Origin of the sequence: Streptomyces sp. NPDC050388 (assembly GCF_040655635.1) — a bacterium.
Lineage (GTDB): Bacteria > Actinomycetota > Actinomycetes > Streptomycetales > Streptomycetaceae > Streptomyces.
On record NZ_JBFAKH010000065.1, the window covers coordinates 1 to 45610 of the forward strand.

At 69.9% G+C, this 45610-nt stretch carries 14 protein-coding genes; 4 read left to right on the forward strand and 10 right to left on the reverse strand.

All coding sequences use genetic code 11. From position 1 onward, the window contains the following. Positions 1-209 precede the first annotated feature (209 nt). From AB0I73_RS29760 to AB0I73_RS29790, 7 genes are all read right to left on the reverse strand, one after another. Complete coding sequence (locus AB0I73_RS29760; protein WP_363042478.1) at positions 210-1778, reverse strand: MFS transporter; 1569 nt, start codon at positions 1776-1778, stop codon at positions 210-212. Between the two features lie 409 nt (positions 1779-2187). After that, positions 2188-13599 (reverse strand): type I polyketide synthase, encoded by an 11412-nt coding sequence (locus AB0I73_RS29765; protein WP_363042480.1) that lies wholly within the window; start codon positions 13597-13599, stop codon positions 2188-2190. 2 nt (positions 13600-13601) lie between these two features. Continuing rightward, positions 13602-32219, reverse strand: coding sequence for a type I polyketide synthase (locus tag AB0I73_RS29770; RefSeq protein WP_363042482.1), 18618 nt, complete (start codon positions 32217-32219; stop codon positions 13602-13604). A gap of 105 nt (positions 32220-32324) precedes the next feature. After that, on the reverse strand, positions 32325-33866 hold the full coding sequence (locus AB0I73_RS29775; RefSeq protein ID WP_363042484.1) for a long-chain fatty acid--CoA ligase: 1542 nt from the start codon (positions 33864-33866) through the stop codon (positions 32325-32327). Next, positions 33863-35131 carry a 5-aminolevulinate synthase gene (hemA, locus tag AB0I73_RS29780; protein WP_363042486.1) on the reverse strand — a complete coding sequence of 423 codons (1269 nt, stop codon included), beginning with the start codon at positions 35129-35131 and terminating at the stop codon, positions 33863-33865. Before hemA ends, AB0I73_RS29775 begins: the two co-directional genes overlap by 4 nt. A gap of 58 nt (positions 35132-35189) precedes the next feature. Then, a complete protein-coding gene (locus tag AB0I73_RS29785; RefSeq protein WP_363042488.1) occupies positions 35190-36773 on the reverse strand; it encodes a long-chain fatty acid--CoA ligase in 1584 nt (527 codons plus the stop codon). A 309-nt stretch (positions 36774-37082) separates the two neighbouring features. Further along, positions 37083-38234 (reverse strand): ISAs1 family transposase, encoded by a 1152-nt coding sequence (locus AB0I73_RS29790; protein ID WP_363042490.1) that lies wholly within the window; start codon positions 38232-38234, stop codon positions 37083-37085. 431 nt (positions 38235-38665) lie between these two features. Between AB0I73_RS29790 and AB0I73_RS29795 the strand changes: the two genes are divergently transcribed. Further along, on the forward strand, positions 38666-39385 hold the full coding sequence (locus AB0I73_RS29795) for an IS6 family transposase (RefSeq protein WP_363042492.1): 720 nt from the start codon (positions 38666-38668) through the stop codon (positions 39383-39385). A 13-nt stretch (positions 39386-39398) separates the two neighbouring features. On the opposite strand, the gene AB0I73_RS29800 is transcribed toward AB0I73_RS29795, so the two are convergent. Continuing rightward, positions 39399-40742, reverse strand: coding sequence for a LacI family DNA-binding transcriptional regulator (locus AB0I73_RS29800; RefSeq protein ID WP_363042494.1), 1344 nt, complete (start codon positions 40740-40742; stop codon positions 39399-39401). On the opposite strand from AB0I73_RS29800, the gene AB0I73_RS29805 reads away from it, so the two are divergent. Together AB0I73_RS29805 and AB0I73_RS29810 are read left to right on the forward strand one after the other, a co-directional pair. Continuing rightward, positions 40729-42255, forward strand: coding sequence for a glycogen/starch synthase (locus tag AB0I73_RS29805; protein ID WP_363042496.1), 1527 nt, complete (start codon positions 40729-40731; stop codon positions 42253-42255). The genes AB0I73_RS29800 and AB0I73_RS29805 overlap by 14 nt on opposite strands. 23 nt (positions 42256-42278) lie before the next feature. After that, positions 42279-43100: an HAD family hydrolase gene (locus tag AB0I73_RS29810; RefSeq protein WP_363042498.1), complete on the forward strand. Its 822-nt coding sequence runs from the start codon at positions 42279-42281 to the stop codon at positions 43098-43100. Between the two features lie 80 nt (positions 43101-43180). On the opposite strand, the gene AB0I73_RS29815 is transcribed toward AB0I73_RS29810, so the two are convergent. Next, positions 43181-44155 carry an MFS transporter gene (locus AB0I73_RS29815; RefSeq protein ID WP_363042504.1) on the reverse strand — a complete coding sequence of 325 codons (975 nt, stop codon included), beginning with the start codon at positions 44153-44155 and terminating at the stop codon, positions 43181-43183. Beyond that, on the reverse strand, positions 44089-44616 hold the full coding sequence (locus tag AB0I73_RS29820) for an MFS transporter (RefSeq protein WP_363042500.1): 528 nt from the start codon (positions 44614-44616) through the stop codon (positions 44089-44091). The genes AB0I73_RS29815 and AB0I73_RS29820 overlap by 67 nt, the downstream gene beginning before the upstream one ends. A gap of 207 nt (positions 44617-44823) precedes the next feature. Here AB0I73_RS29820 and AB0I73_RS29825 point away from each other — a divergent pair. Further along, positions 44824-45610 (forward strand): transposase (locus AB0I73_RS29825; RefSeq protein WP_363042502.1); only part of this gene is annotated, 787 nt, incomplete at its 3' end.

A 45610-nucleotide genomic window follows, 5' to 3' on the forward strand; every position in this document is an offset into this window, starting at 1 on the left:
GCCTTCAACACATTCGCTCGGTGTGCTCGCGCCTCGGAAAGCCGCTCGGTGAGCAACTCATATAAGGAGGACACATAATCCTGCTCCGATGCAACGGCACGCGCAGCGGGATCATTGGTTTTCGACAACAGGGGTCTCCTTCCTTATGGGCGAGCCCGCCCTTGGATGCCGACGGCGATGTTTTGCTACGCTCGGGAAAATGGGGAAGATCAGGCGAGGCGACCGGCGCGGGCCTCTCCGTAGTCCGGCTCCGGTGTCGGGCTCTTCTTCTTTCCGGCAGCAGGCAAGGTGATCAGCAGCACAGCTGCTCCGAGGAGTGCGATGGCCGCGATCCAGCCCGCGCCGACGTGCATGGCATGGATAAACGCGTTATCGGCAGCCTGCGCAAGAGAGGGCCGGTGGATAGTTGTGGCGACGTGGCGGGCCTGTTCGGCGGAAACTCGCGCCTGATCCTGCACCACACCGGATGCACCCTCCAGCGAAGGTTCGATCGCACGTCGGTACGCGATCGACATGATCGTGCCGCCTACTGCGATTCCGATCACACTGCCGGTTTGTCGCACGGTGTTGGTGACGGCCGATCCAGCACCAGCCTGTTCCAACGGGAGGTCGCTGATCAATGCGGCCGTAACGGGGCCGATCACCATGCCGACCGAGAAACCCTGTATCAACAACAGGATCTCGATCCAGACCAGTGGAGTGTGGAGTCCGAGGAACCCGTACCCACCCATGGTCAGCGCAGCCACGGTCAGCGCCGGCACGGTCACAAGGCGCAGCGGCAGACGGCGAACCAGGCGCGAGGCGAGGGGCGCCCCCGCGAGCGCGCCGAGTGCGGTCGGGATATTGGTCAAACCCGCCTTCATCGGCGAGAATCCGAGCGCGCCTTGCAGATAGAACGCGTTATAGAAGGTGATGGCGGCCACACCGAAGAGCAGCAGTCCGAGCGCCACATTGCCGCCACCGAATGTGCGTTGCGCGAACAGTCGCGGATCAAAGCTGGGCGCCTTGAGGCGCAGTTCGACGAGCACGAAAACGGCCAGCAGAACCAGACCGACGACGATCGGCGCCCAAACGTCGGTACGACTCCACGCTGCCACCTGCCCCGCCCGGATCAGCCCGTAGGCCAACGCCACGAGCCCACTGATCGACAGCAACATTCCAGTGGGGTCCAGTGGTCGTCGAGTGGGGCTGCGGAAATTCGGAACCAGCACGGCGAGCCCGATCAATGCCAATGCCGCGACCGGAACATTGATCAGAAAGACCGAGCCCCACCAGAAATGATCGAGCAGGAACCCCGCCAGCACCGGGCCGGCAGCCATTCCGACACCGGCCGACGTCGAGAAAATGCCGATCGCTGCAGCCCGCGCGGGGCCGGTGAAGGTCCACATAAGGATGGCCATCATGGCGGGCGTGATCAGCGCGCTGCCCACCCCCATCGCAGCTCGAGCTGCAATCAGCTGGCCCGCGTCGCTTGCGTACGCCGCCCACAGCGAGGACCCGGCGAAGATCACCAACCCACTGGAGAACACAGTTCGGTGACCGAACCGATCGCCCAATGCTCCTGCAGTGAACATCAATGTGGCGAAGGCCAGAGTGTACGCACCGGTCGCCCATTGCAGCTGACCGGGATCGGCCCCCAGTCCACGGACCGGGTCCGCGAGGGTCTCCAGCGTGGTACTGAGGACGGTATTTTCTATCCAAATCAGCAGTGAACACAGCATAAGAATGGCAAGAATCAACTGCTGCCTGGACTTCGGCAGCGTTGGAGGCGCGGTCATGAGCACCTTCGGATATCGATGGACGGGACCTTGACCGAGTGGAATATAAGCAAGCGCCACAACGCTGTCAAGCTTGGAGTTTCTCGCCAAAACTATTGCGACCGAACGAGCTATATGCCTCTGCCAGATTTGCAGACTGAGCAATTTTGTGCCTCTGGCGAATTTGCGAGTCGAAGGAATTCACTTCCGGAAGGTTGCGACTGAGCGGATTTCATGCCTCCAGTGAGCTGTCGCACCGCGTCGCCCGTGGGTTGACCCCGAGGTGATCACATTCGTACCCCGCCGGTGCGGCCGTGTGGTCGACTCCCGTACTCGGCGCAGGCGGACAAGCCCGAGCGCGCCGCGCGGGCGGCCGGGCTTGTCCAGGGCTGTCATGTGTCCTCGTTCCTCGAATCCGACGGTTCGGATATCAATGGCCGCTGAGCGAATCGAGCCAGCGCCGGAGGTGCGCGGCGGTCTCTGCCGCCTGTTCCTCGATGATCGAGAAGTGATCTGCCTCGATGTACTCGGCCGGTGCACGGTGTTGCCAGTCGGGGACGGGGTCGACGTCCCCGAAGCTGCTCAGCGTCACGGTGGCCCGCAGATTCAGCGTCGGCGCGGCGATCGGCTTGGCCTCGCGCTCGGGGTATATCCGCACGTAGCCGCCCATGGAGACCAGGCCGTGGTCGTCGACGGGGGTCAGTGCGTTGCCCCGGGACAGGATCTGTCCCAGCGCGTCGGTGAGCACGAGGCGGTTCAGTTCGTGCTCTTCCGGGGAGTAGGTGTCGATCATCGCGACGCCCGCGAGCTCGCCGCCGTCGTCTTCGATCCGCCGGGCGACCGCATGGGCGAGCGCACCACCGGCCGAATAGCCGATGAGCGCCACCGGGCCTCGCTCGAGTTCCGACGCGACGGCCGCGGCGAGGCTCTCGATCGCCGCCGCCCATGTCGCCGGCAGGTCGTCGCCTGCGCGCATGCCGGGCAGCCGCAACGCACTGACCTGCCGCTCGCCGCCCAGTTCGCGGGCCAGGCGGGCGAACTGGTGCGGGCCCGATCCCGCCAGGAACGAGGGGATGCAGACCAGTGCCGGTGCCGCGGCGCCGCGCGCCAGGAGCTGCACATCCGGGCGCTGTGCGGCGGCCTCGCCGACGGAGTACGCGGTCATCAGAGCCGAGCTCGCAATCAGCAGGGGCATCGCCCCTTCCAGCTCACCGCGGCGATGCGCCGCCGACACCAGGTCGGTGATCGTGCCGCGCACGCCGGCCGGTGCCTGCTCGACCACGCCGGTGTCGGATTCCTCGATCAGCGATCGCACCAGTTTCGCCACGCCGGCGGCGGTTGGGTAGTCGAAGATCAGCGTCGACGGTAGCGTCAGCCCGGTCAGCTGTGCGAGCCGGTTCCGGAATTCGACGGCACCGAGGGAGTCGAAACCGAGCTCGGTGAACGGCGCGTCCGGGTCGATCGCGTCGCCGGACAGGTGGCCGAGGACCGCCGAGGCGACGTTGCGCACCTCTCGCAGGATCACACCGTCGCGGTCGGCGTCGGGCAGTGCGGCCAGCTGCCGCGCCAGGCTGACACCGGCACTCGCGGCGGCCGGGGGAACCCGGATCATGCCGCGCAGTACCGCGGGCAGTGTGCCGCCGCGCGCCAGGTCGGTGAGCGCCGCCGTGTCCAGCAGGGCCGTCTTCGGTGTCGCCCGATCCGTCGCAAGCGCGTTGTCGAACAGCGCCATCCCGGACTCCGGGTCGATCGGGATCAGGCCCAGCCTGGCCCGGATCTGGCGGGCGTACTGCTCGGCGCCGTCCCCGCCGAGTATCCCTGCCATGCCGACGGTCCACAGTCCCCAGGCCAGTGAGTGCGCGGGCAGGCCCGCGCTGCGCCGCACGCGTGCCAGCGCGTCCAGGACGCTGTTCGCGGCGGCGTAGTTGCCCTGTCCTTGTCCGCCGAGCAACGGCGCCGCGGACGAGAACAGCACGAACGCCGACAGATCCAGGTCGCGGGTCAGCTCGTGCAGGTGCAGTGCCGCATCGGCCTTCGGTGCCAGCACCCGTGTCGTCTGCGCGGCGGTGAGGGTGTCGAGCGTGCCGTCGTCCAGGACGCCCGCCGCATGGATGACGGCGGTCAGCGGGGCGTCGGTGTCGATGTCGGCCAGCAGGGCCTGGACCGCGGTGCGTTCGGTGACGTCGCACGCCACGACCCGGACGTGGGCGCCGAGGTCGGTCAGCTCGCTGACCAGTTCGGCGGCGCCGTCCGCGGCGACACCGCGCCGCGATGCCAGCAGCAGCCGTCGTGCGCCGTGCTCTGCGACCAGATGCCGGGCGACGATCGCGCCGATGCCGCCGGTGCCGCCGGTGATGAGCACCGTGCCGTGGTCGAACGACGGTGGCACGCCCGGTTCGGTGGCGGGCAGCTGCTGCAATCGCGGTGCCAGGAGCCGACCCTCGCGAACGACCAGGTGCGGTTCGTCCTGGGCCAGGGCGTCGGCGAGCGACTTGATCGGCAGGGCCTCGCCGTCGTGGTCGATGAGCAGGAACCGGCCCGGGTGCTCGGACTGTGCGCTACGCACCAGGCCCGCCACGGCGGCTCCGACCAGATCGGGTTCCTCGCCGGGCAGCCCGGCGGCCGTGCGCGTCACGATCGCGAGCCGGCCGGGGTGTTCGGCGGCTATCCAGCCCTGCAACAGTGCGAGCGTCGTCAGCACGCCGGCGTGTATGTCCGCCGCGCCGGCACCGGTTCCGCGGGGCGCCGACCAGACCACCGTGTCGGGAACATCCTGCAGCACAGCGAGTTCCGCGAGATCGGCACAGCATGTCGGGGGCTCAGGGGCCTCGACGGCCGCCGGGTCGCCGAGCACGACGATGCGCCCGGTGTCCGCCTTGGAGACGGCAGGCACGGCGACCCACTCGAGGTCGAACAACGGTGCCGGGCCGCGCAGCTGGGCCAGCGCCCGTCGCTCGATCGGGCGGGACCGCACCGACTCCATGCTCAGCACGAGGGCACCGGTCGCGTCGACCGCCTCCACGCAGAAGGTGTCCGGTGCGACGCGGGCGATGCGGGCGCGCAGGGCACCCACGCCGGACTGTGTCAGCTGAACACCGTCGAAGGCGAAAGACAGCGGCACCCGGCCGTCGGCCCCGCCCTCGGCGAGATGGCCGACAGCCGCGTGGAACACCGCGTCCAGCAGTGCCGGATGCAGTCTGAAGGCGGTGGCGCGCGCTGCGGTGTCGGTGTCGAGCGCCAGGTCGGCGAACACTTCCTCCCCACGCGACCACGCGGCGCGAACACCCTGGAACACCGAGCCGTACCCGAAGCCGAGGTCGCCGAGCGCGCGGTACACCTGCTGCCCGTCGACCGGATCGCCCGCAACCGGAGGCCACACCTGGGACCAGCCCGGCGCCGCGGTCGGCGCGGCGGGCGTGAGCAGGCCACGGGCATGCAGCACCCAGGCGTCAGCGGCACGGGCGTGGATGGCCACGGTCCGGTGCCCGTCGGCGTCGGGTTCGCCTACGGCGAGCTGAATATCCGCGGCACCCTCGGCCGTGAGGATCAGCGGCTCCGCGAGCACCAGTTCCGCCAGGCGCGGCACGCCGAGCCGGGCGCCGGCAGCCAGAGCCAGTTCCACGAATCCGGTACCTGGCATCAAGACCGCGCCGAAGACGGCGTGGTCGGCGAGCCATGGGTGCGTGCGCAGCGAGAGCCTGCCGGTGAACAGCCACTCGTCCTTACCAGCGAGCTGCACCTGGGCGTGCAGCAGCGGATGGTCGGCGGAGTCGGCACCGGCGAGCGGCGCGGCGGCCTCCGCCGGCAGAAGCCAGAATCGTTCGTGCTGGAAGGGATAGGTAGGCAACGTGATCCGTGCCTGCGGTCGAGCTCCGAAGTAGGCCGCCCATCGCACCGGCAGGCCCGCGCAGTGCGCGGTTGCCAGCGCGGCGACCAGCTGCTCGGGTTCGGCGACTGTGCGACGGGATGCCGCGACCACCGATGCGCGCGCTGCGAGGTCTGTCGCCAGAGTGGCGCGGGTCATGGTCGTCAGCACCGCGTCCGGGCCCAGCTCGACGAACAGGCGCACACCCGAATCGAGCAGTGACTGCACCGCCGGGGCGAAGCGCACTGCCTCGCGCACCTGCCGTACCCAATACTCGGGCGTACCCACCGAATCGTCGGCGAATGCGCCGGAAACCGTGGAGCACAGGGGTATGCGTGGCTCGTGATACGTCAGGCCCGCGGCGACCTCCGCGAACTCGATCAGCATCGGATCCATCAAGGCGGAGTGGAACGCGTGGCTCACCCGCAGCCTGCTGGTCTTGACGCTTTCGGCCACCAACCTCGACTCGAGCGCCGAGACCGCCTCGGTGTTTCCGGAGAAGACCACCGCATCGGGAGCGTTCACCGCGGCCAGCGAGACCGCGGCGGCTGCCGGATCGGCGTTGACCGCCGCCAGCAGCTCCACGGCCCGCCTCTCCGGCACCGCGGCGGCCAGCATGCTCCCGCCTGTCGGCAGCGCTCCCATCAATCGGCCCCGGGCCGCAACGAGTGTGCACGCATCCGACAACGACCACACACCGGCCACATACGCCGCGGCCAGCTCGCCGATCGAATGCCCGGCCACCACATCCGGCGTCACGCCCAACGACTCGACGAGGCGATACATCGCCACCTCGAACGCGAACAACGCGGGCTGGGTGTACTCGGTGCGGTCCAGCAGAGTCTCGGCAGTCGCGCCGAACATCACATCCCGCAGCGAATGCCCCAGGTGTGCGTCGAATTCCGCGCACACCTCGTCGAGCGCGGCCGCGAAAGCCGGGAACGCCCGGTACAGCCCAGCGCCCATCCCGATCCGCTGCGCGCCCTGACCGGTGAACAGGAACGCTGTCGTGCCTGTCCGGCCGGCGCCGTTGGCGATGCCCGGTCCCGGCTCGTCGGCTGCCAGGCGCGCCAAGGCCACCAGCAGCGTCTCCCGGTCCGAGCCCACGACGGCGGCGCGCTGCTCGAGCCGCGCGCGGTGCAGCGCCAGCGTCACCGCGACGTCGGTCAGGTCGAGCTCCGGACGTTCGCTCAGCGTGTCGTACAGACGGCGCGCCTGGGTCCGCAGCGCGGCAGGCGTCCGCGCGGACAGCAGCAGCGGCATGGCCGCCGGGCGCGGTGGATCGACCGGCCGCGGCGGGACCGCGGGCGCCTCTTCGAGGATCACGTGCGCGTTGGTCCCGCTGATCCCGAACGACGACACTCCCGCCCGGCGCGGACACTCCCCGACCGGCCACGGCTCGGCCTCGGTCAGGATCCGTACCGCGCCCGCCGACCACTCCACGTGCGGCGACGGCTCGTCGACATGCAAGGTGGGCGGCAACGTCTCGTGCCGCAGCGCCTGCACCATCTTGATCACACCGCCGACACCGGCAGCCGCCTGCGCGTGCCCGATGTTCGACTTCAACGACCCGATCCGCAGCGGCTCGGCGCGATCCTGTCCGTAGGCGTTGATCAGCGCCTGTGCCTCGATCGGGTCACCCAGCGTGGTGCCGGTGCCGTGCGCCTCCACCGCGTCCACCTCGGCCGCGGCCACCCCTGCGTTGACCAGTGCCTGCGCGATCACCCGCTCCTGGGACGGACCGTTCGGTGCGGTCAAGCCGTTGCTCGCACCGTCCTGGTTGATGGCGCTGCCTCGGATCACGGCCAGCACCGGGCGCCCGTTGCGCTGTGCGTCGGACAACCGCTCGAGGGCGAGCACGCCGACGCCCTCGGCCCACGAGACACCGTCCGCGGCACTCGAGAACGCCTTGCAGCGCCCGTCCGGTGACAGCGCCCGCTGCCGGGAGAACTCCTGGAACAGCATCGGAGTCGACATGACCGTCACCCCGCTGGCCAGGACCAGCGACGTCTCCCCGGCGCGCAGTGCCTGCACCGCCAGATGCAGGGCCACCAGCGACGACGAACATGCCGTGTCCACCGTCACCGCGGGTCCTTCCAGACCGAGGGCGTAGGACACCCGGCCGGAGACGACGCTGCCGCCCGATCCGGTCGCCAGATAGCCTTCTGCGGCACCGTCGGCGGCCTCGCGCGCCGTGTAGCCGTAGTCCTGGTACATGACGCCCGCGTACACCCCGGTGTCGCTGCCCCGCAGTGAGGTCGGATCGATACCAGCGTCTTCGAGCGCTTCCCAGGACGCCTCGAGCAGCAGCCGCTGCTGCGGGTCCATCGCCGCTGCCTCACGGGGTCCGATGCCGAAGAAGGCGGCATCGAAATCACCCGCGGCATGTAGGAATCCGCCTTCTCGGGTGTAGATCTTGCCGGGTTTGCCGGGGTCGGTGTCGTACAGGTGGTCGACATCCCAGCCGCGGTCGCCCGGGATCGGGGTGATCGCGTCGACGCGCCCGGCGATCAGTTCCCAGAGCTGGTCAGGGTTCTCGACGCCGCCGGGATACCGGCAGCTCATGCCGACGATCGCGATCGGCTCGTCGGCCCTGGCCCTGGTCGAGGCGGGGCGCGGCCGCGTCGGCGCCGAACCGTCGACCCGGGTACGCAGGAAGCCCGCGACAGCGGCGGTGGTCGGATAGTCGAACACCAGCGTGGACGGAAGCTGAACACCGGTGGCGGCGGTCACCTTGTTGCGGAACTCGACTCCGCCGAGCGAGTCGAAGCCCAGTTCCGTGAACGGTGTTTCGGGGTCGATGGCGTCGACCGACTCGTGGCCGAGGACCGCGGCGGCGATCGCGCGGACCTCATCGCGGATCAGCGCCTCCCACCGATCGGCGGGGGCGTCGAGCAACCGCTGGCGCAACGGACTGTCGGCGATCTGGCCGCGCGACGGTACATGGATCAGGCCGCGCAGCACCGCGGGCAGCGTGCCGAGCCGGCCCAGTGCGGTGAGGGCGGGTGTGTCGAGCAGCGCGGTCATCAGCATCGGTTCGCCGGTGGTCAACGCATCGTCGAACATCTGCATGCCGGTGTCCGGCTCGATCGGGGACAGACCGAGACGCGTGCGGATCTGACGCACCAGATGTTCGGCACCCGGGTCGTTCAATGCCTCGGCCATGCCGCGCTTCCACAGCCCCCAGGCCAGCGAGTGCGCGGGCAGACCGGCGCTGCGGCGCGCCTGGGCGAGCGCGTCCATCGCCGCGTTCGCGGCCGCGTAGTTGCCCTGGCCCTGCCCGCCGAGCAGCGGCCCGGCGGAGGAGAACAGCACGAACGCCGACAGGTCCATGTCGCGGGTGAGCTCGTGCAGATGCCAGGCGGCATCGGCCTTCGGGGCGAGCACCCGGTTCACCTGCTCGGCGGTCAGGGTTTCGACGGTGCCGTCGTCGACCACGCCCGCGGTGTGCACGACAGCGGTCACCGGTTCGTGCGCCGGTACGGATTCCAGCAGCGCCGCGACGTCGGCGCGATCGCTGACGTCGCACGCGGCGACGCGTACGTCGGCGCCCAGCGCGGTCAGTTCGGTGACCAGCTCCGCGACACCCGCCGCGGCGGAGCCGCGGCGCGAGACGAGCAGCAGTCTGCGCACCCCGTGCCGGGTGGCCAGGTGGCGTGCGGTGACGGCGCCCAGTCCGCCCGTGCCTCCGGTGATCAGGACCGTGCCGTCGCCGAAGGGCTCGCCGGTCGATTCGACGGTGGTCGCACGGATCAGCCGCGGTGCCACCGTGGCGCCGTCGCGGATCGCGAGCTGTGGTTCGTCCGTGGCGACTGCGGCGGCGATCCGCTGGTGCAGGTCCGCGGGGTCGTTATCGTCGAGGTCGACGTTCACGATGCGCCCCGGATGTTCCGATTGCGCACTGCGTACCAGGCCACGGACGGCCGCTGCCGCGGGGTCCGGCGTCTCACCGGGCAGACCTGCTCCGTTGCGGGTCAGCACGATCAGCGTCGAGTCGGCGCAGCCCGGTTCGGCGAACCAGTCGCGCAGCACCGCGAGGGCGTTGTGCACGGCGGTGCGGATGGTCGCGGGGACGTCGCCGCCGTCCGCCGGCGCCGTTTCGGGCGACCAGACGACAGCCGAGCCTGTGTGGCCCCCGCCTGCCGCGAACGCCGCGACATCCTCGAACGTCTCGGCGCAGCCTGCGACGGGCCGCCCCAGTGCGACCAGTTGCCGGTCCGACGCCGCAGGCGCCGTCACCGGCGTCCAGTCGATCGCGTAGAGCGGGCTGCGGGCACCGGCGAGAGCGCTCGCGTCCGCGGGGCGGGCGAGCACGGCGTCGATCGACAGCACCGCGGCGCCGGTGGCGTCGCAGGTGTCGATGCGCACCTTCTCGGAACCCGAACGGATGATGCGGGCGCGGACCGCGGTGGCGCCGCGCCGGAACACACGGACGCCGCCAAAGGAGAACGGAAGCGGCAGCCTGCCGTCGGGGAGGTCGTCGGCGAGCACATCGATGGCGGCGTGGAAGGTCGCGTCCAGTAGCGCCGGATGCATCCCGAAGCCCGCCGCCCGGCCCGCTGTCGTCTCGTCCAGGGTCACCTCGGCGAACACGTCGTCACCACTGGTCCAGGCGGCGCGCACGCCTTGGAAGCTCGGGCCGTAGCCGAATCCCAGGTCGGCGAGCCGGTCGTACAGACGCGTTCCGTCGACCGGCGTGCCGTCGGCCGGCGGCCAGTCGGGGTCGGTCCAGGCTGGCGTCACCCCGTCGGCGGGGGCGAGGGTGCCGGTGGCGTGCAGCGTCCAGTCCGGCTCGCCCGGGTGGGACGGCGCGGTTCCGGTGACGGCACGCGAGTGGATCGACAGGCGTCGACGACCGGTGTGGTCGGGCTCGGTCACCGAGACCTGCACGTCCACGGCAGCGGCACCGTCGAACAGCAGCGGCGTCGCCAGGACGAGTTCGTCCACGACGGGCAGTTCCAGGCGGCTGCCCGCGGCCAACGCGAGATCCACGAACCCGGTGCCGGGCAGAAGCACCGCTCCGAAGGCCGTGTGGTCGGCGATCCACGGCTGGTCGGTGGTGGAAAGCCTGCCGCTGAACAGCCATTCGTCGCGACCGGCGAGCGGCGCGGCGACGCGCAGCATCGGATGATCGAGCGCGGACAGGCCGGCGCGGCCCATGTCACCGAGCGCATCGTCATCGGGCTGCACCCAGTAGCGGCGATGCTGGAAAGCGTAGACAGGCAGGTCGAGGTGGGTGACCGGCCTTCCTGGTGACAGCGGCGCCCAGTCGACGGTGACGCCCGAGCAATGGGCGGCGGCGAGCAACCGCAGGAACTGGTCGACCTCGTCGACGCCGCGCCGTGACGCCGCCGCGACCAGCGAGCGGGACGCCACCTCGTCGATCAGTGTGTGGCGGGTCAGCGCCGCCAGCACCGCGTCCGGACCCACCTCGACGAACCGGCGCACGCCGGAGTCGACGAGTGACTGCACGGCCGGGGCGAAGCGCACGGCCTCGCGCACCTGCCGCACCCAGTACTGCGGCGTCAGCAGTTCGGGACCGGCTGGCGCACCGGACACCGTGGAGCACACATCAATTCGTGGCGTCCGGTACGCCACCGATCCGGCGACCTGCTCGTACTCGGCAAGCATCGGCTCCATCAACGCCGAATGGAAGGCGTGACTGACCGTCAGCCGGGTCGTCTTGACGCCCTCGTCCGCCAGCCGGTCCTCCAGTGCGGCGATCGCCGCCGTCTCGCCCGAGAACACCACCGCCGCAGGCGCGTTCACGGCCGCCAACGAGACCGTCCCGGCCGCGAGCAGTTCCAGCGCCCGCTCCTCCGACACCGCGGCGGCGAGCATCGCTCCATCGGTCGGCAGCGCGCCCATCAGCCGGCCACGGGCGGCAATGAGCCGGCACGCGTCGGCCAGCGACCACACCTCGGCCACATAGGCCGCGGCCAGCTCGCCGATCGAATGCCCGACCACCACATCCGGGGTCACGCCGAACGACTCCAAGAGGCGATACAGCGCCACCTCGAACGCGAACAGCGCAGGCTGCGTGAACTCCGTCCGGTCGAGCAGGGCCATGCGCTCGGTGTCGCCGACGCCGTTCCCGGCCCCACCGGTCTCGCCGAACATGACCTCGCGCAGCGACACCCCCAGCAGGGCGTCGAATTCCGCGCACACCTCGTCGAGGGCAGCGGCGAACACGGGGAACGCGGCAGCCAACCCCGCGCCCATGCCAATACGTTGGGCTCCCTGACCGGTGAACAGGAAGGCCGTCTCGCCGGTGGTGGCGACACCTGACACGACATGCGGGGATGCCGAACCCGCGGCCAGGGCCGTGAGGCCGGCGAGCAGAGCGGCCCGGTCGGCGCCGAGCACCGCGCCGCGCCGGCCCAGCTGAGCGCGCGCGGTGGTCAGGACGGCAGCGACATCGGCATCATCCGCCTCGGGGTCGTCGGCGAGCCAGGCCAGCAGCCGGCTCGCCTGTGCCTGGAGCGCGGTCTCCGACTTGGCCGACAGCAACCACGGTGCCAGCAGCGCCGGTCGGCCCGGCTCCGGCTGCTGTACATCGGCATCCGGTCCGGTCACCGGATCGGCAGCACGGTCGCGCGGCGCCTCTTCGAGGATCACGTGAGCGTTGGTCCCGCTGATCCCGAAGGACGACACACCCGTCCGACGCGGACGATCGAGCTCCGGCCACTGCTGAGCCTGCGTCAGCAGTTTCACCGTGCCCGCCGACCAATCGACCTCGGGGGTCGGCTCGTCCACGTGCAACGTCGAGGGCATGACCCCCTTGCGCATCGCCATGACCATCTTGATCACGCCCGCGATACCCGCCGCGGCCTGCGTGTGACCAATGTTCGACTTGACCGAGCCCAACCACAACGGGTTGTCGTCCCCACGGGCCTGGCCGTAAGCGGACAGCAGCGCCCGCGCCTCGATCGGATCACCCAGCCGCGTACCCGTACCGTGCGCCTCCACGGCATCCACCTCGGACGCCGACAGCCGCGCGTTGGCCAGCGCGGCCCGTATGACCCGCTCCTGCGCAGGCCCGTTCGGCGCGGTCAGCTGGCTGCTCGCACCGTCCTGGTTCACCGCGGAGCCACGCATCACCGCCAGCACCCGATGCCCGCTGCGCTCCGCGTCCGACAGCCGCTCCAACACCAGCACGCCGACGCCCTCGGCCCAGCCCGTGCCGTCCGCCGACGACGAGAACGCCTTGCACCGCCCGTCCGGCGACAACCCGCGCTGCCGGGAGAACTCCACGAACGTGCCGGGTGTCGCCATCACGGTCACACCACCGGCGAGCGCCATCGAACACTCACCCTGACGCAGCGCCTGAGCGGCAAGATGAAGCGCGACGAGCGAGGACGAACACGCGGTGTCGACCGTCACCGCCGGCCCCTCCAGGCCGAAGGTGTAGGCCAGACGACCCGACGCGACGCTGCCCGCGCTGCCGGTCAGCATGTAGCCCTCAAAGCCCTCGGGCGCGTTGGGGCGGGAGCCGTAGTCGTCGTACATGACGCCCATGTACACCCCGGTACGGGTGCCCCTCAGCGTGGTCGGGGCGATGCCCGCGTGTTCGAAAGCCTCCCAGCCGGTCTCCAGCAGCAACCGCTGCTGGGGGTCCATCGCCGCCGCCTCGCGGGGGCTGATGCCGAAGAACTCGGCGTCGAACCGGTCCGCCTCGTACAGGAAGCCGCCTTCGCGGATGTACGAGGTCCCGAGGTGGTCGGGGTCCGGGTGGTACAGGTTCTCCAGGTCCCAGCCGCGGCCGTCCGGGAAGGGACCGACCGCGTCACGTTCGGCGCTCAGCAGCTCCCACAGGTCGTCCGGGGAGGCGATACCGCCCGGGAGCCGGCATGCCATGCCCACGATCGCGATCGGCTCGTGTGCGCGCTCCTCCAGATCCTGCACACGCTGACGGCTCTCCCGCAGATCGACCGTCGCCCGCTTGAGGTAGTCGCGAAGTTTCTTCTCGTTGTTCATGTCTACCTGCCGAGTTCGTTGTCAAGTGCTGCGAAGAGTTCGTCGTCGGTCGCCAGGTCGAGGTCGGCGCCGTCGGGGCCGCCGTCCACCGTCCGAAGCAGGCCGCGCAGTCGCGCGGCGTACGTTCCTGCCGGTCCGTCGCCGTCCGACGGGCTGGCGGCCGAGAGCGCGGCCTCAAGTGCGTCCAGGGCCGCCTGGACCGGGTCCGCTGCTTCGCCGACCAGCTCGCCCCGCAGGTGTTCGGCGACGGCTTGGGTGGTCGGGTGGTCGAAGACGAGCGTGCTGGGCAACCGCAGTTCGGTGATGGTGTTCAGCCTGTTGCGCAGTTCGACCGCGGTGAGGGAGTCGAAGCCCAGGTCCAGCAGTCCGCGCTGGACGTCGATGGTCCGTGGGGCCGGGTGGGCCAGGACGATGCCGACCTGTTCCCTGACGAGGTCGAGCAGCAGCTGCTGCTGCTCTTCCACGTCCAGGCCCGTGAGCCGCTGCGCCAGCGGGATCTCCGCTGGCGCGGAGGCACGCCGGCCGGCGCGGCGCTCGGTGCGCACCAGGCCCCGGTACAGCTCGGGCAGTGCGTCCCCGAGGCTCCGCAGTGCCGCGAGGTCGAGTGCCACCGGTGCGAGCACCGGTCGGGTCGCCGCCTCGCCATCGGCTTGTGGCACCTCGGCTCCGGCCAGGGCCGTGTCGAGGGCCGCGAGTGCCCGGTCGGCCGGCATCGGCAGGATCCCGTTGCGGGCGAGCCTGGCCCGGTCGGCACGGTCGAGGTCGTTCGCCATGCCGTCCTGCCACATGCCCCAGGCGAGGGACACGGCAGGCAGGCCCTCGGCGCGCCGGTGTTCGGCGAGCGCGTCCAGGAAGGTGTTGCTGGCGGCGTAGTTGGCCTGTCCGGCGTTGCCCACCAGGCCGGCGACGGACGAGAAGAGGACGAAGTCCGTCAGCTCCAGTCCGGCGGTCAGCTCGTGCAGGTTCCAGGCGGCTGCCACCTTCGGCCGCAGGACCCGGGAGAGGCTCTCCGGGCTCGTGGCCTCCAGCGTGGCGTCCTCGACGACTCCGGCCGCGTGCACGAGCGCGGTGAGCGGGTGCTCGTCCGGGATCGAGGCGAGCAGCCCGGCCAGCGCGTCGCGGTCGGCCGCGTCGCATGCCGCGACCCGTACCTCCGCGCCGAGCGCCGTCAGTTCGGCGACCAGGTCCTCCGCCCCGCCTCGCCGGCTGGTGAGCAGCAGGCGACGGGCGCCGCGGGTGGTCACCAGGTGCCGGGCGACCTGGGCTCCGAGGGCGCCGGTGCCACCGGTGATCAGCACCGTGCGCTCTGGGTCGAACGCGTTGTCGGCGTCCGGGGTCCGGACCGGGTAGGGGACCTTGGCGAGCCGGGTCACGTAGGCCTGTCCCTCGTGCAGTTCGAGCTGCGGTCGGGGGTCGGCCAGGGCCGCGGCCAGCAGCTCGCGGTCGGCTGGCAGGCCGTCCGTGATCACGTGCTGGAAACGTCCCGGGTGTTCGGACGCGGCGGTCCGCATCAGCCCGGAGAGTGCGCTGTGCGCCAGTTCCCCGGTGCTGACCACGGCGAGCCGCGCTCCGGCCGGCGCGTCGGCGGCGAGCCACTGCCGCAGTACCGCCAGCACCTCCTCCGTGACCTGGCCGGTCTCCTGCGGGATGGCCGGGCGTACCGGAAGGACGACCACGTCGGGTGCGGGCGCGCCGTCCGCCGTCGAGGCGGCCAGGTCGGCGAGGTCGGCGTGGTGCGCGGCGGCGAGTCCGAGGTCGGCGTCGCCGAGGACCGCGATGGTCGTGTTGCCACCGGTGGAAAGTTCCACCCCGGCCCGCTCCACCGCGTACACGTGCTGGTCGGAGGGGCGGGTCAGCGCGGTCCCCGCCGACAGGGCCCGCAGGGCGAGCGATGCGACGCCGGCGACCGGCGCGCCCGTCTCGTCGGCGATGCCGACCGCGACCGTTCCGTCCGGGCCGGGCGACAGCTTGACCCGCAGGGTGCCGGTCCGGGACCCGGTCAGCTGGACGCCGCCGAAGGAGAAGGGCAGCCGTAGCTCGGCCGACTCCTCCAGGAGCAGTGCGTGCAGCGCGGCGTCGAACAGTGCCGGGTGCAGGGCGAATCCATCAGGGTCGACGGACAGCCGTACCTCGGCGTAGAGGTCCTCGCCCGAACGCCATGCCGCCTGAAGGCCCTGGAAGGCGGGGCCGTAGCCGTAGCCCTGGTCGGCGAGGCGGTCGTACAGGTCCTCGACCGGCTGGGGTTCGGCGCCGGCCGGAGGCCAGGACGCGAGGTCGGGTTCGGGGCCGCCGGGAACGGCGGCCACCACGGTTCCGGTGGCGTGCCGGTTCCAGACGTCGCCTTCCTGGTCCCCGCGCGAGTGGACGGCGACGGGCCTGCGGCCTTCTCCGTCGGGGCCGCCGACGGAGATCTGGAGCTGGAGCGCACCCTCGTCGGGAAGGACCAGGGGTGCCTGGAGGGCGAGTTCCTCCAGCCGCTCGCAGCTGAGTGCGGCGCCCGCGTGGAGCGCGAGCTCCACCAGGGCCGTGCCCGGGACCAGCAGGGTGCCGGCGACGGCATGGTCGGCGAACCAGGGGTGGCTGCGGGCCGAGATCCGGCCGGTGAACAGGACACCGTCGGAGTCGGCGAGCGGAACCGCGGCCCCGAGCAGCGGGTGCCGTGCGGAGTCGAGTCCGGCCGAGGTGACGTCGCCGACCCCGGGCCCCTCCGCGAGCCAGTAGCGCTGGCGCTGGAAGGGGTAGGTCGGCAGGTCCGCGGCCGGTCCGGCGTTCTCGCCGAACAGTGCGCGCCAGTCCACCGGCACGCCCCGTACGTGGGCGTGGGCCAGGGCGGTAACGGCGGTGTGCGGCTCGGGGCGCCCGCCGCGCACCACCGGGACCAGGAGCGATCCCGCGTCGAGGAAGTCCTGCCCCATCGCGCTGAGCACGCCGTCCGGGCCGAGCTCCAGGAAGGTCCGTACGCCTTCGGCCTCCAGGGCGCGTGCCGCGTCCAGGAAGCGCACGGGCCGGCGGACGTGCCGGACCCAGTACTCGGGCGTGGTCAGCTCCTCGGCGCCGACCAATTGCCCGGTCAGGCTGGAGACGATCGGAATGGTGGGCGCGGCGAACGTGAGCCCCTTCGCGATCGTCTGAAATTCGCCCAGCATCGCGTCCATGTGCGGGGAGTGGAAGGCGTGGCTGACGCGCAGTTGCTTGGTCTTGCGTCCCTGGGCGGAGAGTTCGGCTCCGATGGCCTCGACGGCTTCCGCGTCGCCCGAGAGCACCACGGAGGTGGGACCGTTGACGGCGGCGATGCCCAGCAGATCCTCCCGTCCGGCGAGCAGCGGCAGCACCTCCTGCTCCTCGGCCTGCACGGCGAGCATCGCGCCGCCGCCGGGCAGTGCCTGCATCAGCCGGCCGCGGGCCGCGACGAGCTGCGCCGCGTCCGCCAGCGAGAGGACGCCGGCGACGTGCGCGGCGGCCAGCTCACCGATGGAGTGGCCCGCGAGGAAGTCCGGCCGTACGCCCCAGCCTTCGAGGAGCCGGAAGAGCGCGACCTCGGTTGCGAACAGGGCGGCCTGCGTGAAGCCGGTCTGGTCCAGCGGCGCCGGGTCCGCACCGAAGAGGACGTCGAGCAGCGGCGTTTCCAACCATGGGTCGAGCTCTTCGCATACGGCGTCCAGGGCCTCGGCGTAGGCGGGGTAGGCGGTGTACAGCTCTCGGCCCATGCCGAGTCGCTGGCTGCCCTGACCGGTGAAGAGGAAGGCCGTACGGCCGTCCACGGGTGTGCCCCGCACGGTCAGTGCCGCGCATCCGTCGACCGCTTCGGTGGCGGTGGAGGCCACCACCACGGCGCGGTGCGGCAGTCCGGCCCGTCCAACGGCCAAGGTCCGGCCCGTCGATGCCAGGTCCTGCTGCGCGGTGCCGGCGAGGGCCGCGCCCACCTGGTCGGCCTGCGCCAGCAGGGCCGCGTCGTTGTGCGCGGACAGCAGCAGCGGAACGACCGGCATCGGCTCGGCCGGCGGGACCGTCCCCTCGGCCGGCGGCTGCTCCACGATGACGTGGGCATTGGTACCGCTGATGCCGAAGGAGGACACGCCTGCCCGGCGCGGCCGCTCGGACTCGGGCCACGGCACCGCCTCGGTGAGCAGTTCCACCTCGCCGGCGGACCAGTCCACGTGCGGGCTGGGCTCGTCGATGTGGAGGCTCTTGGGAAGCACCCCGTGCTGCATCGCCATGACCATCTTGATGACGCCGGCGACACCGGCGGCGGCCTGGGAGTGTCCGATGTTGGACTTCAGGGAGCCCATCAGGAGGGGCGACGTACGCTCCTGCCCGTAGGTGGCGAGCACGGCCCGGGCCTCGATCGGGTCGCCCAACGTGGTGCCGGTGCCGTGGGCCTCCAGTGCGTCAACGTCCGCGGTAGTCAGGCCCGCGTTGGTCAGGGCTTGGCGGATCACCCGCTCCTGGGAGAGGCCGTTGGGGGCGGTGAGGCCGTTGCTCGCACCATCCTGGTTGACGGCGGTTCCGCGGATCACGCCGAGGATCCGGCGGCCGTTGCGCCGGGCGTCGGAGAGCCGCTCCAGCAGGAGGATTCCGGCGCCTTCGGCCCAGGCCGCCCCGTCCGCCTGCGTGGAGAAGGACTTGCACCGACCGTCCGGTGCCAGGCCGCGCTGCCGGCTGAACTCCACGAACAGGGTGGGCGCGGCCAGTACGGTCACACCGCCGGCCAGGGCCAGCCCGCATTCGCCGTTCCGCAGCGCCTGCGCGGCGAGGTGGACGGAGACGAGCGAGGAGGAGCAGGCGGTGTCGACGGTGATCGCCGGTCCCTGCAGGCCGAAGGTGTAGGCGACGCGGCCGGAGGCGACACTGACCGTGCTGCCGACCGCCAGGTAGCCCTCCAGGGCCTCGGGGGTGTCCTTCAGGCGTGCCGCGTAGTCGTTGGCCATGACACCGGCGAACACACCGGTCTGGCTGCCCTTGAGCGAGGTCGGGTCGATGCCCGCGCGCTCGAAGGCCTCCCAGCAGATTTCCAGCAGCAGGCGCTGCTGCGGGTCGATGGCGGTGGCCTCCCGGGCGCTCACCCCGAAGAGCTCGGGGTCGAACTGCGGAGCCTCGTAGAGGAATCCGCCGTGCCGGGTGTACGAGGTGCCCACGTGGTCGGGGTCCGCGTCGAACAGGCCGTCCAGGTCCCAGCCGCGGTCGTCCGGGAACGGGCCGATGGCGTCCCGCTCGTCGGACAGCAGCACCCACAGCTCCTCCGGGGAGCTGACCTCGCCCGGGTAGCGGCAGGCCATCGCGACGATCGCGATCGGCTCGTCGGAGGCGCCGGCGACCGGTTCGGCCTCGGCCATCGCGGCGGCCGAGCCGAGCAGTTCGGTCCGCAGGAAGCCGGCCAGCTCGACCGTGCTCGGGTAGTCGAACACCAGCGTCGCGGGCAGCTTCAGGCCTGCGGCCGCGTTCAACCGGTTGCGCAGTTCCACCGCCTTGAGCGAGTCGAAGCCCAGCTCGTTGAAGGCCCGGTCGGGCGCGACCTGGTCGGCGTCGGTGTGCCCCAGTACGGAGGCCACCACGCCGCGGACCAGTTCCAGCAGCGCGCGCTCCTGGTCCTGGGGGGCCAGGGGCGCCAGGCGTTCCTGGAGGGAGTTCCCGCCTGCCTGCTCGCCGACGGCGGCGCGCCGCGCTGGGCGCACCAGGCCGTGGAAGAGCGCGGGCAGGGTGCCGTCCTCGCTCTGTGCCCGCAGTCCGGTGTAGTCGAGCAGCGCCGGAACAAGCACCGGCCGACGGGTCGTGAGGGCCGCGTCGAACAGCGCCAGCCCCTGCTCGCTGCCGATGGGGGCGATGCCGCCCCGGGACATGCGGGCGAGGTCGGCGTCAGTCAGGTGACCGGTCATCCCGCTGCCCTCGGCCCACAGGCCCCAGGCCAGCGACGTACCGGGCAGGCCCAGGGACTGGCGGTGGTGCGCGAGGGCGTCCAGATAGGTGTTGGCCGCGGCATAGTTGGCCTGTCCCGCGGTGCCGACCGTACCGGCCAGCGAGGAGAACAGGACGAACGCGTCCAGTTCCAGGCCAGCCGTCAGCTCGTGCAGGTGCCGGGCGGCATCGACCTTGGGGCGCAGTACGGTGTCGAGCTGCTCGGCCGTGAGGGCGTGCAGCGTGCCGTCGTCGAGGACGCCGGCGGTGTGCAGGACCGCGGTGAGCGGGTGCTCCGAGGGAATCGCGTCCAGCATCGCGGCGACCGCCCTGCGGTCGGTCGTGTCACAGGCGACCACGGACACGTCGGCTCCGTGGGCCGTGAGTTCGGCCTCCAGCTCCAGCATGCCCGCCGCGTCCCGGCCGCGGCGGCTCGCCAGCAGCAGGTGCCGTACGCCGTGTTCGGCGACGAGGTGGCGGGCGAACAGCCGGCCCAGGGTGCCGGTGGCGCCCGTGATGAGCACGGTGCCCTCGGGGTTCAGGGCGGGCACGGCGTCGCCCGTCATGGGCGACTTGACCAGCCGCGGTACGAGCAGTGCCCCGTCGCGCAGGCTCACCTGCGCGTCCGGTACGGCCAGCGCACGGCCGAGCTCGGCCTCGGAGAGGTCCCAGTCCGTCAGGTCCAGCAGGCCGAACCGGTCGGGGTTCTCGGCCATGGCGGTACGCACCAGCCCCCAGACGGGAGCCGAGCCGAGTCCGGCCTCCGTGCGGGCGGTGGTCGCGTCACGGGTCACGAAAACCAGGCGCGAGTCGGCGAACCGCTCCTCGGCGAGCCACTCCTGGGCCAGCCGCAGAGCCCGGTGTGCCACGGCGCCGGGGCCGTCCTCGCCGGGGAAGGGGACCACGACGAGCGGCGGGGTTCCGATAATGCCGGCGAGGTCCGAGTAGCTGCCCAGAGGGGCGGGCAGACCGTGGCCGGAGTCGTCGAGGACGGCCCATCCGGCCTCCGGGGCGGCCTCCGGGGCGGCCTCCGGGGCGGTCGTCCACTCCACCTGGAGCAGCGGCTGGCGGAGGGTGCCCGAGCCGGCCAGCTGCGCGGGGTCCACGGCCCGCAGGCTGAGCGTCTTCACCGACGCGATCGGCGCACCGCTCGCGTCGGCGAGGGACAGGGCGGCACCCGAGCCCTCTGGGGTGATCCGTACGCGCAGCACGCTGGCGTTCACCGCGTGCAGCCGGACGCCGGTCCAGGCGAACGGCAGCGCCAGGCGGCCGTCCTCCGCGAGCGCCAGCGGGTGCAGGGCGGCGTCGAGGAGGGCCGGGTGGATCCCGAACTCGCCCGGGGGGACGTCCTTCGGGAGCGCGACCTCGGCGAACATCTCCCGGCCGGCGCGCCACAGCGCCCGCAGGCCCTGGAAGGCGGGTCCGTACTGGAAGCCCCGCTCGGCGAGCGTGTCGTACGCCGCCGTCAGGTCGACCGGCTCGGCGCCGGCCGGGGGCCAGGCGGTGTCGGCCGGGGGCCAGGCGGTGTCGGCCGGTACGCCCGCACGTCCTTCCGCGTGACCCAGTACGCCGGTGGCGTGCAGGGTCCACGGGTGGATCGCGGCGTCGTCGGACTCGGGCTCCGGGCGGGAGTGGACCGACAGCGCGCGCTGGCCCTCCTCGTCCGGAGCGTCGACCACGACCTGGAGCTGTACTGCGCCGCGGCCGGTCAGCACCAGCGGTGCCTGGAGGGTCAGCTCGTCGAGCTGGTCGAGGCCCGTGTGGTCACCCGCCCGGATGGCGAGGTCCACGAAGGCGGTACCGGGGAGCAGCACGGTGCCAGCCACAGCGTGGTCCGCCAGCCAGGGCTGCGTGTTCAGGGCGATCCTGCTGCTCAGGACCAGCTTGTCCTGGTCGGCCGTCCAGAGCGCGGCGCCGATGAGCGGGTGCCGCTCGGCGGCCATGCCGAGCCCGCCCGCGTCCCCGGCCGTCGCCGGGCCCTCCAGCCAGTGGCGCCGGCGCTGGAAGGGGTAGGTCGGCAGGTCGACGACCGCGCCGGGTCCGCCGACCACGGCAGCCCAGTCGAGCGGGGCGCCGGAGACGTGGGCCTGCGCCGCGGAGGCGAGGAAGTCGTCGAGTCCACCCTCGTCACGGTGGAGCGAGGGCACGGTGACGGCACTGTCGTACGACGTGTCGTCGATCGTCTCCTGGAGCGCGACGGTCAGCACCGGGTGGGCGCTGGCTTCGATGAAGACGCGGTGGCCCTGGTCGAGCAGGGTCCGGGTGGCCTCCTCCAGCTGGACGGTCCGGCGGAGGTTGCGGAACCAGTACGAGCCGTCGAGCTCCGTGCCGTCCAGCGGCTGCCCGGTGACGGTGGAGAGGAAGGGCACCTTGACGGCGCGCGGGGTGAGCGAGGACAGGGCGTCGAGAAGCTCGTCCCGCAGGCTTTCGACGTGCGCGGAGTGGGAGGCGTAGTCGACCGGGATGCGCTTGGCGCGCATGTTGTTGTCCTTGCAGTGGGCGACCAGTTCCTCGAGCGCGGTCACCTCTCCGGCGACGACCACGGAACGCGGGCCGTTGTGTGCGGCAATGTCGATCGCGCCGCCCCAACGGGCGATGAGCTCGCGGACCTCGGCGGCCGGCAGAGCCACCGACACCATCCCGCCCGTACCCGCCAGCTTCACGATCGCCCGGCTGCGCAACGCCACGACCTTCGCCGCATCCTCGAGCGACAGCGCCCCCGACACCACGGCCGCCGCGATCTCGCCCTGCGAGTGGCCGACCACCGCATCCGGCTCGATGCCCACCGAACGCCACAACGCCGCCAGCGACACCATCACCGCCCACAGCGCCGGCTGCACCACGTCCACCCGGTCGAAACCGGGCGCACCCTCCGCACCGCGCAGGACGTCCAGCAGCGACCAGTCCGTGAACGGCGCCAGCGCCCGCTCGCACTCCACCAGCCGGGCGGCGAACACCGGGGAGGAGTCGAAGAGTTCCAGAGCCATGCCCTGCCACTGCGAACCCTGACCCGGGAACACGAACACCGTCTTGCCCGGGCCCGTGACCGCGCCCTGCACCAGGTTGGCCGCGGACCCACCCGAGGCCAGCGCCTCGAGGCCCGCCAACAGCTCGTCCCGGCCGGCGCCCGAAACCGTCGCCCGGAAGGGGAGGTGCGGGACCCGGGTCGCGAGAGCCGAAGCCACCCGCGCCGGGTCGACGATCTCCGAGGCCAGCAGCTCACGCACCTGGCCGGCACGCGCCGCCAGGGCCGCCTCGCTCTTCGCCGAGACCACCAGCGGAAGCCCCGCCACCACCGGCTCACCGGCCACGACCGGCTCCGGGCCCTGCTCCAGGACCACATGGGCGTTCGTACCGCTGATACCGAACGCGGACACGGCCGCGCGACGCGGACGCGCCACCTCCGGCCACGGCCGACGCTCGGTGACCAGCTCCACCGCACCCGTCGACCAGTCGACGTGCGGTGTCGGCTCGTCCACGTGCAGCGTCGGCGGAAGCTCCCCGCTACGCATCGCCATCAGCATCTTGATGATGCCCGCGACACCCGCGGCAGCCTGCGTGTGACCGATGTTCGACTTGATCGATCCCAGACGCAGCGGCTCTTCACGGTCCTGGCCGTAGGTGGCCAGCAGCGCGTTGGCCTCGATCGGGTCACCGAGCCGGGTACCGGTGCCGTGCGCCTCGACCGCGTCCACTTCGTGCGGAGCGAGGCGGGCGTTGGCGAGGGCCTGGCGGATGACGCGTTCCTGCGAGGGCCCGTTGGGGGCGGTGAGGCCGTTGCTCGCACCGTCCTGGTTGACCGCGGAACCACGGATCACACCAAGGATGTCGTGCCCGAGCCGCTGAGCGTCCGACAGACGCTCCAGCACCAGCATGCCCGCGCCCTCGGCCCAACCCGTACCGTCCGCCGAAGCCGCGAACGACTTGCTGGTCCCGTCCGGCGACAGACCACGCTGACGCGAGAACTCGACGAAGGTCGTCGGCGTGGACATCACGGTGACACCGCCGGCGAGTGCCATCGAGCACTCGCCCTGGCGCAGCGCCTGAGCGGCCAGATGCACCGCCACCAGCGACGAGGAACACGCCGTGTCCAGCGTCACCGCCGGCCCCTCGAAACCGAACGTGTAAGCCACCCGGCCCGACAGGACACTCGAGATCGTGCCCGTCAGCAAATGCCCCTCGAAGCCCTCCGGAGCACTCCCCAGCCGCGACCCGTAGTCGTTGTACATCACACCCGCGTAGACACCGGTCGAGGAACCCCGCAGCGAGGCGGGGTCGACTCCCGCACGCTCCAGCGCCTCCCACGCGACCTCCAGCAGCACACGCTGCTGCGGGTCGGTCGCGATCGCCTCACGCGGACTCAGACCGAAGAACTCGGCATCGAACTCCGCGGCCTCGTAGAGGAATCCGCCCTTGCGCGTGTACGACTTACCGATCTTCTCGGGGTCCGGGTCGAAAAGGCCTTCCACGTCCCAGCCGCGGTCGGACGGGAACTCGTCGATCGCGTCCCGGCCCTCCGCCACGAGCCGCCACAGGTCCTCCGGCGAGGAGACCCCGCCCGGGTAGCGGCAACCCATACCGACCACAGCGATCGGCTCGTCCAGTCCCGGGGCGTGGGCGGCCACCGACGGGACGCCAACCGTTCCGGTCGCGTCGAGCCGGTCCAGCAGGAAGTCCGCCACCGCCTGGGGCGACGGGTGGTCGAACACGAGGGTGGTGGGCAGTCGCAGCCCGGTCACCGAATTGAGCCGGTTGCGCAATTCGACACCCGTGAGGGAGTCGAAGCCGGTGTCCTTGAATGCTTTGGCCGGGTCGATGTCGGCGTTGGCCCCGTGCCCGAGAACCAAGCCCACGGCCTCCCGTACGGTCTGAAGTACGGCCTGCGCCCGCTCCTCCTCGGCCAGCGCGATCAGCCGCTGGACCCACGACGAGTCGGCGTCGCGGGCGGCGCCGACCGCCTGCCGGCGGCGGACGCGGACCAGGCCGGTGAACAGCTCGGGGAGCGCGTTCCCCTCGGCCCGAGCGCGCAGGGCGCCCAGGTCGAGTTCGGCGGGGACCAGCAGCGGCTCCGCCGAGGCCAGCGCCGCGTCGAACAGATCGAGACCCAGTTCCGGGGTCAGCGGGACGATTCCGCTCCGCTTCCACCGCGCGACGTCGGCGTCGGCGAGGGTTCCGGCCATGCCGTCGGCGCTGTCCCACAGGCTCCACGCGAGGGAGGTGGCGGGCAGGTTCTGGGCGCGGCGGTGCTGCGCGAGGGCGTCGAGGAAGGTGTTCGCGGCCGCGTAGTTGGCCTGGCCAGCGTTGCCCATGAGACCCGCGATGGACGAGAACATGACGAACGAAGCAAGGCCGAGGGACTCGGTAATGCGGTGGAGATTCCAGGCCGCGTCCACCTTCGGACGCATCACCCGCTCCAGGTGACCGGCCGACAGCGAGGCGACCGTCGCATCGTCCAGGACACCCGCCGTATGCACCACGGCAGTCAGCGGACGCTCGACCGCGACCTCATCCAACAGACCCGCCAGCGCGTCGAAGTCCGACACGTCACACGCCGCCACCCGAGCCCGCGCACCCAACTCCGCCAGCTCCGCCACGAACTCGGCAGCACCCGGGGTCCCACCACCACGACGCGACACCAGCAGCAGGTGCCGCGCACCGTGATGCGTCACCAACCGACGCGCCACCAGACGGCCCAACGTACCCAGAGCACCGGTCACCAGGACCGTACCCTCCGGATCCAAACCCTCCACCACACCCGCCACGACACCCGCAGCACGCGCCAGACGCGGCACGAACAGCCCGCCGCCCCGCACCGCCACCTCAGGCTCACCCGAAGCCAACACGGCAGGCAGCAGCTCCAGACCACCCTCGTCCACGTGGGCGAGGACCAGTCGGCCGGGCTGCTCGGTCTGCGCGGTACGGATCAGGCCCACGAGCGGGGCCGTGTGCAGCGCGCCGTCCGGCACTACGAGGACGAGGCGGCTCTCCGCGAACTGCGGGGCGGCCAGCCATTCCCGCACCGCCTCCAGCCCACGCGCCGCCGAGGCGTGGGTCTGGTCGAGTACATCACCGGTGGTGCCTACGACGAGCTCCTGCTCGCCGATCACCACGAACTCCGGTACGGCAGATCCGGCGTCGACCGCGGCGCCGAGCGCGGCGAGGTCGCCATAGGGCGCCTCGCCCAGCCGGACCCACCGCTGGTCGGCGACCGGCTCGGGCACCGGGACGGCCTCCCAGGCCACCCGGTACAGAGACTCCACGGCCGGGCTGGCAACGGCGAGCTGATCGCGAGCGATCGGCCGCAGGGCGACCGACTCGATCGCCGCCACCGGAGCGCCGGCGCCGTCGGCGAGAGCGAGACGGGCCGTGTCCTGGCCGGTACGGGTCCAGCGGACGCGCAGCACCGTGGCACCGACCGCGTGCAGCACGAAGCCCGAGAACGAGAACGGCAGACGGATCGTGCTGTCGTCCTGCGCCGAGGCAGCGTCCTCCAACATGAGCACGAGCGGGTGCAGAACCGCGTCGAGGACGGCGGGGTGCACACCGAAGCGCGCGGCTTCGGCGTGGAGCTGGTCGGGCAGGGTGACCTCGGCGAAGAGGTCGTCGCCGGCGCGCCAGGCGGCGCGCAGGCCGTGGAAGGCCGGCCCGTAGCCGTAGCCCAAGTCGTCGAGGCGGTCGTAGACGCCGTCCAGTGGGATGGGGGTGGCATCGGCCGGGGGCCACTGGTCCAGGGAAACGCCCGGCGAGGGGACGGAGGACGTGAGCAGGCCGGCCGCGTGGGCGGTCCACTGCTCTTCGCCGGTCCGCGAGTACACGGTGAACCGACGATCGCCGCGCGCGTCGGCCCGGTCGACGGTCAGCCGCAGCTGAGCGCCCGTCCTCTCCGAAAGGATCAGGGGTGCCTGGAGGGTGAGTTCCTCGACGGTGGCGTAACCCAGCTGCTCGGCCGCGGTGCCCGCGAGCTCCAGGAACACCGTCCCCGGGACCAGGACCGACCCACCGATCGCGTGATCGGCCAGCCACGGATGCGAGGACAACGACACCGAAGCCGAGAACTGCACTGCATCACCATCAGGCTCCGTGATCATCGCAGCCAACAACGGATGATCCACAGCCGTCAGACCCAGACCCGCTGCATCACCGGAACGCGGCGCATCCAACCAGAAACGCTCACGCTGGAACGCATACGTCGGCAGCTCCACCACACCGGAACTCGGCAGGACCCCCTCCCAGTCCACACCCACACCATGTGCGTGCACAGCGCCCAGGGCGGCGAGGAGGGAACGCTTCTCGGCACGGTCCTTGCGCAGCACCGGAACCACGACGACGCCCTCGGTGTCGGCCAGGCACTCGCCCGTCAGCCCCGCGAGCGTCCCGTCGGGTCCCAGCTCCACGAACGCCGTCACACCAAGACCGGCCAGCGTGGCGATGCCGTCGGCGAAACGGACCGCCGAACGGGCCTGAACAGCCCAGTACTCGGCGGTGAACTCCTCGACCACCTCACCGGTGACATTCGAGACGACCGGGATCCGGGAAGCCGCATAGGTCAGAGTCCGGGCGACCTCGGTGAGCTCCGCCAGCATTCCGTCCAGGTGCGCGGAGTGGAAAGCGTGGCTCACCTTCAGCCGTGTCGCCTTCACCCCCTCCCCGCGAGCCAGTTCCAGGACTTCGAGCACGGCCGTCTCGTCACCCGAGATCACGGTGCCGGCAGGGCTGTTGAACCCGGCTACATCCACACCGGAACGACCCTCGAGCCACCCGGCGACGCGCGCTTCACCCGCGTTCAGGGCAACCATCGCCCCGCCCTCGGCAACACCCTCCATCAGACGCGCCCGCGCACACACCAGACGCGCGGCGTCCTCGAGCGACAGCACACCCGCCACATGGGCCGCCGCCAGCTCACCCACCGAATGACCCACCAGATAATCCGGGGTCACCCCGTAATGAGACAGCAGACGGAACAGGGCCACCTCGACCGCGAACAACGCCGGCTGAGTGAACACCGTCCGCTGAAGCAGCTCCGGCTCACCCTCGATCACCCCGGCGAGCGAACGGTCCAAGTGGACGTCCAACGCCCCGACGACCTCGTCGAACGCAGCCGCGAACACCGGCTCGGCCGCATACAGCTCACGGCCCATGCCCACACGCTGACTGCCCTGTCCGGAGAACAGGAACGCCACCGAACCCGCCGAGACGGCCTCGCCCGGGGTCAACGCCCGCAGAGCGCCCAGGAGTTCCTCACGGGTCTCCCCCACGACCACCGCACGGTGATCGAAACGGGCACGCGACACGGCCAGCGAACGGCCCACAGCCACGACGTCCAGCTCCGGCCGCTCCTCCAGGAACGACACCAGCCGATCCGCCTGCTCCGACAGAGCGGCCCCCGACTTGCCCGACACCACCCACGGCACCGGACCCGGCACCGGCAGCTCCGCCACCGGAGCTTCGGTCTCCGTGACCTGCTCGACGATGAGGTGTGCGTTGGTACCGCTGATACCGAAGGACGAGATGCCCGCCCGGCGCGGACGGTCGAACTCCGGCCACTGCTGGGCCTGCGTCAGCAGCTCCACCGCGCCGGCCGACCAATCGACGTGCGAGGTCGGCTCGTCCACGTGCAGCGTCGCCGGGAGAACCCCGTGACGCATGGCCATGACCATCTTGATCACGCCCGCGACACCCGCCGCGGCCTGCGTGTGACCGATGTTCGACTTCAGCGAGCCGAGTCGGAGCGGCTCTTCGCGGTCCTGGCCGTAGGTGGCCAGCAGCGCCTGCGCCTCGATCGGGTCGCCGAGCTTGGTGCCCGTGCCGTGCGCCTCCACCGCGTCCACCTCGGACGCCGACAGGCGGGCGTTGGCCAGCGCGGCGCGGATGACCCGCTCCTGCGAAGGCCCGTTCGGGGCCGTCAGACCGTTGCTCGCACCATCCTGGTTCACGGCGGAACCACGGATCACCGCGAGCACCTGGTGCCCGTTGCGCTCCGCGTCCGACAGCCGCTCCAGGACCAGCAGACCCACACCCTCGGCCCAGCCCGTACCGTCCGCCGACGAGGAGAACGCCTTGCAACGCCCGTCCGGCGACAGCCCGCGCTGCCGGGAGAACTCCACGAACATGCCGGGCGTGGCCATGACGGACACACCGCCGGCGATGGCCACGGAGGACTCGCCCTGGCGCAGCGACTGCGCGGCAAGGTGGAGCGCGACGAGCGAGGACGAGCAGGCGGTGTCGACCGTCACCGCCGGGCCCTCCAGCCCGAAGGTGTAGGCCAGCCGGCCCGAGGCCACACTGGCGGTGTTGCCCGTCAGCAGGTAGCCGTCGTATCCGCCGGACGGCTCGTGCAGCCGCGGCCCGTACTCCTGTGCCGTCGCGCCCACGTACACACCGGTGCGGGTGCCGCGCAGCGCGGCGGGGTCGATGCCCGCCTGCTCGAAGGCCTCCCAGGCCGTTTCCAGCAGCAGCCGCTGCTGGGGCTCCATCGCCGCCGCCTCGCGGGGACTGATGCCGAAGAACTCTGCGTCGAACCGGTCCGCATCGTGCAGGAAACCACCTTGTGTGGCGTAGGTCTTGCCGGGGCTGTCCGGATCGGAGGTGAAGAGCGAATCAAGGTCCCAGCCTCGGTTGGTCGGGAATCCGTCGACCGCATCGACCTCGCTGCTGACCAGACGCCACAGGTCCTCCGGAGAGGCGACCCCTCCCGGCAGTCGGCATGCCATGCCCACGATCGCGATCGGCTCGTCAAGGGCTGTGGCCTCGTACTCGTCGTCATCCTGGCCCTGGTCCAGGCCGAGGAGCTGACCACCGAGGTGTTCGGCGAGGACGGCCGGGGTCGGGTGGTTGAAAAGGAGGCCGGAGGGCAGCGACAGCCCGGTGGCCCTGTTCAGTGCGTTCCGAAGCTCGACGGACGAGACGGAGTCGAAGCCCAGGTCCTTGAAGGTCGTGTCGATGTCCACGTCGCGCGCCGATCCGTGGCCGAGCACTGCTGCCACGTGCGCACGCACCAGCTCCAGCTCATCGCCGCGCGGCGCGGACCACTTCGGACCGCTCCGCTGTGCCGCGACGGTCCGGACCTGGACCGGCCCGGTCGCCGGACCTTCCAGCCAGAAAGGCTCACGCTGGAAGGCGTACGTGGGCAGATCCACCACATCCGAACCCGGCAGGAAGCGCTCCCAGTCCACCTCCACACCGTTGGCGTGCGCCTCTGCGATCGAGGTCAGGAAACGATCCTGTCCACCGTCGTCGCGCCGCAGCGATCCGACGACAACAGTGCCGCCGACGCCGGCTTCGTCGGCCGTGTCGCTGAGGGCCGAGGTGAGCACCGGGTGGGCACTGATCTCGATGAAGACGTGATGCCCGTCGCCGAGCAGAGCACGGGTGGCCTCTTCCAACCGGACGGTCTGGCGGAGGTTGCGGAACCAGTACCCGCCGTCGAGCTCCTCACCGTTCAGCGGCTGCCCGGTGACGGTGGAGAAGAACCTGATGTCACCGGTGCGCGGCGTGACGCCGGCCAACAGCTCCCGCAGCTCGTCCTTCAGCAGGTCGACGTGGGCGGAGTGAGAGGCGTAGTCGACCGGAATGACGCGGGCGCGGTATCCCCTGTCCTCACTTTGAGCGACGAGGTCGGCCAGGGCCTCCGGGTCGCCGGAGACGACCGTGCTCACGGGGCCGTTGTGTGCGGCGATGTCGATCGCGCCGCCCCAGTGGGCGATGAGCTCGCGAACCTCGTCGGCCGGTAGGGCCACCGAGACCATCCCGCCCGTACCCGCCAGCTTCACGATCGCCCGGCTGCGCAACGCCACGACCTTCGCCGCATCCTCGAGCGACAACACACCGGCAACCACAGCCGCCGCGATCTCGCCCTGCGAGTGGCCGACCACCGCATCCGGCTCGATGCCCACCGAACGCCACAACGCCGCCAGCGACACCAGCACCGCCCACAACGCGGGCTGCACCACATCCACCCGGTCGAAACCGGGCGCACCCTCCACACCGCGCAGCACATCCAGCAGCGACCAGTCCGTGAACGGCGCCAACGCCCGCTCACACTCCACCAGCCGGGCGGCGAACACCGGGGAGGAGTCGAACAGCTCAAGCGCCATGCCCTGCCACTGCCAACCCTGGCCAGGAAAGACGAACACCGTCTTACCCGCACCGCCCGGCACCGCACGACCCGTCACCACACCAGCCGCAGGCACACCCGCGGCCAACGCCCGAACACCCGCCAGCAGCTCCTCGCGCGTCTCCCCCACAACCACCGCACGGTGATCGAAACGAGCACGCGACACCGCGAGCGAGCGTCCCACCGCCGCGGCATCCAGCTCCGGCCGCTCCTCCAGGAACGACGCCAGCCGCCCCGCCTGACCGGCCACAGCCTCAGCCGACTTGCCCGACACCACCCACGGCACCACACCCGAGCCGGACTCGGCGCCAGGCGACTCCTCTTCCGCAGCCGACTCGGTGCGCCAGTCCGACAGCACGACGTGGCAGTTCGTACCGCCCACACCAAACGAGCTGACACCTGCGTAGAGCGGCTCGTCCGGCCGCGGCCATGCCTCGAGGCTTCGCTGCACGGCGAGCTTCAACTCGTCGAACGGAATGTCCGGGTTGGGGGTTTCGAAGTTCAGGCTCGGCACAAGCTCGCGGTGACGGATGCAGAGCGCCGCTTTCAGCAGGCCGACGATGCCGGCGGCACCCTCGAGGTGTCCGACGTTTGTCTTCACCGATCCGACCCGCAGCTCGGCTCCGTCCACGCGGCCGTCACCGAGCACCGCGCCCAGAGCCGACGCTTCAATCGGGTCGCCCACCTTGGTACCCGTGCCGTGGAGTTCGACGTACTGCACCTGCTCCGCGGACACCCTGGCACGCTCGTACGCCTGCCGCAGGACATCCTGCTGGCCGGCCGGACTCGGGACGGTGAGACCCTCGGTCGTCCCGTCGTTGTTCATCGCGCTGCCGTGCAGCACGCAGTAGACCGGGTCGCCGTCCGCTACGGCGGCGTACAGCGGCTTGAGCACGACGAACGCGCCGCCCTCACCGCGTACATATCCATTCGCCCTCGCGTCGAAAGTGAAGCTGAGACCGTCTTGTGAAAGTGCGCCGAACCGCTCCGCGCCGATGGTGCTGTCCGGCACCAGATTGAGGTTGACACCGCCGGCGATGGCCATGGCGGACTCGCCACGGCGCAGGCTCTCTACTGCCAGGTGCACAGCGACCAGCGAGGAGGACCGGTCGGTGTCCACGGCCGCACTCGGTCCGTGCAGACCCAGGGTGTAGGAGATCCGGTTGGCAATGACGCCGCGGTTGAGACCGGTCAGGGTGTGGCGGGTGATGCCTTCGGCCCCGTGCTGACGCGTGAGGGTGGCATAGTCGTCGGCGATGACGCCGACGAAGACACCGGTCCGGCTGTCGGCAAGATCGGACGGGAGGATCCTGGCGTCCTCCAGTGCCTCCCAGGCGAGCTCGAGCATCAGCCGCTGCTGCGGATCCATCGACGACGCCTCACGCGGACTGACACCGAAGAAGCCTGCATCAAAGCCGCTGACGTCCTCGAGATAGCCCCCCGGCCGGGAGGGCAGTTCGGGGCGGCCTGCCGGGGGCGCGCCGATCGCACTGCGGCCGTCGCGCAGCAGCTGCCACAGTTGCGCGGGGTTCTCCGCGTGCGGCAGTCGGCAGGACATACCGACGATCGCGATCGCCTCGGTCGATATCGACGTGTCAGCTTGGAATTCAACCATGGTCGAGTCGCCCCACCTATTGTCACGTACGATGCCTGAGAGGAGGCGTAGCACCCGCAGCCGCGCCGCGAGTGCTACGCCGATGTGATTCTTTTTCGTTTGCAGTTACGAGCTGACGGCCGGCTCGTATTTCGAGACGAGCATCCGCTTGAGAACTTTTCCGCTGGTTCCCAACGGGAGAGCGTCGGTGAACTCGACTCGCCGAGGGTACTTATATGCGGCGAGACGCTGTCTGCCCCATTCGATGATCTCGTCATCCGATCCAGCGGTGACGTCCTCCGGCCGGGCAGGCACGACAATCGCCCAGACCTCCTCACCAAGCTCAGGATGCGGAACACCGATGACTGCCACCTGCGCCACGGCCGGATGCCCGACGAGGATCTCCTCGATTTCGCGCGGGTAGACGTTGTAGCCGCCGCGAAGAATCAAGTCCTTCTTACGGCCCACGACCGAAAGGTAGCCGTCGCCGTCAAGCCTGCCGAGATCGCCGGTGAGGAACCAGCCGTCGATCAAAACCTCGGCGGTGATATCCGGGCGACCGAGATATCCGGCCATGACGTTCGGACCGCGCACCACAATCTCGCCCACCTCACCGACCGGCAGGAGATCAATCCTGTCGGCATTCGGCCGGGCTATACCGACAGTGATGCCCGTGATCGGAACACCGACTGTTCCGGATCGAAAAGTCACGCCCGGATAGTGATATGCGACGCTGCAGGAGGTCTCGGTCATCCCGTAGCCCTCGTACACAGGACATCCGAATGTGCTTCGGACCTCTTCGAGAGTCTTGACCGGAAGCGCCGATCCCCCGCTGTACACGCGGTCGAGTCGAGGAACCTGCTCTCCCTGAGCCACCGCGTCAAGCAACTTGACATACATGGTCGGCACGCCCATGAACACCGTGCATCGGTGTTCCGTCATCAGCGCGAGGGCCTCCCGCCCGGAGAACCTCGGCATCATGACGATGGATATACCGGCGCGGAAGCCGGTCAGCATGCCGCAGATCTGACCGAAGCCGTGCGACAGCGGCAGACACCCGAGCAATACGTCGTCACTCCGGAACATGTACGGAGTGGCGACCATCCTCTCGACGTTGTACAGAATGTTCCGGTGGGTGAGCATCACCCCTTTCGACTCACCCGTCGTACCGGACGTGTAGAACACGACCGCGACATCGTCGGGTTCCCGCACCGCGGAATCGTCGATCGGCGCCGTGTCCTGTGCCGCGTTCTCCAGGTCGACAGTGCCCGCGGAGCCCGGGCCGACGGTGAGGAGAACCGTTCCGAGCGGCTCCGCCGCCTCTCTCGCCTGAGCGAGCAAGGAGGCGGCGCACACCAGAAAACGGGCGTCGGCATCGGTCAGTACATGATCGATCTCCGACGCGGTCGACATGACGTTCAGCGGGACCGCGATGGCGCCGGCCGCCAGCACGCCGAAGTACACGACGGGAAACTGCGGGGTGTCGACCAGGAGCATGGCGACCCGGTCTCCTGGCCGTACCCCGTTGGCTCGCAACACGGCGGCGTAGCGACGTGCCTGTTCCCACAGCCGCCCGTAGGTGAAGTGCTCGGACTCGTGGATCACGGCCGAGTGGTCGGGTCGCTGCGCCGCGGTGTCGGCCAGCACGTCGGCAACTGACATGGTCATCCGGCGATGCGGGCGCCGCCACCGCGGAGCTCGGACGTGGACCAGTCCCGGGCACTCGCGGTCGGGATGTTCAGTTCCTTCCAGATCCCATGAAGGGCGTCGGCGAAGGTCTCAACATCCTTCTGATCGTGCACGGCAGACGGAGCGATCCGCAGGATCTCCTCGCCCGCGGGCACGCTGGGGGCGTTGATGGACTGGACGTAGATCCCGTGCCGCTCGAACAGCAGCTGGGACGCCCGCTTGCACAGTTCGTCATCACCGACGAAGGCCGCAACGATATGGGAGTCCGTCGAGATGAACGGGATGTCGGCCGCGATCAGAAGGCTGTGCAGAAGCCGCGCGTTCTCCGAGAGAGTCTCTCGCTCGACATCGGAGGACCGCAGGTACTGAACCGACGCCAGCGCAGCGGCCGCGACCGCCGGCGGCGGCGAGGTGGTGAAGACGAACGAGCGCGCATAGGTCCGCACCGCGTCCACGAGGGCCGCCGGTCCCGCGATGTAGCCGCCGACCGTCCCGTACCCCTTTGCCAAGGTACCCATCACGACCGTGAACCGGTCGGCGATGCCTTCCCGCGCGGCGATGCCGGCGCCCTGCGGGCCGTACATGCCGACCGCGTGGACCTCGTCGATGAAGGTCGTGGCACCGTACTTGTCCGCGATGTCGGCAATCTCGGCGAGCGGCGCGACGTTGCCCGACATGGAATAGACCGTTTCCACGACGATGAGCTTCGGGCAGTCGGCGGGAGCGGCCGCGATCAGTTCTTCCAGGTGGGCGACATCGTTGTGCCTGAAGACGTGCTTCTTCGCGCCGCTGTGCCGGAGACCGTCGATGATCGAGGCGTGGTTCTTCGCATCGGAAAATACGACGGTGTCTTTCGGCAGCCCCGCCAGCACGGTGAGGGATCCCTCGTTGGCCGTGTATCCCGATGTGAAAAGGAGAGCCGATTCCTTGCCGTGCAGATCCGCCAGCTCATTTTCGAGAAGGACGTGATAGTGGTTGGTTCCACCGATGTTCCGGGAACCTCCGGAGCCTACGCCATGGGTATCTATCGCGGATTGCATAGCCGCGATGGCCTGGCGATTCTGACCCATTCCCAGATAGTCATTGCTGCACCAGACGCTTACTTCCGATTCCACCCCATCGCGCCGCGCAGCGGCCATGGGGTAATCACCGGAACGACGGCCGATCTCCAGGAACTCACGCTTGCTTCCAGCAAGATCGTCAGCGGTTGCCCCATTCAGGTATGATGCCAGATGAACGTTCATTCACTCGCCTTCTCGACGTTGCGTTTGGATTGACCTGCGAACCGAAAGGTCTACCCGACTAGGAATATTGCGACTTCAGGAGCACCTTGTCGGGCTTGCCGTTGCTGTTCATCGGTAGAGCGCTCAAGACGTGTATCTTCTCGGGCACATGAATCGGCGACAGCGCCTCAGAAATCCTCGCGCGGATTTCTTCCACCTCGGCCACCTCAGCCGGATCGCATTCGATCGCGGCGTGGATGTGATCGCTTCCATCCTCGTCCTGCACACTGTAGACGGCGGCGTGCCGGACACCTGGGTGGGAAAGAATTTCCGCCTCGAGAACTATTGGATGAACCTTGACGCCGCCGACCTTGATGACATGGGCCACCCGGCCCAAGAGAGTCAGGTAGCCCCGCTCGTCGAGCCGGCCGATATCTCCGGTGAAATACCAGCCGTCACGAAGAACTTGTGCAGTCAACTCCGGGTTGCCGTTATAGCCGTCCATCATCTGAGGCGAGCGGACACGAACCTCGCCGATTTCTCCCGCCGCCAGCTGCGCGCCCGAATTCGAGTTGCAGACGACGACCTCCACCTCAGGGAAGGGCCGACCGACAGTAGCCGCGAGTTCTGGGTCGCCGTGCTCCTGAGGCGTCAGGATCGTGATCCGACCGCTCTCACTCGTGGCATATCCCTGCGCCAGAGCAGGGCCGAAAAGCTGAAAAGCCTGTGCAATTCTCGCGGGTGCTGCAGGGCTGCCGCCGTAGACGATCCGCTTCAGCGAAGACAGGCCCGCAGCTTCCACAGCGGCAGTGTCACGGATTCCTCGCCCGGCCAGATGGTCGATGAGTTGGAACACGTGATTCGTTGCCATGAACGTCCACGAGACCTCCTTCTCCGCAGAGACGGTGTCCACGAATTTCTCGGCATCGAAGCTCTCATGGAGATAGAGCGCTCCGCCCAGGGCGAAGACCGCGTCCACCATCGCGGCGACGCCATGACTCAGAGGGGTCGACACCAGGATCGACGCACAGTCGTATTCACGACCGACGCCCATCCATGCACGCATCGTGGCTTCCCACGCACGGCCCGACAACCGGATGCCCTTGGGCCGGCCCGTGCTGCCACTCGTGAAGCCGATGAAGGCCAGCGCATCCGGATCCCATGACACGGCGTCCGGAGTGTCGGCATCATCGACCCGGCCGACCTCGCTGCGTTCCCCATCCTGAACTCGCGTTACGGGGATCCCACTACCATCAGCGAGCTCTGTCGCGCGCTCCGAACTCTCGGCATCGGCATAGACGGTCACGGCTTCGGTTTCGCGCAGGATCTGGATCTGGTGATCCAGCGGAAGGACCGTTGTCCTAGTACCAGGATTAGTGGTTCGCAGATAGCACACGGCGCCGCCGAGCAGATGTGTCGCGTACCGCACGGTGAGCATCTCAGGGCTGTTGGGTGCGACGAGAATCGCCACCACATCCCCCTTGCCCACTCTGCGGTTGCGCAGCGCAAGGAATGTTTCCGTCACGGACCGGATCAGGTCGCCACCAGAGAAGGTTTCGCCACGCCAATGAACGACATCTCGATCCGGCGTGGCTGCGAGCAGCGAGAGGATCTCCGAGACATAACTTCGACTTGCGCTCCACCAATGCACAGGCAGGCTCATGGGACCTTCCTTTAACCTTGCCAACTATCACGACGTCATCCAATTGGGCGTTCAATCTTCACCATGCAATTGAAGTAAGCGGTAGATCGTTCGACTGGCTACAACGGAGTGTCGGAAGGCGTCCCGATCGGGGTAGCCGTTCGGTGCGCGTGCCGGACGGCCACCCAGGGCGTCGGCGTTCTCGATGGAGGTGACCGTGGTCCGGGAGCGTGTGGAAGAGCTCGAGTCCCGGGTGGCCGAGTCGGTTCGCCCAACTCGCCCTGGACCTCAGGGCGATTGCAAAGTCCTTTGATCACGCGTCGGCGCAGGTCAGTTGAGGCCGAGGAGGGCCAGTGGCCGCTCGTGGGGGCGGAGGGCTGTGGCGCGGAGTCCGGCGGCGATGTTGGTGTGGCCGGCGGTGCGGAGTTGGTTGATGGCGAAGCTGCGGAGGGTGGCCATGTTCTCCGGGCTGTGCCCGGTGCGGATCTTGGAGGCGTCCTCGCGGAAGGCGGTGTCCCGGACGAAGTGGAGCCTGTTTTCGATCACCCAGTGCATCCTCAAGATCGTCGCGATCCGTTCCGGGGATGCCTGGCGGCTGGTCAGGTCGGTGATCACGTAGACGGTCTCGCGGCTCTGCTTGCCGGTCCTGATGTCGGTGCGGTGACGTACGACCTTGGCGACCTGGGCGGCGTGGGGGAAGTCGACGCCGAGGTCGGTGACGGTCAGGGCCTGCACCACGCGTGTCTCTTTACGCCCGTGGCCGGTGGTGCGGTCGTAGAACTTCGCCGTCGCCTCCGGCCAGGGCAGGGTCCGCGGCTGTTCGTAGAGGTTCTTCTGGTTCCGCTTCACCGTGAAGGCGTAGTGCGCCTTCTTCGCCTCGACGAAGAAGCGGGCGTGGTCGCGCTGGGTGTGCAGGGCATCGCCCGTCACGGTGACTCCTTGCAGGTCATAGGGGTCCAGGAGGGTGGCGAAGCACGTGATCTCGTTCGTCTTCTCGGGGACCCGCAGCTGGGTGACGGTCATCCCGGTGCCGGTCATCGCAGCGAGCAGGTGCGCGGCCGGGGTGGCGCCCAGGCGCGAGCCGCGGGCGCTCTTGCCGTCCAGGGCGAGGGTGTCGGTGCCGGCCGGGTCGTGGCCGAGGAGGTCGGCCAGGCCGCCGGGGCAGGTGTCCTTGACGACCCGGCGGATCGTCGCGCCGCTGGGCGGGATGCGCAGGGCCAGGGCGGTTGCGGTGCGGGCACCGAGCCGGGCCAGGACGTCCTGCGGGGCCTCGGCCGCCCACTCGCTGATCGCCACGAAACTCCTCGCACCGGTCACCACGGCGGAGCAGGCGATCAGCAGCACTCCCACGAAGGGGTGACGCTTCCCGCGCCGGCACCACGGATCGGCCAGTGCCCGCAGCCGCTCGGCCAGCGGGCCAAGCGCACGGCGCTGACGGGTGGGCGACTTGACCAGACAGACGGTGGCAGACTGACGGCACATCGAAGCTCCTTTGCGGGACGGCGACTTGGGAAGGTCACCTCCACAACGGAGCTTCGTTGCGTCCGATCGCGCACCCAACCAGCATCGTCATACCGCCGTGACCAGCACATCCGAGAGATCACCACGACTTTGCAATCGCCCTGGTCTCGTGGGTCCCTTGACGAATCGCAACAACCGCGGCCTCACTGGCCGAGGCGGTGTCCTGCGCGCAGGGGCTGTTGCATGATCGCGATCGGTCCGGAACGTCGGGCTGGTCTGGCCCTGGGGCGGACGTCCCGGTTCGGGCAGGGGCAAACGCAGTGCAGGCACGGTCTCGGTGATCATGTGAGTGTCGAAGTCCCATGAACACTTGGCGGGCATTGTCAGGTTGGCTGCGGGCCTGCCGATACGATGATCTTCGGGTTGGCTTGCCGGGTCCGGGAAGGGACAGCATGGAGGCCGCGACACCGTCGTACCAGGGCTTCCGCTACCCGGCGGAGATCATCACGCACGCGGTGTGGCTGTACCACCGCTTCCCGCTCTCCTTCCGGGAGGCCGGGGAGCTGCTGCTCGCCCGCGGCGTGATCGTCTCCCACGAGACGGTCCGGCAGTGGTGCGCCCGGTTCGGGCCCGAGTACGCTGCCGGGCTGCGCCGCCGCGGGCCGCGGACCGGCGACAAGTGGCACCTGGACGAGGTCTTCGTGAAGATCAACGGGGTGTGGCACTACCTGTGGCGCGCGGTCGATCAGGACGGCAACGTGCTGGACGTCCTCGTGCAGTCCCGGCACGACGCGACGGCCGCGAAGCGGTTCCTGGCCAAGCTGATGAAGAAGACCCGGTCGGCGCCGCGGGTGGTGGTCACCGACCAGCTCCGCTCCTACGGCGCTGCCCACCGCGAGGTGATGCCCTCGGTCGAGCACCGCTCCCACCAGGGGCTGAACCACCGGGCCGAGAACAGCCACCAGCCCACCCGGCAGCGCGAGCGCGCCATGAAAGGCTTCCGCTCGATGGGTGCCGCGCAGCGGTTCCTGGCCGCGTTCAGCGGCATCTCACCCCACTTCCGGCCCCGCCGCCACCTCATGACCGCACCCGAACACCGCACCGAGATGATCACCCGCTTCGCCACCTGGGACCAGATCACCGGAACCACTGGCCGACCCGCCGCAACCTGAATCACCGTCACCATCACGGCCAGACCCGTCCCGAAACCGCGCGCATCCCCAAGTACTCACTCAACCTGACAACGCCCGTCGGACAGCGGGCCGAGGTGGACCCGCGCACGATGAGCTCCGGCATGAGCAGGAACCCGTCGTCGTGCGGCCCGTTGGTCCTGCCGTCCGACAGCAGTGTGGCGACGGCAGCCATGGCGATCGCCCCGACTGGTTGGCGCACCGCGGTGAGCGGCGGCTTGATGAACTCCATGAACTGCGAGTCGGTGAACGTGACCACCGAGACGTGCTCGGGCACCGAGAGTCCGCGCTCGTGCAGTGCCTGCATGATGCCGAGGGCCGTCAGGTCGCTGTCGCACAGAACTCCTGTGCATCCGTCCTCCAGAAGCGTACCCACCACCACCCGGCCGCCCGCCACTGTGGGCAGCGTGTGATAGACGCGATGCGCTTCTGGCACCGCGTCAGGACGGCGTACCTCTTCCAGCGCGTCGATGAATCCGTCGATACTGCTGGCGGACGAGGGATGCCGGCTATTTCCGACGACCATCCCGATGCGGGCGTGCCCGAGTTCGTTGAGGTGCCGGGTAGCCATCCGCACGGCCGCACGGTTGTCGACGGAGACGGACGGGGCGTTGCCCAACGTGTCCCGGCCGTTGACGAACACGTAGGGAAGTCCCTGTCCCCTCAGCTCGGCGAGGGTGTCCTCGGAGAACACGGTGGTGTCGGGCCAGCCGGACACGAACACCGCGCCCGCCGCGCCGTGCTCGATGAGCAGGTCGTACGACTCGTGTGCCAGGACGGCGTCGGACGGCTGGACGTAGACGGCCGGCACATAGCCGTACCGGCGGACCGCCTGTTCGAGCTCTTGGACCAGAGCGGCGACGACCGGCATGCTCGTCAGCTCCGTGGTGACGAGCATGATGATCCGCGACGTCTCGCGCACCGAGCGATCGGTTTCCGCTCCTGCCTCATGCAGTGCGTCCAGCACGGCCTGCCGCATCTCATGTGAGACACCCTGCCTGTCGTTGAGAACGCGGGAAACGCTTGCTTCGCTCACCCCCGCCTTCTTCGCTATGTCCGCCAGCCGCACCCGAGCCATCGACTCTACTCCCACGCTCAGTAACCACCGCAGTACATCCTGACCCAAGGCCTGCCTGTTTGGAAGTGTTCGCCAAAGTGGCCACCGCCTCACGCTCTCGCGGCCGTTCACCGAGCACCCTCGCCGGCGGCCGCCGGCGACGCCGTGTTGCCGCCGCCCGTCGCACACGGTTCCGGCCCGGCATCTTTCAGCAGACACGCCACGGTGAAATGGGTCCGCAAATGCGCTGAAAGGTCGTCCATGGATATTGGGGGACCTCATTGAGCCAATTGCGTCGGCCCCCGTTTCCCGTGACGGCGCCCGGTCTTTTTCGGAGCAGACATCGATAAAGTGTCTCTACATCACTCAGGGATACGCCCCGCTCTTCTCCGAAGGCGGGTTGGGGCTGTCGAGCGCGGCGCTGCCGGCCGCCCTCGACGGTGGTCACGGCACACACCACGATCTGGTTCTGCCCTACTATCCATGCCTGGTGAACCGCCTGGAGCTGCGGATCGAGGAGGTCTGCGTTCTTCCCGAACGCCGGGTGACGGGCATCCGGGCCGGCGCCACAGTCCACCGGCTCCTGGACCACCAGCACAGCGGCGACATCTTCCTGATACGCGCGGACGCCTGGTACGACCGGCCGGGGATGTACCGGGACGAGCAGTACCGCCCCTTCGCGGACGAAGCCGCGCGAGGCGCCTTCTTCGGCTGGTGCGTGGCGGAGTGGGTGGCCGTGACGCAGCGGGGCTACGATCTCGTACACGGCAACGACTGGCAGTCCGGGGCGGCATTGGCCCACTTTCGCGACCGCTTTCCCGGCCTGCCGCAGATTCTGACGATTCACAACGGTCTGTACTCGGGCGAGCTGCGGATCGAAGAGCTGGACGCCCTCAGTCTGCCTGCGAGCGCTCTGCGGATGCTGCGGGAGCAGGCCGACGGGCGGCCGAGTCTGCTGCTCGCCGCGCTCCTCGCGGCCGACACCGTGGTGACTTGCAGCACGGGCTATGTCGACGACCTGCAGCGGGAGACGAGGGGTACGGCGGTCGGAGCCGCTCTGGAGCGGGTGCGCCCGACCGGCATCGTCTTCGGTGTCGACGCCGGGCTGTGGGATCCGGCCGCCGTCGACCGGCCGACCTATCCCTACGACGCGTCGACCGTGCAGTTGGGCAAGCAGATGAACAAGCAGGAACTGCAGAAGACACTGGAGCTTCGCGCGGACGAGAACGTGCCGGTGATCGGAGTGTGCTCACGGCTCGTGCACGAGAAGGGCAGCGACCTGCTGCTGGAAGCACTGGAGCCGATGCTGCGCGGGCAGACGGCACAGCTCGTGCTCATGGGTCCCGCCGACGGCCACCTCAAGGAGACGCTGGGTGCGCTGCGCGCGGACGTGCCCGAGTTCCTGGCCCATGTGCCGCGGTTCGACCAGGACATCGCCTGGCTCACCTACGCCGGGGCCGACCTCACCGTGATGCCCCCGCGGGTGAAGCCCTGCGGCCTCAACCAGCTGATCGCCTACCGCTACGGCACGCTTCCAGTGGCCAGCCCGGTCGGCGGGCTCCGCGGCACCGTGGTCGACGTACGCGTGGATCCGGCCGCCGGAGGCGGTTTCCTGATCCCGGAGCACAGTGTCCAGGCCGTGCGCAGCACCGTCGGCGAGGCACTCGCCTGGCTGGCGCGACCCGACGTGCCTGCGGCGGTCCGCACCCGGGTGATGCGCCAGGACTGGTCGTGGGCGAGAACAGCCAGGCAGTACGCGCAGGTCTACGCCGGTCTCGCCCGGCGGGCCGCGTGATGCCGGCCGGGCGGACCACCGTGGTGGCGACGGACCTGGACGGCACGCTGCTGCGCAGCGATCTCACGGTCTCCGCGTACACCCGGACCGTACTGCGGCGCCTGGACGAGACAGGGGTCCGGCACGTCATCGTCACCGGCCGCCCCGCCTCGGGATGCGGTTTCGTGTTCCGGGCTCTCGGGTACCGGGGCCTCGCCGTTTGCGGTCAGGGCGCCCAGGTCTACGACGTGGACCGGGACTTCCTCCTCACCCACACCGAACTGGACCGGGCCGCCGCGCAGGCGGTCGTTGCCCGGCTGACCCGTCGGGTCGGACGCCTGCACCTCGCTGTCGTCACCTCCGGCCTCCTGGGTGAGTTCGTCATAGCACCGGGTTTCAGCCGGGGTGACGAGCGCGAGCTGTCGCCCTTCCGCCTCGTGCCCAACGAGGGTCTGTGGAGCCGGCCTATCGACAAGGTTCTCCTGCGCCACGATGCGTTGTCCGATTGGGAACTGGCCGCCGAGGCCCTCGCGCACTGCGGGCCCGGACTGAGGGTGATGCACGCCGGCCCCGGGATCGTCGAACTCCTCCCGGCGGGCTTCGACAAGGCCACCGGTCTGTCACAGGTCTGCGCGGTGCTCGGCGCCACTCCGTCGGACGTCGTCGCGTTCGGTGACATGCCCAACGACGTCCCGATGCTCCAGTGGGCTGGTCACGCGGTCGCCATGGCGAACGGGCATCCGGAACTGAGGGCCGTGGCCGATGAAATCGCCCCCTCCAACGACGATGACGGAGTTGCCGTCGTACTCGACCGGCTCCTGCACGAGGCACTGCCGGAACCCAGCACGACGTCGGCCACAGGCTGAACGCCCGGCACGGACGATGGTGCCGCTCTGCGATGCGCGGAGCGGCAGTGGTCAGCGTGTGCGTCAGAGTTCCAGCAGGATCACCGCCGGTCCCGGCCCCGCAGCCACAAGCCGCTCACGGCGACCGCGGCGAGCACGGGGATGGTGGCGGCGAGTATCGCCGCCCGGTAGCCGTCGGTGAGGCCTGCGAGTCCCGTATCCCGGGTGAAGGTGGCGGCGACGGTGCTCAGGAGCGCAAGGTCCAATGCGCTGCCGACCTTCTGGGCCGTGGTGAGCAGACCGGAGGCGGCGCTGGCGTCGCGTGCGTCGAGCCCACTCGTCCCGCACACGGTGAACGTGACGAAGACCAGCCCTTCCCCGAAGCCGATGATCACCTCAGGGCCGAGCACCTCGGCCCAGTAGGCGGCACCGGACATGCATCCGAGCCACAGCAAACCAGCCGAGAAGAGGGACAACCCGCAGATCATCACGGGGCGGACGCCGAAGCGTGAGAGCAGGGATCCCGTGAGCCGGGAGGACACCGTTATTGCGGCGACGATGGGCAGAATGGCCAGACCCGCCGCCAACGGGTTCAAGCCCAGCACCTGCTGCACGTAGAGGCTGAGGAAGAAGATGACGGGCCCGATGGCCATGTTGATCAGTGCTGCGACAAGGTTGGCTCCGCGGATCTCCGGGATACGCAGGATGCGCAGCGGAAACAGCGGATCGGAATTTCGGTTCTGACGTACCACCACGAGCGACAGCACCGTCAGGGAAATCAGCACCAAGCCACACGTCCGCGCCGAAAGCAGCTTCGACGGTTCGGCATCGACGAGGGCGTACACCAGGAGGGCCATGCCGGCGCTGACCCCCACGGCGCTGACGAAGTCGACCCGCGCCCGTCCCGCGCCCCGGGAGTCCGGGGGCAGGAGCCGCTGCGCGAAGCAGGCCAGGGCCAGCGCCGCGGGGACGTTGACCAGGAATGTCGCCTCCCAGCCCACGAGGCCCGTCAGCAGCCCGCCCAGGAAATACCCCGCCGAGCCGCCGACCGCGGCAACTGCACCCAGCGTGCCCAGGGCCTTGTGGCGCTCTCGCCGTTTCCCGGCCGATCCGGGAAGAGTCCCACCAGTAGGGACAGCGCTGTGGGCGAGACGACGGCGGCAGCGAAGCCCTGGGCGCCCCGGGCCAGGATCATCACCTCCGGCGAGGAGGCGAGGCCACCCAGCAACGAGGTGAGCGCGAAGCCCACAAGTCCACCCGCGAACACCCTGCGACTGCCGAGTACGTCTCCCAGCCTGCCGCCCAGCAGCAGGAAACCGCCGAAGGTGAGGATGTAGCTGTTGGCCACCCAGGACAGACTGGAGACGGAGAACCCCAGTTGTTCCTTGATGGTCGGCAGGGCCACCTCGATGATCGCGGAGTCCATGTTGAGGAGGAAGTGACTGCTCACCAGGAGCACGAGCGCGGTGGCGCGTCCGGTGCCCGGTGGATCGAGGGTTACGGCGGATTCGTCCGCCCCCTTATCTGTCAGTGACACGCGGTTCCCTCACGACTCGATGATCGGAGCGCGCATGGAACAGCGGCTCCCGACCCGGGCAAGGTACTGACCGACGCGGCGCCTAACCTGCGCGTTTCGTCCGGGGTCGCGTCCGGATCATGATCGGAAAAGCGAAAGTGCCTTCTGAGCTGCAACGATGGGGCTTGTCTAAGGTCCCAGTCGTACCAGCAGGAAGGCGCTTTCTGCGTGCAGACTACCCGGTCACGCCCCAGGCTCGTCGTCAGCGCCGACGGGCACGGGGTGGTCAGCCACGCCGGCTCACGTCTGCTGGCGGATCTGGCCGACGCCACCTCGCTGACCAGCGCCTTCAGTCACGCTCTGCACCGGCTGCGGCCGCGTGGGACCGGGCACGATCCCGGCCGCGTCGCGGTGGACCTGAGGGTGATGCTCGCCGACGGAGGCGAGGCGATCCGGGACCTGGCCGTGCTGCGCGACCAGCGCGACGTGTTCGGCCCCGTCGCCTCCACCCCGACCGCCTGGCGAGTGCTCGCCGGCATCGACACCGCAGCCCTGAAAGCACTGCGGGCAGCCAGGGCCCAGGCCCGCGAGGTCGCCTGGCTGCACGCCGGCGAGACCGGGCACTCCATACCCGCATCACACGCCGGAGGGCGTGAACTACCCGGCCTGGTCCTGGACATCGACGCCACCCTGGTCACCTGCCACTCCGAGAAAGAACAGTCCGCCGCCACCTACAAACGCGGCTTCGGCTGCCACCCGATGCTCTGCTTCCTGGACAACACCGGCGAGGCTCTGGCCGGCATCCTGCGACCGGGCAACGCCGGAGCCAACACCGCCATCGACCACATCACCGTCCTCGATCAAGCCCTCGCGCAGATTCCCGACGCCCACCGCCACGGCACCCCGATCCTGATCCGAGCCGACAGCGCGGGCAGCGCGAAAGCCTTCCTCGCCCACCTGCGCGGCCTGCGACAGCGCGGCATCCAGACCACCTTCTCCGTCGGGCACGCCGTCA

Bases quoted from the DNA above. Each gene is read 5' to 3' on its own strand.
- AB0I73_RS29760 (WP_363042478.1), bottom strand. From the start codon at position 1,778: ATGACCGCGCCTCCAACGCTGCCGAAGTCCAGGCAGCAGTTGATTCTT.
- AB0I73_RS29765 (WP_363042480.1), bottom strand. From the start codon at position 13,599: ATGAACAACGAGAAGAAACTTCGCGACTACCTCAAGCGGGCGACGGTC.
- AB0I73_RS29770 (WP_363042482.1), bottom strand. From the start codon at position 32,219: ATGGTTGAATTCCAAGCTGACACGTCGATATCGACCGAGGCGATCGCG.
- AB0I73_RS29775 (WP_363042484.1), bottom strand. From the start codon at position 33,866: ATGACCATGTCAGTTGCCGACGTGCTGGCCGACACCGCGGCGCAGCGA.
- hemA (WP_363042486.1), bottom strand. From the start codon at position 35,131: ATGAACGTTCATCTGGCATCATACCTGAATGGGGCAACCGCTGACGAT.
- AB0I73_RS29785 (WP_363042488.1), bottom strand. From the start codon at position 36,773: ATGAGCCTGCCTGTGCATTGGTGGAGCGCAAGTCGAAGTTATGTCTCG.
- AB0I73_RS29790 (WP_363042490.1), bottom strand. From the start codon at position 38,234: ATGTGCCGTCAGTCTGCCACCGTCTGTCTGGTCAAGTCGCCCACCCGT.
- AB0I73_RS29795 (WP_363042492.1), top strand. From the start codon at position 38,666: ATGGAGGCCGCGACACCGTCGTACCAGGGCTTCCGCTACCCGGCGGAG.
- AB0I73_RS29800 (WP_363042494.1), bottom strand. From the start codon at position 40,742: ATGAGGTCCCCCAATATCCATGGACGACCTTTCAGCGCATTTGCGGAC.